The organism is Pseudoduganella dura (assembly GCF_009727155.1).
Taxonomy (GTDB): Bacteria; Pseudomonadota; Gammaproteobacteria; order Burkholderiales; family Burkholderiaceae_D; genus Rugamonas; species Rugamonas dura.
Window position 1 is genome coordinate 5,336,500 of record NZ_WNWM01000002.1, and the last position, 57,671, is coordinate 5,394,170.

General features: G+C 66.4%; 42 protein-coding genes (2 of these 42 only partly in view). 28 read left to right on the forward strand and 14 right to left on the reverse strand.

Annotated elements, in window-relative coordinates; translation table 11 throughout:
• Nucleotides 1-32, reverse strand: the start of a protein-coding gene (locus tag GJV26_RS23490; protein ID WP_173346254.1) for an acyltransferase family protein. The gene continues 1,147 nt to the left of window position 1, outside the view; 32 of the gene's 1,179 nt are visible here — the first part of the coding sequence; the start codon lies at nt 30-32; its stop codon lies beyond the left edge, outside the window.
• A 309-nt stretch (nt 33-341) separates the two neighbouring features.
• Between GJV26_RS23490 and GJV26_RS23495 the strand changes: the two genes are divergently transcribed.
• From GJV26_RS23495 to GJV26_RS23515, 5 genes are all read left to right on the forward strand, one after another.
• On the forward strand, nt 342-1,307 hold the full coding sequence (locus GJV26_RS23495; RefSeq protein ID WP_155711093.1) for a cupin-like domain-containing protein: 966 nt from the start codon (nt 342-344) through the stop codon (nt 1,305-1,307).
• A 167-nt stretch (nt 1,308-1,474) separates the two neighbouring features.
• Complete coding sequence (locus GJV26_RS23500) at nt 1,475-2,086, forward strand: DUF6630 family protein (protein ID WP_155711094.1); 612 nt, start codon at nt 1,475-1,477, stop codon at nt 2,084-2,086.
• Nucleotides 2,087-2,139: 53 nt separating this feature from the next.
• Nucleotides 2,140-2,925, forward strand: coding sequence for a hypothetical protein (locus GJV26_RS23505; RefSeq protein WP_155711095.1), 786 nt, complete (start codon nt 2,140-2,142; stop codon nt 2,923-2,925).
• A 70-nt stretch (nt 2,926-2,995) separates the two neighbouring features.
• Nucleotides 2,996-4,123 carry a WD40 repeat domain-containing protein gene (locus GJV26_RS23510; protein WP_155711096.1) on the forward strand — a complete coding sequence of 376 codons (1,128 nt, stop codon included), beginning with the start codon at nt 2,996-2,998 and terminating at the stop codon, nt 4,121-4,123.
• Nucleotides 4,124-4,289: 166 nt separating this feature from the next.
• A complete protein-coding gene (locus tag GJV26_RS23515; RefSeq protein ID WP_155711097.1) occupies nt 4,290-4,622 on the forward strand; it encodes a DUF805 domain-containing protein in 333 nt (110 codons plus the stop codon).
• Between the two features lie 15 nt (nt 4,623-4,637).
• Here the strand turns inward: GJV26_RS23515 and GJV26_RS23520 are convergent, their stop codons facing one another.
• The 7 genes from GJV26_RS23520 to GJV26_RS23550 all read right to left on the reverse strand — a co-directional run bounded on the left by GJV26_RS23520 (nt 4,638) and on the right by GJV26_RS23550 (nt 14,974).
• The gene (locus tag GJV26_RS23520) at nt 4,638-5,297 is read right to left on the reverse strand and encodes a glutathione S-transferase family protein (protein ID WP_229419408.1); all 660 of its coding nucleotides are present in this window, start codon (nt 5,295-5,297) and stop codon (nt 4,638-4,640) included.
• 19 nt (nt 5,298-5,316) lie between these two features.
• Nucleotides 5,317-6,177 carry an aromatic ring-hydroxylating oxygenase subunit alpha gene (locus GJV26_RS23525; protein WP_155711098.1) on the reverse strand — a complete coding sequence of 287 codons (861 nt, stop codon included), beginning with the start codon at nt 6,175-6,177 and terminating at the stop codon, nt 5,317-5,319.
• Nucleotides 6,174-6,932, reverse strand: coding sequence for a Rieske 2Fe-2S domain-containing protein (locus GJV26_RS23530; protein ID WP_173346255.1), 759 nt, complete (start codon nt 6,930-6,932; stop codon nt 6,174-6,176). Before GJV26_RS23530 ends, GJV26_RS23525 begins: the two co-directional genes overlap by 4 nt.
• Before the next feature lie 129 nt (nt 6,933-7,061).
• Nucleotides 7,062-9,113, reverse strand: a complete 2,052-nt coding sequence (locus GJV26_RS23535) for a GDSL-type esterase/lipase family protein (protein ID WP_155711100.1) — start codon at nt 9,111-9,113, stop codon at nt 7,062-7,064.
• A gap of 17 nt (nt 9,114-9,130) precedes the next feature.
• Nucleotides 9,131-10,510: a glycoside hydrolase family 88/105 protein gene (locus tag GJV26_RS23540; RefSeq protein WP_155711101.1), complete on the reverse strand. Its 1,380-nt coding sequence runs from the start codon at nt 10,508-10,510 to the stop codon at nt 9,131-9,133.
• Complete coding sequence (locus GJV26_RS23545; RefSeq protein WP_155711102.1) at nt 10,507-12,141, reverse strand: glycoside hydrolase family 43 protein; 1,635 nt, start codon at nt 12,139-12,141, stop codon at nt 10,507-10,509. Before GJV26_RS23545 ends, GJV26_RS23540 begins: the two co-directional genes overlap by 4 nt.
• Before the next feature lie 7 nt (nt 12,142-12,148).
• Nucleotides 12,149-14,974: a TonB-dependent receptor domain-containing protein gene (locus GJV26_RS23550; RefSeq protein ID WP_173346256.1), complete on the reverse strand. Its 2,826-nt coding sequence runs from the start codon at nt 14,972-14,974 to the stop codon at nt 12,149-12,151.
• A 264-nt stretch (nt 14,975-15,238) separates the two neighbouring features.
• Here GJV26_RS23550 and GJV26_RS23555 point away from each other — a divergent pair, with 264 nt between their 5' ends.
• Nucleotides 15,239-17,596, forward strand: coding sequence for a pectinesterase family protein (locus GJV26_RS23555; RefSeq protein ID WP_155711104.1), 2,358 nt, complete (start codon nt 15,239-15,241; stop codon nt 17,594-17,596).
• Nucleotides 17,597-17,605: 9 nt separating this feature from the next.
• On the opposite strand, the gene GJV26_RS23560 is transcribed toward GJV26_RS23555, so the two are convergent.
• Nucleotides 17,606-18,451: an MBL fold metallo-hydrolase gene (locus tag GJV26_RS23560; protein WP_155711105.1), complete on the reverse strand. Its 846-nt coding sequence runs from the start codon at nt 18,449-18,451 to the stop codon at nt 17,606-17,608.
• A gap of 133 nt (nt 18,452-18,584) precedes the next feature.
• Between GJV26_RS23560 and GJV26_RS23565 the strand changes: the two genes are divergently transcribed.
• The 6 genes from GJV26_RS23565 to GJV26_RS23590 all read left to right on the forward strand — a co-directional run bounded on the left by GJV26_RS23565 (nt 18,585) and on the right by GJV26_RS23590 (nt 27,593).
• Nucleotides 18,585-19,532: a GlxA family transcriptional regulator gene (locus GJV26_RS23565; RefSeq protein WP_443094238.1), complete on the forward strand. Its 948-nt coding sequence runs from the start codon at nt 18,585-18,587 to the stop codon at nt 19,530-19,532.
• A 141-nt stretch (nt 19,533-19,673) separates the two neighbouring features.
• Entirely contained in the window at nt 19,674-21,233 is a 1,560-nt protein-coding gene (locus GJV26_RS23570) for an ATPase domain-containing protein (RefSeq protein ID WP_155711107.1), read from the forward strand.
• Nucleotides 21,230-22,495: a sensor histidine kinase gene (locus GJV26_RS30755; RefSeq protein ID WP_155711108.1), complete on the forward strand. Its 1,266-nt coding sequence runs from the start codon at nt 21,230-21,232 to the stop codon at nt 22,493-22,495. Before GJV26_RS23570 ends, GJV26_RS30755 begins: the two co-directional genes overlap by 4 nt.
• A gap of 79 nt (nt 22,496-22,574) precedes the next feature.
• Entirely contained in the window at nt 22,575-26,417 is a 3,843-nt protein-coding gene (locus tag GJV26_RS23580; RefSeq protein WP_155711109.1) for a beta-galactosidase, read from the forward strand.
• 121 nt (nt 26,418-26,538) lie between these two features.
• Nucleotides 26,539-27,309 carry a nuclear transport factor 2 family protein gene (locus GJV26_RS23585; protein ID WP_155711110.1) on the forward strand — a complete coding sequence of 257 codons (771 nt, stop codon included), beginning with the start codon at nt 26,539-26,541 and terminating at the stop codon, nt 27,307-27,309.
• A gap of 89 nt (nt 27,310-27,398) precedes the next feature.
• On the forward strand, nt 27,399-27,593 hold the full coding sequence (locus GJV26_RS23590) for a hypothetical protein (protein ID WP_155711111.1): 195 nt from the start codon (nt 27,399-27,401) through the stop codon (nt 27,591-27,593).
• 242 nt (nt 27,594-27,835) lie between these two features.
• Here the strand turns inward: GJV26_RS23590 and GJV26_RS23595 are convergent, their stop codons facing one another.
• Nucleotides 27,836-29,149 carry an SGNH/GDSL hydrolase family protein gene (locus GJV26_RS23595; protein ID WP_229419409.1) on the reverse strand — a complete coding sequence of 438 codons (1,314 nt, stop codon included), beginning with the start codon at nt 29,147-29,149 and terminating at the stop codon, nt 27,836-27,838.
• A gap of 298 nt (nt 29,150-29,447) precedes the next feature.
• Here GJV26_RS23595 and GJV26_RS23600 point away from each other — a divergent pair, with 298 nt between their 5' ends.
• From GJV26_RS23600 to GJV26_RS23615, 4 genes are all read left to right on the forward strand, one after another.
• Nucleotides 29,448-32,447 carry a TonB-dependent receptor gene (locus tag GJV26_RS23600; protein WP_173346257.1) on the forward strand — a complete coding sequence of 1,000 codons (3,000 nt, stop codon included), beginning with the start codon at nt 29,448-29,450 and terminating at the stop codon, nt 32,445-32,447.
• 93 nt (nt 32,448-32,540) lie between these two features.
• Nucleotides 32,541-35,702, forward strand: a complete 3,162-nt coding sequence (locus GJV26_RS23605; RefSeq protein WP_155711114.1) for a TonB-dependent receptor — start codon at nt 32,541-32,543, stop codon at nt 35,700-35,702.
• A gap of 533 nt (nt 35,703-36,235) precedes the next feature.
• On the forward strand, nt 36,236-37,531 hold the full coding sequence (gene dctA / locus GJV26_RS23610; RefSeq protein WP_155711115.1) for a C4-dicarboxylate transporter DctA: 1,296 nt from the start codon (nt 36,236-36,238) through the stop codon (nt 37,529-37,531).
• A 64-nt stretch (nt 37,532-37,595) separates the two neighbouring features.
• Entirely contained in the window at nt 37,596-38,636 is a 1,041-nt protein-coding gene (locus tag GJV26_RS23615; RefSeq protein WP_155711116.1) for a porin, read from the forward strand.
• Nucleotides 38,637-38,640: 4 nt separating this feature from the next.
• On the opposite strand, the gene GJV26_RS23620 is transcribed toward GJV26_RS23615, so the two are convergent.
• Nucleotides 38,641-39,564 carry a LysR substrate-binding domain-containing protein gene (locus GJV26_RS23620; RefSeq protein WP_155711117.1) on the reverse strand — a complete coding sequence of 308 codons (924 nt, stop codon included), beginning with the start codon at nt 39,562-39,564 and terminating at the stop codon, nt 38,641-38,643.
• A 126-nt stretch (nt 39,565-39,690) separates the two neighbouring features.
• Between GJV26_RS23620 and GJV26_RS23625 the strand changes: the two genes are divergently transcribed.
• Together GJV26_RS23625 and GJV26_RS23630 are read left to right on the forward strand one after the other, a co-directional pair.
• A complete protein-coding gene (locus tag GJV26_RS23625; protein ID WP_155711118.1) occupies nt 39,691-40,566 on the forward strand; it encodes an amidohydrolase family protein in 876 nt (291 codons plus the stop codon).
• A 7-nt stretch (nt 40,567-40,573) separates the two neighbouring features.
• On the forward strand, nt 40,574-41,149 hold the full coding sequence (locus GJV26_RS23630) for a helix-turn-helix domain-containing protein (protein WP_155711119.1): 576 nt from the start codon (nt 40,574-40,576) through the stop codon (nt 41,147-41,149).
• Nucleotides 41,150-41,389: 240 nt separating this feature from the next.
• On the opposite strand, the gene GJV26_RS23635 is transcribed toward GJV26_RS23630, so the two are convergent.
• Both GJV26_RS23635 and GJV26_RS23640 read right to left on the reverse strand, forming a co-directional pair.
• Complete coding sequence (locus GJV26_RS23635; protein WP_155711120.1) at nt 41,390-43,279, reverse strand: TolB family protein; 1,890 nt, start codon at nt 43,277-43,279, stop codon at nt 41,390-41,392.
• Between the two features lie 193 nt (nt 43,280-43,472).
• A complete protein-coding gene (locus GJV26_RS23640; RefSeq protein ID WP_229419410.1) occupies nt 43,473-44,348 on the reverse strand; it encodes a helix-turn-helix domain-containing protein in 876 nt (291 codons plus the stop codon).
• A 217-nt stretch (nt 44,349-44,565) separates the two neighbouring features.
• Here GJV26_RS23640 and GJV26_RS23645 point away from each other — a divergent pair, with 217 nt between their 5' ends.
• From GJV26_RS23645 to GJV26_RS23690, 10 genes are all read left to right on the forward strand, one after another.
• Nucleotides 44,566-45,690, forward strand: a complete 1,125-nt coding sequence (locus GJV26_RS23645; protein ID WP_155711122.1) for a lactonase family protein — start codon at nt 44,566-44,568, stop codon at nt 45,688-45,690.
• A 235-nt stretch (nt 45,691-45,925) separates the two neighbouring features.
• Nucleotides 45,926-46,915 carry a PhnD/SsuA/transferrin family substrate-binding protein gene (locus GJV26_RS23650; protein WP_155711123.1) on the forward strand — a complete coding sequence of 330 codons (990 nt, stop codon included), beginning with the start codon at nt 45,926-45,928 and terminating at the stop codon, nt 46,913-46,915.
• Nucleotides 46,916-46,955: 40 nt separating this feature from the next.
• Nucleotides 46,956-47,981 carry an amidohydrolase family protein gene (locus tag GJV26_RS23655; protein ID WP_155711124.1) on the forward strand — a complete coding sequence of 342 codons (1,026 nt, stop codon included), beginning with the start codon at nt 46,956-46,958 and terminating at the stop codon, nt 47,979-47,981.
• A gap of 46 nt (nt 47,982-48,027) precedes the next feature.
• Nucleotides 48,028-48,879, forward strand: coding sequence for an amidohydrolase family protein (locus GJV26_RS23660; protein ID WP_155711125.1), 852 nt, complete (start codon nt 48,028-48,030; stop codon nt 48,877-48,879).
• Between the two features lie 65 nt (nt 48,880-48,944).
• Nucleotides 48,945-50,246: an MFS transporter gene (locus tag GJV26_RS23665; protein ID WP_229419411.1), complete on the forward strand. Its 1,302-nt coding sequence runs from the start codon at nt 48,945-48,947 to the stop codon at nt 50,244-50,246.
• A gap of 56 nt (nt 50,247-50,302) precedes the next feature.
• Complete coding sequence (locus GJV26_RS23670; RefSeq protein WP_155711127.1) at nt 50,303-51,286, forward strand: DODA-type extradiol aromatic ring-opening family dioxygenase; 984 nt, start codon at nt 50,303-50,305, stop codon at nt 51,284-51,286.
• A 54-nt stretch (nt 51,287-51,340) separates the two neighbouring features.
• Nucleotides 51,341-52,192 (forward strand): HpcH/HpaI aldolase family protein, encoded by an 852-nt coding sequence (locus GJV26_RS23675; protein WP_155711128.1) that lies wholly within the window; start codon nt 51,341-51,343, stop codon nt 52,190-52,192.
• Between the two features lies 1 nt (nt 52,193).
• Nucleotides 52,194-53,741, forward strand: coding sequence for an acetolactate synthase large subunit (locus GJV26_RS23680; RefSeq protein WP_155711129.1), 1,548 nt, complete (start codon nt 52,194-52,196; stop codon nt 53,739-53,741).
• 25 nt (nt 53,742-53,766) lie between these two features.
• Nucleotides 53,767-54,660 carry a substrate-binding domain-containing protein gene (locus GJV26_RS23685; protein WP_155711130.1) on the forward strand — a complete coding sequence of 298 codons (894 nt, stop codon included), beginning with the start codon at nt 53,767-53,769 and terminating at the stop codon, nt 54,658-54,660.
• Nucleotides 54,661-54,830: 170 nt separating this feature from the next.
• Nucleotides 54,831-57,080 carry a hypothetical protein gene (locus tag GJV26_RS23690; protein ID WP_155711131.1) on the forward strand — a complete coding sequence of 750 codons (2,250 nt, stop codon included), beginning with the start codon at nt 54,831-54,833 and terminating at the stop codon, nt 57,078-57,080.
• A 257-nt stretch (nt 57,081-57,337) separates the two neighbouring features.
• On the opposite strand, the gene GJV26_RS23695 is transcribed toward GJV26_RS23690, so the two are convergent.
• Nucleotides 57,338-57,671: the end of a hypothetical protein gene (locus GJV26_RS23695; RefSeq protein WP_155711132.1), read on the reverse strand. 977 nt of this gene lie beyond the right edge of the window; 334 of the gene's 1,311 nt are visible here — the last part of the coding sequence; the start codon falls outside the window, past its right edge; it ends in the stop codon at nt 57,338-57,340.

Below are 57,671 nucleotides of genomic sequence, written 5' to 3' on the forward strand. Positions count from 1 at the left end.
GGCTGGCGTGAAAAGGGTTCGGGGCGTGTCATGGTCGTCGTTTCACGGGCTGGATCGTGCGGGGGCCTGAAGATACCCCCGAACGCGCCCCGCATGGGAGGAAAGTGACGTGTTGCCGGCCACGCGGGATGAATCGGCCGGCACCCGGGCGGAGGTGAACGATGATGTAGCGGGGCTGCCGCGCAGCATGGACGCTACAATGATGGACGCTACAATCATGGTCGCGAGCGCGCGATCGGTCATTCGGAGCCTCCCCGGTGGCCAGGAAAAATCGTGTCAACGGGGGGGGGCGGCATGGCGGCGGGGCGTGTCGCGACAACCGCAGGTAAACAGCAGGGTATATGGCAGCAGAGAAGAACGATTGGTTGGCGGGCAGCCAGGGGCGCGGGCAGGGCCGGGAGGGCGCGCGCGGCGCGCCCCGGTTGCCGCCCACCAGGCAGGAATCGGAGGCGGCGGCCGCGGACCGCGCTGCCCACAGGGAGGCGCGCGAGCGCAGGGATGCGCTGGTGCGCGGCGTGGTGTCGATCGGCGCGATGCGCGAGGCGATCAAGGCGGCCGCCCGCACGCTGCCGGCGATCTCGCAGGTGCCGCGCGTGAAGGCGCCCGGCACGGCGGCGTTTCGCGCGCGGGCAGCGCAGGGCCTGCCGTTCCTGGTGACGGGCGTCGTCGACCGCTGGCCGCTCGCCGGGCTCACGGTGCAGGCGCTGCGCGACCACTACAGCCACCTGCCGGTGCGCGCGCGGGTGGGCGACTATATCAACACGGCGTTCGCGCCGGACCGGGCGATGCGCGACATGAGCCTGCTCGAATACCTCGACCTGGCCGCCGCCGGTACCGATGGCTTGCCGCCTTACCTGGGCAACCTGGAGTTGCGCGAGCTGAACCGGCTGTGCCACTGGCCTTCGTACTTCGACAAGATGGGGCCGCCGCGTTTCTGGCTGGGCCCCGCGGGTACGGTGACACCGCTGCACTGCGACTACGACGACAATGTCTTCGCGCAGGTCTGGGGCACCAAGCGCATCATGCTCGCGCCGCCGCATCACGACGAATTCCTGTATCCGAACGAGGCCAATGCCATCCTGTTCGGTTCGCCGTTCGATCCCGAGGCGCCGGACTTCGACCGTTTCCCGCTGGCCCGCCAGGCCGCCACGATCGAATGCATCGTCAATCCCGGCGACATGCTGTATGTGCCGGCCGGCTGGTACCACCAGGTACGCTCGCTGACGTTCTCGCTGTCGTCGAACCGCTGGGCCCGGGCCATGCCGCTGGCCCTGCGGGGCGGCGCGGGACTGCGGGCGGCAAGGTAGGGCAGACCGCCGGCGCGGTTGCCTGCGGCCCGGTTAGCTACTGCCGGTCCGGGTTGCAGTGTGACAGTGTGCGTATTTCCGGGCCGGCAAGGGATGCTATGCTTTTGCTTCGACAATCATCAGCCCCGGCCTGGCGCCGGTCCTCCGCGGCTGCACACGGAAAACGAATGAACATTATGTCCATGATTGCCGTCCTGTTCGGCCGGCGTGCGGAAAAAGCCGTTCCGGTGCCTCCGGCGTACTTCGGCGTGCACGGCCCGCAAGGGGAACCGGCCATCGCGATCGATCCGCCGCCCCTGGCGTCCCGCGCGGAACCTGCCGGTACCGAACGGCGGGGGTTCGCCCGCTGGGTGGAGCTGATCAGCGATGGCGACCAGCAGGCGACCGACGCCGCGCTGGAAACGGCCAGGGCGCCGCGTCTCGACGGCGACATGTACGATCTGCTCGATGGACTGAACGGGCGCGGCCTCGTCATCGAAGCGGACATCAAGGACGACGACTCGGTCGAGGCGCAGATCGAGTACCTGAGCGATGCCCGCGGTCTCGGCGAGTTCGCGGCACCTTCCTCGCCGCCCGCCGGCGCCGACCGTTGCGCCGCCTTGCTGCGCGCCTGGAACGACTGGCTCGCGACGCGCGATTACCGGCTCGTTCCGATCGACCTGGGCGATGACGCGTGGCATGCGGTCGTGGTGCGCAGGGAGCATTTTACGGAACTGCAGGAATTGAGCAGGAAACTCGATATTCCATTGGCCGAGCCGTCGGCGGTGTTCGGCGCCTGACAGGCGCGGGCCGCTTTTTCACCGCCCGGCCAGGGTATATCCGGAAGAGAAACATGACCGCTTTCGATGTGAAACTTGCCAACGAACTGCACGAACAGGGCCGGTTCGATGAATTGCTTGCCCTGCTGCGGCATTCGTTCGCCGCCGTGGAGCGCATGCCCGAACCAGCCTGGCCGGACCTTTTCATGGCGATGCTGGAGTGGAAGCAGCTGGCCGAAGAACATGGCCCGGCAAGGACGGCGATGGCCGAGGCGCGCGACGACCAGGTGCGGCGCCTGCTGGCCGGCGACCCGCACGTCGGCCAGCGCGATCCGGCACTGACGGCGGAACGGATGTTCGCCCGGATCGACCGTTTCGCGCTCATCGTCGAGTTCAACGAAGCGCTCGGCGACCCGCGGTCGACCCGGGACCTGTTCGTCACGCTCGATGCCTACGACCCGGCGCTGGCGCGCCGGCATGCCTGGCGGGCCCTTCCCGATATCGTGGCCGCGGGCGACTTCGCGCTGGCGGATCGCTACCGCGGCGATCCGTTGAAAGCGCTCGGCATGGTCAATGATGCGGCGCGTTCGTTGCCGATGTTCCCGCCACTGCCTGGCGCGCCGCGCCTGGCCGCCGAGCTGGCGAACCTGGTTCGCGACGTGGCCATCGGCATCGCGGTCCTGCGCGGGCAGGGCAGCGAAGCCGGCGCCGCGGCGCTCCGGGACGCCCTGCTGGCCGGGCTCGAATCCTCAGAATCGAAGGCATGGGCCGCCAGGGAGCTTGACGAGCCGGGCGCGATCACCCGTGAACTCACCGACCGGCAGATGGCGGCGGAGGGCACCCCGACCGCGTTGCCGTAGCACCTCGGGAGGGGCAGGCCGTGCAGGACGCGCGGGCGCCGCCGTATCGGCCTGCTGGTACCATGCGTCCATGCACAAACACGTTCGATCCCTGCCGGGCATTGCCGCTGCCGCTGTCGGCATCGCTTTCGTCGGCACCTCGCTGCTCCGGGCGGCGCCCGCGGCCACGGCGGTCACCGAGGTCGCCCGCTTCGGCATGCCGTATCCGGTGGACGCGCTGGCCTTCCACCCGGACGGTCGCCAGCTCGCGGCCGCATCGTACGCGCCCGCTGGTAAGGCCCAGGTATGGGACTGGCGCGACGAGAAAAAAACCGCCATCGCGTTCGACAACAACGGCAATGGCAGCGTGCCGGCCGCCGGTGCGATCGGGTACAGCCCTGACGGGCGCTTGTTCGCCTGGTGCGGCAACGGCGAGCGCGTTTGGGATGCGGCAAGTGGAATGGTCGTGTTCGAGCGAAACATGAGCGGCGGCGCGCTGTGCGCCGGAACGCGCTTCGCGCCGGACGGCAGGACGCTGGTCCACGCAGCCGTCTCGCCCGGCGAGCGGGTGACGGACGTGACGGCGCGCGATGCGCTCACGGGCGCGATCGCCTGGCGGGTCACGAACCACGACTTCGTCGCCGGCGACATGGCGTTGAGCGCCGATGGCGGCCGGCTGGCGGTTGCCGGCCTCTGGCATGGCGAAGGCGAAACGCGCCAGCAGGTACGCCTCTTCGACATGGCGGACCGGGCGCTGCTGCGCACCATCGAACCGCTGCCGGCGCAACCGCGCGGGGTGGCGCGGCCGGGGCCTTCGATCGCGCGCGTGGCATGGAGCCCGGACGGTACCCGCGTCGCCGTGGGCCTGCGCGACATATCCGACGACGGCGCGCCGGCGTTGAAGATCTTCGATGCGCGCACCGGCGACCTGCTGGACGAGGAAGCGGGGCGGCGCGGTACGCATGTGCGCGGTATCTGCTTTTCGCCCGACGGCCGATACCTTGTCATTCTCGGCATCGGCCGCCGCACGCGCGTTTGGGATGGACAGCACACGCGGCTGATCCAGGAAATCCGCGCCGATCCCGCCGCCTGCGCCATGTCCGCCGACAGCCGCCACCTCGCGCTGGGCGGCGCCGCGCGCGGCCTGGGCAGCCTGAATCCGCTACTTGGTCTGATCATCCCGAACAACGGCAAGGTGCGGGTCTACGAACTGCCCTGAAGGCTGCCCGGCGGCCGCGGCCGGCCGTGTTCCCTGAACCTGGCGGATCAGGGCGCCGTGGTGGATATGTGCGCGCCGGTGGAAATGTGTGATTTTTCGTCCCGGTTCCGCATGGTATGTTGCATGTTCTTTAATCATCCGCCACGCGCACACGGACGGGACCGACATGACATTCACCGAATCGATTTCCACCTGCTTCAAGAAATACGCCACGTTCGACGGCGTTGCCCAACGCTCCGAATACTGGTGGTTCGCCCTGTTCTGCGTGCTCGGCTCGCTGGGAGTCAGCCTCGTCAGCGAAACGCTCGGCGCGATCTTCAGCCTGGCGACCCTGCTGCCTTCGCTGGCCGCCGGTGCCCGCCGCCTGCACGATACCGACCGCAGCGCCTGGTGGCTGCTCGTGATGCTCGTGCCGTTCGTCGGCTGGATCGTGCTGTTCGTGCTGCTGGCGCAGGAAAGCAAGGCCAGCCGCTACGGTGCCCAGGTCGTTCCGCTGTAGCGGATGCCGGCGCCGTCAGTGGGCCGATAATGCCGGCGCCATGATGCCGGCCATGCCCACGAACCGGGGCTGGGTACGAAAATCGGCGATCCACCGGCGCAGCGCCGGGAATTCGTCCAGCGCGATGCCGCCTTCCTGCGCCAGCGCGGCATAGGGGAAGCATGCGATGTCGGCGATGGTCGGCGCATCGCCCGATGCGAGCCAGCTCCGGCCCAGGCTGTGGGCTTGCGCCAGGTGGTCGTCGAGCATGCGGAACACGGCACGGGCGCCGGCCCGGCAGGCGTCGATGTCGAACGGATAGCCGAACCCGTCGTGCAGGCGCGCGGCGGAGGCGGTGCGCGTGATCTCGCCGGCAATGCCGAGCCAGGCCTGGATGCGCGCGCGGGTCAACGGATCGTCCGGGTACCAGCTGCCGGCGGCATCGTACCTGCTGGCCAGGTACACCAGGATGGCCTGCGCATCGGGGATCGACACGCCGTCGTCGACCAGCACGGGGATCTGCCCGAGCGGGTTGTGCTGCGCGACGAACCAGGCGGCCTTGTGCTCCCGGCCGGGATGGAAATCGACCGGATAGCGGTCGTACGCCAGGCCCAGCATGTGCAGCAGGAAGCGCACCTTGTAGCAGTTGCCGGAGAGTTCGTAGTCGAAAAGCTGCATGGCGGGGTCTCGCTTCATTTCGTATTCATTCCAGTTTTCAATCCGCCACCGCGCCGTAGCGCATGTCGCGTGCCTGCAGCCAGCGGCGGTAGGCGATCGACGCCGCATCGCAACGGGCCGGCACTTCGCTGCCGGGGCGCAGCGGCAGCCGCTTCGGCACCTGGTTTTCCAGGATCGGCTTGTCCTGCCCGAAGATCGTGTGCTGGAAAGCGACCAGGTCCCTGGCGGAGGAGCCGTCGTCCACGTAGGCCAGCAGCGTGTACGCGATGATCCGTTCTTCGTCCACCGGTTGCACCAGCAGGGCGATCGCGTCCATTTCGCCCGGCCTGGCGAACGAAGACTTGTACAGCATCGCCGTGAACGGCTGCATCACGCGGTAGCGGTACTGCACCTCCAGCGCCGCGGTGGCGCTGGACGACGACTTCGGCTGCACGAAATAACACTCCGTGGCCCGGATCTCGTCCGTCCCGGGATCGATGCCCACCTTGTACGGCGCCACCTCGGTATGCGGCACCTCGCCCAGGTAGGACGCATGCACGAACGGGAAGTGCCCCATGTCCAGGAAATTCTCGATCATGCGCAGGCCGGAGACGTGCACGCCGATGCCGTCGCAGTCGGCGACGATGCGGCCCGGTTCATCGAACTCGGCAAAATCGAACAATGGCTTCGGCGTGCCGGCGGCGCAGATCCACAGGTAGCCGTAGCGGACCTGCACCCGGACCGGCGCACCGTCCAGCGTTGCGGCCGCGGTGCCGTCGGCGGCGTTCCACACGCAGGCCTGCGCGCCGATCAGGCGCGTGACATAAGGCCGCTGCCGCGACGTGCCGGCGAGCCGGGCGGCCGGGCCGACAGTCAGCCAGTCGTTCAGCACATTCGGATCGTTCGTCGTCGATATCATTGCGCCGCTCCCGGTTCAGCCGGCGCTGCTTCCGGCAATGGGCTTTCGATCAATGCGGTTTCGAGCTGTGGGGTTTCAAGCATGCTGCGCAGCATGCGCAGCGCAGCGTGCAGACCGGGAAGGTTTGCCGGATCGGGTGTCTCCACCAGGCCGGCATGCAGCAGCGTCAGGCTGTCGCCGGCACCGGCCGGCAGCAGCACTGCGCCATGACCGGCAAGCTCGCCGGTGAAAACGTCCGGCGCGGCTTGCGTCCAGCCGCGGCCGGACAGCGCCTGCGCGACGGCTGCATGGGAAGCGCGCACGCCGAGCGTGCGCAGGATCGTGCGGATGCCGGTGGCGGGTGGCGGGCCGCCCGATACCGCTCGGCTCACCCAGACGATGCTGTCCACCTCCGCCGTCCGGAACGTTGTCGCGCAGATGGCGCGCGGCACCGTCAGCGCGGGGTGGGCCGGAATGGCGACGCAGCGCCCGTCGCCGGCCTGGTACTCCCAGCCGTGGTAGCCGCAGGAGAGCCGGCCGTTCGCCACGCGGCCGAGCGTGAAGCGCAGGCCGCGGTGCGGGCAGCGGTTCGCCCATGCCTGGGCGGTGCCGTCGTCCGCGCGCCACAGCGCCAGTTCCTCGCCCTCGAAGAATCCCAGCATGGGGCAGGACGCCTGCTGCGCCGCGGCAGCGGGCAGGTGGGAGGACGGCAGCACCGGATGCCAGCGTCCGGCTTCGGCATGGGGTATTTCGACAGTGGCGGGGCGATCGGTCATTGGTCGGCGCAGGTGATGAACTGATGCCAGCGTAACGTACCTGTCCCGCCCGGGGAAGGAAGCTGGCGAAACCCGGCGTTTCAAATATGGAACGGTGCGCGCCGGAAGCCTCTCGCCGGGCATCTATCCTCACCGCCGGTCGTTCTCCGCCTTCGGCGGCTGCGCCAGCACCCACATGAAGTACAGCGCCTTGGCCGCTTTCGCCCGCGTGACCGGTGCCCGCGGCTCCAGCAGCCGCCCGTTGACCATGCGGCCGCGCGCGATGCCGGCCTCGGAACGGATCAGGCCGAGTTCGTAGGCGTCGCGCAGCCTGTCCACGTAAGCCGGGGAGATGGCGGCCGTGTCCTGCAGTTGCGCCCAGCGCACGAGCGGGTAGTACATCGCGCCCTGCGCGCCGGTATCCAGGTTCGGATCGTAGCCCGGCGAGCCGGGCAGGATGGTCTTGCCGTTGTAGTCGGTCATGTAGGCCGGCTTCGCCCTGAAATTGGCATGATAGGCATCGTGCAGCATCGCGCCCATCGTCTCGCGGGTCAGCGGGCCTTCCGCGTAGTTCGCCAGGGCCGACGGCGGCAAACCCATCAGCCCGGACAGAGCGCCGGCGAATTCCCCTGTCCGCATCACTTCTCCCGGACGGAAATTACCCTGCGCATCCTTGCGCAGCGCGCCCAGTTGCAGCAGTTTCTCGATCTGGTTGCGGTAGTAGGCGCCTTCGCCACGCACGACATCGCCGGCGATTTCCGGATGGATGCCGGACCAGTCGTTCGCGGCGAGCGCCTTGCGCACGTCGCCACGCAGCTGCGCCACGATGCCGGCCGCCACCTTGTCGCCCTGCGCGGCCAGGCGCGCCAGTTCTGTCACCACCAGCCGGGCATACTGCTTCGCCAGCGCTTCCTTGAAGTGCGTGCCGTCGATCTTGTTGGCGGGGTGGCCGTTGGCATAGCTGCCGTCGTTGGTCTTGCCCGGCGTTTCGCCGGCCTCGATCGACATCACCATCGCCGTGATCGCATCCTGCCCGGCCGCGTTGTAGTACTCGACGCTGCGCGCATTCAGGTCGACCACCGTCACGCCCAGCTCGGCGCCCAGCTTCTCCATCAGGTCCGGAAAGCGGCGCCTGCCGAACGAGTTCACGTACGGCTCGCCCGGCTTCGGCGAGCCGTTCACGCGCGACATCGGCGTGACGAACACCGGCACCATGCCGCGGGCGCGGATGGCGGGCAGGTACACCTCGCGGATCATTTCCTCGTACATGGCTTCGGTGGCGCCGCGGCCGTAGCGACGCGTTTCATCGGCGCTTTCGTCGTTGTGGCCGAACTGGATCATCACCACGTCGCCCGCGTGGCCCGACAGCAGCAGGTCGTTCAGCCTGCCCTCGGCATACGCGTTGCGGAACGAGCGGCCGCCCATCGAATAATTCAGCACGGTCGCTTTCGCCGGGTCGAACAGGCTGTCGAACACCTGGCCCCAGCCGCTCATCGGCGCCTCGTCGAACGTGTACGACTTCACGGTGGAGTCGCCCAGCGTGTACAGCACGGGCGGCGTGCCGGCCGGGCGTGCCTGCGGCGCAATGGGCGTCAGCACGATCCCGCCGACGCCAACCGGCACGCCGGCCTTTTTCGGCTCGATCTCGATGTCGATGAATTCGCGGCCGTTCACGTAGCGGTACGACCATTCATGTCCCTGCGCCGTCACGCGGGTCCGGTTCGGCATCAGGCCGGCCGCGTCCCAGAACACGGGCGCGAGCAGGCGGCTGGTCTGCATGCCGGCGATGGAGACGGTCGTGTCGGCCGCGTCCGACGTGGTCACCACCTTCACCGCGTATGCGCCCGGAGGCGCCTTGATCCGGAACGCCATGCCGAAGTTGTTGTAATGATCGGTTGCTGCAGCCGGGTCGACGGCGGGCTCGGTGATCGTGAAGCCGTTGCCATCGCCGCGGATGCCTTCGATGTGAACGGGCCGGGCCGGCAGCGCGGCGGTCCGGTCGACGAAGCCGTGGCCCGTGGCGGCGTCGTACAGGGGCACGCGCCCGTTCCATTTCACCGCCACCGCTCCCGGCGCGGGCCGGCTGGTGAAATCGAAGCGCAGTTCGCCGGCCTGTGATATTTCCCGTGCATGCACGGCAAGGCAGAGCAGGCCGGCCGCCAGTGCGACGGCACGTCCGCAGACGATGTATGAATTTCTCATTCCGAACGTTCCCGGTATCAAGGCTTCTTCGGCCCGTAATGATAGGTCTTAACCTTGTCGGTGATGACCACGTCGGGATTGCCCAGCAGCCTGATCATCTCGAAGCCGGCCAGCAGTACCGGGCCGTAGCCGGCCATCGCGTTGATGCTGGTCGGCCGGTTGTAGTAATACACGTGGTCGGCGCCGAACGTGGTGGCCGTCACGCCGTCGACGATGCTGCCGTCCGCCTTGATGCGTGCCGAGATGCCTGCCCATCCTGCCTGCGCGATCGAGCCATACGTGGTGGGACTGATCCAGCCCTGGTTGATCGCGTGCGCCAGCGCATACACGAACATCGCCGTGCCGGAGGTTTCCAGGAACGAGTCGTGCCGGTCCAGCATCTGGTGCCACATGCCTTCGCCGGACTGCTGCTTCGCGATGCCGCGCAGCGCGCGCCGGTGCTGGGCCAGTACCTTCTGGTAGCCGGGGTGGCTTTTCGGCAGCACGTCCAGCAGGTCGGACATCGCCAGCACGGCCCAGCCGTTGGCGCGGCCCCAGTAGAACTCGGGCGCATCCGGGTTGTTCTGGTTCCAGCCGTGCGTGTACAGGCCGGCCTGCGCGTCGAAGATGTATTTCGAGATGCCCAGCACGGTCTTCACGGCGTCGTCGTAGTAGCGCCGCTCGCCCGTCATGCGGCCCATTTCGGCCAGCGCGGGAATGCTCATGTACATGTCGTCCGCCCACACGGACCAGGCCTGCGGGCGGTTGCGCGCCAGCGTGCCGTCCTTCAGCCGCACCTGCCGGTTGGCGACCCAGTCCGACAGGGTGGCGATGACGGGCGCCATGTCCGGCCCGATCTTTTCCAGGCGCGCGCGCACCAGCGCCGCGCACATCGAGCCGGCGTCGTCGAGCGCGTGGGGCTTGACCCAGCGCGCGAAGCTGTTGGCCCGGCCCAGCTTGAACTCCTGTTCCTGCGCCTGGAAGTAGGGCAGGCGATCGTGGAAGAACGCCAGGTGGCGCTCGGTCATCGCCGTCCATTTCGGGTCGCCGGTCACGCGGCGGCCCAGCATCAGCCCCGCGTGCATCACGCCCATCTCGTAGTTCATGATGCCGAAATCGTTCGGCGACGGTTCGACGATCGCCGTCGCGCTGGGAGCGGCGAAGTCGGTGACCGGCTGGCCCGTCGCCCGGTCGACGATGCGGCTCGGCGTGGCGCGGTCGATGAAGCCGCGCACGCTGTCGAGCTGCGCGGTGATCTCGGCCACCACCGGCAGCTTGTAGGGCACCGGGTAGGTGCCTTCCAGCGGATCGTTCGGGTTCCTGTTGTCCGGGTTGCGGTAAGGCCCGGCGCCATGCGCCAGGTTGACGGACAGCGCCGCCAGCGACAGGACCAGCAGGCAAAGGCCCGTTTTCTTCATGGCGTCACCCGGAAATAATCGACATCGAGCGTCGCCCCGGAAGGCCTGGCCGCGTCGCTCACGCTATATAAACCCATCTGCGCGCCCACCCAGTGGCCCTTCGTGGCGGCGAACGGCGCGCCGGCGTCGGCGAAGCGCTTGCCGTCGGTGCTGTACTGGAACCGGGCATTGGCGCCTTCGGCCATCGCCATGCGCAGCGTCAGCACCGCGGGCGCCTTCTGCAGCAGCACCGTCTCGCTCTCGGCGCAGCGCGGCCTGAACGGCGCGCAGGTGGTGTACACCAGTTGCAGATCGGCGCCGCGCTGGCGCAGGCCCAGTGCCGCATAGCTCTGGCCATTCAGGATCAGGCCGGCGCGGTCGCCGTCCCGCGGGTCCCGCAGTTCGATTTTCGTCTCGGCCGTGAAGGTGGTGGCCGGCAGCTTCTGTGTGACGATGTTCGGCGCCGCGCGCACGAAATCCTTCGACTCCGGTATTGCCTGCACCGGCAGGCGCAGGTGGCCGGGCCGGGCGGACAGCGAATGCCAGCCTTCCTGTGGATTGGCGTTCCACTGCCACTGCAGGCCCAGCGACTTGCCGTCGAATTCGTCGCTCGTGGCGGGCACCGCGATTGCCTGGCCTGCCACCGGTTTCCGGTGGGTGTCGACCGGATTGCCGACGCCGGGCTTCGGTCCCTGCCTGCCGATGACGGGCCAGCCATCCTGCCACGCCATCGGCTGCAGGTGCACCACGCGGCCGTAGGCCTTGCGGTCCTGGAAGTGCAGGAACCAGTCCTTGCCGTCCTGCGCGCGCACCCACGCGCCCTGGTGCGGCCCGTTGACGGGCGTATCGCCCTGTTCCATCACGATGCGGTCTTCGTACGGCCCGTCGATGGTGCGCGAACGGAATACCGATTGCCAGCCATGTTCCACGCCGCCGGCCGGCGCGAACACGTAGTAATAGCCGTCGTGCTTGTAGAACTTCGGCCCTTCCAGCGTGCGGTAGCCCGGCAGCCTGTCGCCGTCGATGATGACTTTGCCCTTTGCATCGAGCAGCCGGCTGCCGTCCGGCGCCATCGCATGCAGCGTGAGGATGTTGTTGACGCCGGCGCGGCTCCTGGCCGACGCATGCAGCAGCCATGCCTTGCCGTCGTCGTCCCACAGCGGCGTGGGGTCGATGATGCCCTTGCCCGGCAATAGCAGCCGCGGCTCGCTCCACGGTCCGCTGAAGTTCGCCGCGGTCGTCACGTACACGCCGTGGTCCGGGTCCGGGTAGAAGATCCAGAACTTGCCGTCGTGGTGGCGCAGGCAGGGCGCCCACACGCCGCCGCCATGGCGCGGCGCGGCGAAGTGCGCCGCCGGCACCTGCTTCGGCAATGCGTGCCCCACCAGCCGCCAGTTGACCAGGTCCTTCGACTGCAGCAGCGGCAGGCCCGGCGCGCTGTTGAAGCTCGACGACGTCATGTAGTACGTGTCGCCGACGCGCACCGCGTCGGGGTCCGAGTAATCCGCGTTCAGCACCGGATTGCGGTAGCTGCCGTTGCCCAGGTCGGGCACCCAGGCGTCGGCCGCATGGGCGGACAGCGCCAGCAATGGTGCCAGCAACGGTGCCAGCAACAGCCGGGGCAGGGCGCGCAGCGTGGTGGTCGTCTTCATGGCATCCTCAGAAGGTGTAGTTGACGCGCACGTTGTACGCGCGGCCGATCGGCTTTGACACGTTCTGTGCGAATACCACGCGCGAGCCGATGCGCTGGTTCGACAGGGGCGGGTCTTCGTCGAGCACGTTGTTGATGCCGAACGTGAGCTTGAGATTGTCCGCGTAGTTCCAGTTCGTGGTCAGGTTGTACAGCGTGTAGTGGTCGATCTCGTTGAAGTACGGCTGCCCCGGTTTCTGGTTCGGCTGCGCGTTGGTATCCTCGTAGTGCGACGTATAGGCCTGCGTCAGCTGCACGCCGAACTTCCGGTAATTCCACGACACGCGCAGGTTGTGCTTCCAGCGGTAGACGTAGGTGTTGGCCGACGTGGAGCCGGTGGCCAGCGCGCCGGGCTTGCCCACGCTGTCGATCCACTCGCCGCCCGCGTCGTTCTGGCCTTCGTAGCGGTCGACATAGGTGCCGTCCAGGCCCACGCCGAACTTGCCCCACGCCGTCGTCGGCCACGTGTAGTTGACGTTCGTGTCGATGCCGCGCGTGCGCAGGCCGCCCATGTTCAGCCGCGTCTTGACGATGTAGTCCAGCGTGCCGTCGGCGTTGCGCACGAACAGGTCCTGGTACTGGCCCAGGTTGTCGAAGATCGAATCCTCGGTGATCTGCGCGATCGTGCCCTTCATCTTGATCGACCACCAGTCGAACGACACGCTCAGGTTCCTGATGGGCGACAGCACGATGCCGGCGGTGACGGTGCGCGCCTTTTCCGGCTCCAGGTCCGGATTGGCGCCCTGCAGCGTGATCAGGTTGGTGTTGCAGACGCGGGCCGGGTCGAGGTTCAGGCCGGCGTAGCGCGGATCGGTCGTCAGGCTGCCGGTGCCGGGCACGGATGGCGTGGCGCTCGGGCACAGCAGCGGGTCGTCCCACTTGCCGGTCGACGGCGTACGGGTCTGCGGCGTGCCGTACAGTTCCGGCAGCGTGGGCGCGCGGAAGCCCGTGCTGGCGGTGCCGCGTACCAGCACGGATTGCAGCGGTTGCCAGCGCACGCTCAGTTTCGGGTTCACGGTGCCGCCGAAATCGCTGAAATGGTCGGCGCGCACAGCGCCGGTCAGCGTCAGTTCCTTCGTGATGGGCGCATCGGCTTCCAGGTACAGGGCGGCCACCTTGCGCTCGCCGCGCGGGTACGAGTTCGGCGTGCCGGACACCTTGTAGGTGACCTCGTTGGCGACCGGGTCGGTGCCGTCGCGGTACGTCTCGCGGTGCCAGTCGCCGCCGATGGCCAGCGTCAGCGGGCCGCCGGCCAGGTCCAGCAGCGGACGGGCGACGTTGAAGTCCGTGCCGAAGTAGCCCACGCGCGCCACGCGGTAGGTGATGCCGTCGCGGCTGATGCTGTCCAGGTAGGCGGCACCGGCCTCATCCTGCGCGCCGAACGGGTTCAGCGTGCCGTCGGCCACGCCCCGGTAGATGCCGTCGGTGGCGAAGAAGCCGCTGCGCCAGCCGACCGCGCGCTTGCTTTCCGCCGCCACCACGCCCACGCGGTAATCCCAGCCCATCAGTTCGCCCTGGTCGGCGATCACCAGGCGGCGGGTGTTCTGGCGGTCGTCCGTCTTCGCCGGGCCGGCTTCATCCATGCTCCAGGTCAGCGCCAGGTCCTGGTTCGTCACGCCGGCCACCGCCGGCACGCCGCCACTGCCGCCCGGGTACCACTTGCTCGACGGCGTGATGAACAGCGGCTTGCGCACGCCGGGGTTGTACTTGTCGTAATCGGTCTGCGCGCCGAACACCTGCGGCGGATTCTGCGCCTTGATGGTCGACTCGGTGGCCAGCAGTTCCACCGTCAGCAGCCGGTCGCCGTGGTGGCGCAGCGAGGCGCGCGTGAACAGCGTGGCCTGCATGTTGTCCGGCAGCAGTTGCGGGTAGATGTCCGGATCGAGGATGCAGGTGCCCGCGCCGGCGCCGGTGGCCTTGGTGGACGGGATCGTGTACTGAGCGCCGCCGTAGGGCGCGGCGCAGCCGGCGGCGAAGGACGGGTTGCCGGTCCGCGTGGTGGCCTTGCCGTTCTGGTAGACGGTGAAGTTGGCCGGCGCGGACGACGATCCGGCCACCGCCGTGCCGAACGGATTGCCGCCCAGCTGGGCGATCAGGTTCGGATCGCTGATGTTCGGGCGGTCGCTCTGCGCCAGGCGGGCGCGCTGCTGGAAATCGACGCTCGCATACACGTTCCAGCCCTGTTCGTTCAAGTCGCCGACGCCGCTGACGATGCTCACGCGCTGCTGGTCGCCGCCGCCATGGCGTTCCGGCTGCACCCAGCCGCCGGTGACGGTGGTGCCGGTATGCGTGCGCTTCGTGATGAAGTTGACGACGCCGGCGATCGCATCGGTGCCGTAGATCGACGAGGCGCCGTCGCGCAGCACTTCCACGCGCTCGACGGCGCTCATCGGCACCACGTCGACGTTGACGGAGCTGGCGCCGATCGCCTCGTTCGGCAGGCGCCGGCCGTTCAGCAGCACCAGCGTGCGGTTGGTGTTCAGGCCGCGCATGTTGATCATCGTGCCGCCACCGCCGCCGCCGACCGGTTCGTTGGTCGAGCCGACCGTCAGCGACGTGGCCACCTCGGACATCGTGGTCAGGCCGCGCGCCACCAGTTCCTCGGACTTGATCGTGGTGAGCGGCAGCGCGTTCTCGGTCGCCAGCTGGCGGATCGACGAACCGGTGACTTCGACCCGCGCCATCGGCGGCTCGGCGGCCTGCTGGGCGGCCGCGGTCTGCGTCAACGCGAGGGTGAGCAAGGAAGTGGCGAGGGCGATCGGGGAAAGCGCGATCCGCTGGGGGATACGGTGCATCTGGTCTCCTGGTTTTTTTGTTCGACGGGCTGGCATGTTTTCTGCAGCACATTGGTCAGGCCGATGATTATTTGGCCTGACCAACCTTTATTCAGGATGGCTTAAAATGCATGATTACGCAAACATTTTTTGTCCCGAATCGTGTTACGAATTTGCGTTTTCGCTCTGCGAAGGTGTGTTGGCGCAATCACCAAAACGCTGGCGTCAACTGGTCAACCTGCGTTAAAGTGGTCAGGCCAAATAAAAAACAGATGGGAGACAACGATGCAGGCTTCTTGCGGACTGGCGGGTGCGGCGATGGCGCTGGCCTGGAGCACGGCGGCGCCGGCGGCGATCGCCGTGCCGGCGACGGATCAGGTGATGCGGATCATGGCTGGTGCGCCGGTGCGCATTGCCGGCGCGAGCGGCGCCGATGCGTTCGTCGAGGCGCGCTTCCGGCCGCTGGCCGCGGATGGCGGCGACGGGCGGCTGTACGTCGTCGGCCGCTACCAGGACGACGGCAACTGGTACGGTGCGGGGCTGAGCTTCCAGTCCGCCACGCGGCGGATGCAGGTCGAGATCGTGAAGATGCAGGACGGACAGATGACGCGGCTGAAGGGCTTCGGCCGCGCCGCCGTCACCGATGGACGCTTCAATACCGTGCGGCTCGACATGCAGGGAGCCACGCTGGCCGTCTACCTGAACGGCGAGCGCATCACCAGCGTTACCGACACGGCACTGGCGCAGGGCGGCCGGTTCGGTGTGGTGGCCGGCGGCACGGCGTTCGAGGCCAGCGTGCCGGTCGCGGGCGATGTCGAACTGAAGCCTGCGCGGCTGGCGCTGGCCCGCGCGCCGCAGCTGGCGCAGCTGACGCTCGGCGACGGCCCGGTGCGGCTCGATGTGAGCGCGCTGGGCGCTTACCGGCAGTCCGGCGACCCGGCCGCCGCGCTGCCGGCCAACAAACCCGGCACCTTCCTGACCGCCGCCAGCTTGCCGAACGCCACCGCGTATGGCGCGCTGCCGTTCCGGTTTTCGGCCGCGGCTGCCGATCCCGCGCTGGTCCGTGCCGACGCCGGCGCCGGCTACCTGGCGTTGACGCCGCTGGCGCCGGGCGCGACGACGGTCACGTTGACGAGCCTCGACGACCCCAATGTCCAATCCGTTGTCGATATCCGGATCGCCGAGCGCAGGACGCCATCCGGCGCCGCATACGGCCTGGGCGGCGCCGTGGCACCTGCCGGCGGCGCGCGCGACGTGCCGTACGACACGCCGCTGCACCTGCGCTTCGATGCGATGCCGGCGCTGGGCACTTCCGGCGCGATCCGCGTCTACCGCAAGCGCGACGGCGCGCTGGCCGACACGATCCACGCGAGCGGCGAGTACGACCGGCTGGGCTACGCCGGCCAGGCGCACCGCCGCGCGGTGCGGTTGCAGCCGATCGCGATCGAAGGGCGCAACGTGGTCGTCCACCTGCACAGCGCGAAGCTGCGGCCGGGCGAGGAATACGTGGTGGCCGTGGACGACGGCGTCTTCCATGGCCGCTTCAACGGCCAGCCGTTCGCCGGCATCGGCCGGGAGCAGGGCTGGACGTTCCGCACCCGCGCCGCCGTCCCCCGCGCCACGAAGCTGGTGGTGGACGACGACGGTGCGGCGGATTTCCGCACCGTGCAGGGTGCGCTGAACCACGCAATGGAGCATGCCGGCCGCCGCACGCCGGTCACGGTGGAGATCAGGAACGGGCGCTACCAGGAGCAGCTGTACCTGCGGGGCAAGGACAACATCACGCTGCGCGGCCAGAGCCGCGACGGCGTGGTGATCGACGCGTTGAACGGCGACGGCATCAACCCCGGTTCCGGCACCGCCCAGGATGCGCGGTCGCCCGGCATCGGCGGTGGCCGCGCGATCTTCCTGGTCGAGGATGCGGACATGGTCACGCTGGAGTCGCTCACGCTGCGCAACAGCACGCTGCGCGCATCGCCTGCCGGCGGCCAGGCCGAAACGATCTTCTTCAACAGCGAAGGCCGGCTGGTGGCGAAGAATGCCGCCTTCTTCAGCGAGCAGGATACGATCCAGGTGCGCGGCTATGCGTGGTTCCACCGCACGCTGGTCGCCGGGAACGTGGACTTCATCTGGGGTAACAACCGCGCCGCGCTGTTCGAGGACAGCGAATTGCGCACGGTGGGCGACAGCGCCAACGCGAAAAACGGCGGCTACCTGCTGCAGGCACGCACCGTGTCGGCCGGCGACAGGGGCTTCATGTTCGTGAACAGCCGGCTCACGCACGGCCCCGGTCCGACGGGTAACGACGTGCCGGCCGGCGCCACCTGGCTGGCGCGCAGCCCGGGGTATGAGAACACCTGGGATCACATCGCGTTCATCGACTGCCGGATGGGGCAGCACGTGGCGCCGGCCGGGTGGGCCGGGCCGGGCGTGAAGCAGCCGTTGCCGAACCCGAAGGCGGCCAGCGCCACCGGCGGGTGGCGCGAGTTCGGCACGATGGACCTGGACGGCAAGCCGCTGGACCTGTCGCGCCGCGAACATGGACGCGTATTGAGCGCCGACGAGGCGAAGGCGGCGTATGGCACGCGGGCGGCGTATTTCTCCGGTTTCGATGGCGGAAAGGGCTGGGATCCGGTGCCGTGACGCGTGGTTCTAGTACCCGAACTTTTCCCCATCTTCCGGCACCAGCACGCGCGCGCCGATGCCGTTGCCGGCAGCGAAGTCGCGCAGTTCGCGCCGCGTTTGCGTGGCGTGGTTGACGGCTTCCATGTGGATGCCGACAACGCGCGCCGCCGGCGCCAGCCGCGCGGCGCGGACCAGGTCTTCCTTGCCCATGATGATCGAGCCCTCCACGCCCTGGATGCGCGCGTAGCCGGTGTTGAGCACGATGATGTCCGGCCGGTATGCCGTGATCGCCTGTTCCACATCGGCGGTCCATGTGGTATCGCCGGCGATGTACGTGGTCTTGAAGCCGGCGCGGCGGAACACGATGCCGGAAACGGTGCCGAGCCGCTTGCCCAGCGCTGTCGCCATCATCGCGTCGGTGCCGTGCCGGCCGCCGGTTTTCGCCAGGCGGATGCCGTTGAACATGGTGTCCTCGCCCAGCACGCGCACATCGGTGAAACCGTCCTTGCGGATGCCGGCGGCGTCCTCGTCGTTCTGGGCGAAGACGGGCATGGTTTTCGGCAGCGCCTGCCGGGCGGCGTCGTCCCAGTGGTCGAGGTGCGTGTGGGTGACGATGACGGCGTCGGCCTTCAGCACGTCGGCGAGCGGTACCGGCAGGTCCACCAGCGGATTGCGCAGGTGGCTGTTGACCGTACCCTCGAAGCCGGGCCACGCGCCTCGCGGCGCCAGCATCGGATCGACGAGGAACGTGGTGCCCGCGTACTCGACCTTGATCGTGGCGTTGCGGATCTGCTGGAAATTGACGGTCTGCGCGGCGGCGGTACCGACGGTGGCGGCGAGTGCCGTGGCGATGGCGGCATTCCTGACATGCATGGCTGGTTCTCCTTGTAAGCGGGCAAGCGTTGCCCGATGCCAGGCATTGTCGATGCCACGACGTTTTCGGCATAGTGGCCCGAAGGCACCGTTTCGATATAATCGGGCCATGTCCGCGCCATCCTCCCCGCCGCTGAAAATCGCCGTCATCGCATTCGACGGCATCACGCCCTTCCACCTTTCCGTGCCATGCCTGGTGTTCGGCGCGAGCCTGGGCGCCGGCCCGCCCCGCTTCGAGGTCGAGGTCTGCTCGGCAGGCGAAGGACCGCTGCAGACGGCCGCCGGCTTCGAGATCGCCACCCGCCGCGGCCTTGCCGCGCTGGCCGATGCCGACATCGTCGTCATGCCCGCCTGGCATGACGACTGCCGCGCCGCGCCGGAGGCGCTGCTCGATGCGCTGCGGCGTGCGCATGCCCGCGGTGCCCGGGTGGTGGGCCTGTGCCTCGGCGCCTTCCCGCTGGCGGAGGCGGGCCTGCTCGACGGCCGCACCGTCGCCACGCACTGGGCGGCCGCGGAGGAACTGGCACGGCGCCACCCGCGCATCATCGTCGACGAGGAAGTGCTGTATGTCGACGAGGGCGACGTGCTCACTTCCGCCGGCGTCGCCGCGGGTCTCGACTGCTGCCTGCACCTGCTGCGGCGGCTATGCGGCGCCGAAGCCGCGAACGGCGTGGCGCGCCGGCTGCTGGTCGCGCCGCACCGCGATGGCGGGCAGGCCCAGTTCATCGAGCGGCCGCTGCCGGTTTCCAGCAGCGACGGCCGCTTCGCGCAGGTGCTCGACTGGGTCGCGCGGCACCCGCAGCGCGAGCACGGCATCGATGCGCTGGCGGCACGCGCGGCGATGAGCCGCCGCTCGTTCACCCGCCATTTTCGCCAGGCCACCGGCACGTCGTTCAAGCAGTGGCTGCTGAACCAGCGGATGGCGCATGCGCGGCGGCTGCTGGAATCGAGCAATGTATCGATCGAAGCGGTCGCGGAGGAGGCCGGGTTCGGCACCGCGCTGTCGCTACGGCAGCATTTCAGGGCCGTGCTGCGCACTTCGCCGTCGGCTTACCGCAAGCAGTTCCAGGCCGGCCGTTGACGCTTGCGCCTGCGTCGGCCGGCCACCGGGCCGATCGCGGGTTGTCCCGCGCCGCGATGCCGCATGGCCGCCCGATGTTGTCGCGTGTAGATTGCGCCAGTGCATGTTAAGCTGGAATAAACTTGAGAAAAGGGCAAGGCAATGAGCGATTGGGTGAAGACCGGCATAGCAGGTCTGGACGAAATACTGCACGGTGGTCTTCCACGCAACAACAACCTGATCGTCGAAGGACCGCCGGGTTCCGGCAAGACCACGCTGGGGCTGGGCTTCATCTACCATGGCGCGCGCGACTTCGACGAGCCCGGCGCCATCGTGTCGTTCGAACTCGACCCGGCCAAGCTGATGCGCGACGCGGCCGGCTTCGACTGGGACCTGCAAGGCATGATCGACGAGGGCAGGATCAAGATCATCCAGACCAGCCCGGCCGTGCTGCTGGGCGAATTTCGCAGCGCCGACGGCGCCTTCGCGGCATCGCTGGTGGCGATGGGCGCCAGGCGCCTGCTGATCGACGGCCTGACGCCCCTGCGCCTGTATGCGGAGGCGAACGACATGCCGTTCCGCGAGGATGTGCACCTGCTGATCGAAGGCCTGACGCGGCTGGGCGTGACGACAATGGTCACCGCGGAAAAGGACGAGTCGCTGACCGGTGTGCTGGCGCACGAGCGCTTTGTCTTCGACACCATCATTTCGCTGACGCGCGAAGAAATGCGCCGCCGCGTGCACCGGCGCCTGACCGTGATGAAGTCGCGCGGCCAGGACTTCATCGGCGGCAGCCACACGATGCGCATCGAGCCACGTGTCGGCGTGCACGTGTACCGCCGCGCCCAGTCGCGGCCGGTAGCCTCGGTGGACCAGCCCACGTCCGAGGAGCGCCTGTCGACCGGCTCGCCGGCCATCGACCGGATGATGGACGGCGGCATCTACAAGGGGTCCGTCACGCTGGTGAGCGGCATTTCCGGCACCGGCAAGACGGTGCTGAGCGTGCAGTTCCTGACGAACGCGATCCGGGCCGGCCACAAGGCGCTGCTGGTGAGCCTGGACGAGCACCCGGCCCAGCTGATGCGCAATGCCCGCTCGCTCGGTTTCGACCTGCAGGCGCTGGTCGATGCGGGCGACTTGTTCATCCACTACGAATCGCCGCTCGAGCTCGAACTGGACGTGCACTTCGAGCGCATTGTCAGGCTGGTCGAGGAACAGGGGATCGACTGCGTGGTGTTCGATTCCATCGCCGTGTACGAAATGACGAGCCGCAGCGAGGTGGCCGACTACCTGTACGCGCTGGCGACGTTCTTCAAGAACCGTCTCGCCACCACGCTGTTCAACTATGAAAGCCCGGAACTGCTGGGCGTGTCGCAGATCAGCGAAGAGCTCAAGGGCTCGCACCTGGTCGACAACATCATTCTCCTGAACTACGTGGAAGTGTCCACCGTCCTGCGCCGCGCGATCGCCGTGCCGAAAGTGCGGGGCAGCCGCAACCTGCAGGTCACGCGCGAGTACACGATCGGCGAAGGCGGCCTGCTGCTGATCGACGAGAGCGACGACGAAGTGCAGTCCGGCGCCGTGCCGCAACTGCCGTTCTCGTCGTATTACGGCCTGCTGTCGCGGTCGCCATCACGCCAGAGTCCCCTGATCGAGGGCGCCGTCGTCAAGGGGGCGCCGATGCCGGAGTCGGCCGACCTTCCCACCGAAGATCCCCGGTGATCACGGCCACCTTGCCGGGCAATACGCCGGTCGATTGGGACGACTGGGAAACGCCGCTGGCGCAGTTCACCGAGGCGACCGGCCTCGTCACGTCGGCCTTCGATATCGCCGGCGTGCGCCGCATCGGCCCGAAGACGGCCTCGCGCCTGGCCGGCCTGCTGGCCCGGTCCACGTTGTGGGCCGACGACGGCCCGGGCTCGGCGCTCGAACGCACGCTGGTGCAGTCGGTGCGGCACGACGGCAAGCCGGCCTCGGCGCAGTTCGGCGGGCTGCAGGTCCGTGCGCAGCCGCTGCTGCTGCGCGGCGACGTCTACGGCGTGCTGGTATTCGGCTGGCGCTTCGCCGACTTCACCTCGGCGCTCGAGTGCGAGCGCATCGCCCGGCAGATCGGCCTGCCGGGCCACGCGCTGTGGAACGAGGCACGCCTCGATGCGCCCGTGTCCGCGCAGCGCATGGAAACCTACGCCGCGCTGCTGGGCACGCTGTCGGGCACGCTCGACCGGCAGCGCGAAACCATCGACGACCTGACGCGCGTGAACCGCACGCGCGAACTGTTCCTGGCCACGGTGTCGCACGAGATGCGCACGCCGCTGTCGGCCCTGTCGCTGCGCATCGAACTGATGCTGCGGACCATCGCCGATCTGCCGCCGGCCGTCGTCGCTGGACTGGAGGCGATGCGCGTGCACGTGCGCCAGGAAGCGGGCATGGTCGACGACCTGATCGATGCGGCGCGCACGCTGACCGGCCAGATGTCGATCGCAAGCGCGCCGGTCATGCTGGGGCAGGTGTTGCGCGATGCGATTTCGACCGTGGAAACGTTCGCGCACACGAAACGCATCGTCATGCAGGTCACGCCGGCCGATTTCGGCGACCGGATCCGCCTGGAGGCCGACGGCCGTCGCCTGCAGCAGGTGATCTGGAACCTGCTCTTCAATGCCACGAAGTTCACGCCCGACGGCGGCATCATCCGCATCTCGGTCGGCCAGGCCGGCGGCATCGTCTCGATCGACATCGCCGATTCGGGGCAGGGCATCGAACCGGAAGACCTGCCGCACGTGTTCGGTGCGTTCACGCTGCAGCAGGATAACAATGCCACGGGATTGGGCCTGGGCCTGTACATCGCGCGCCGGATCGTCGAGCTGCACGGCGGCACCCTCGGCGTCAGCAGCGCCGGCCGCGGGCAGGGCGCCACCTTCGCGATCCGGCTGCCGGTGGCCGGGCGGGCGGCGGCCGATCGTTCGAGGCAGCAAACGCTCAATTAGTTGACGAAAGAGCGCTCATGTCACACAGGCAAAAGGCCTTATGATCTGTCACCATCCGACAGACCATTCATAGAAGCCGATGCCCAAGATTCCCGCCTCGTTCCGCCGCCGCTGCCTTCCCCATCTTCTTCAGTTCGGTCTTGCCGCCTTCGCACTGCAGGCCGGTGCGCAGGAACTGGGTATTCCACAGGCTTCCGATACGCAGCAGCGCCAGTCGCAGGCCGGCACCAGCGCGAACGCGCCGGTGTTCCTGATGGCGGCCGTGCCGCTGTCGGCGGAAGGAAAGTTCAGCGTGTATTCGTCCGGCGATGGCGTGACGTTCACCACGTTCGCATCGGAGGCGCACGCGCCGGGCGGCACGGCGCTGGCCGATCCATCCATCGTGCGGCACGACGGGCAGTACTACGCCGTCTACGCGCAGGGCGCCGGCCTGGGCATCGCGCGCTCGCGCGACCTGAAGGCGTGGGAAACGGTGCGCACCGCGCCGCTGGCGCTGGCCGGCGGCGCGCAGCTTTCGGCGCCGCGCTGGGTGAAGGAAAAGAACGGCGCGGTGAAGGTGGTCGTCGCGGCGGGCGCGCAGACGTACATCGTGGCGCCGGACGCCGGCTTCACGCGGTGGTCGGCACCGCAGGCCGTGCAGGGCCTGTCCGGCGCGGCCGCCATCGCGGCCACCGACAGCGGCTACGCCGCGCTGGTACGCAATCCCTCCACCGGCATGCTGGAACTGGCCACGGCGCCGGCGCCGGCCGGTCCGTGGACGGTGACGCAACAGGGCGACTGGTCCGGGTGGGGCGCATCGTCCGGCGGCCAGTCTCTCGTCAGGCTGGCCGATGGGGCCTGGCGCGCGTATTTCCGCGATGCCGGCGGCCGCGCCTACTGGTACGCCGACAGCCGCGACAACCTGCGCACCTGGTCGCCGAAGGCGAAGGTGGGCGGCGTGTCCGGCATGATCGGCACCGCGTCGGTCATTCCCGAGGAGCGCAAGGCATTCGCCGCGGCGACGAAGCCGAAAGGCCAGCCGAGGAAAGTCTCGTGGGACGAGCACTCGATGATGGTGGACGGCAGGCGCATCGTCGTCTGGTCCGGCGAGGTGCATCCGTTCCGCCTGCCCAGCCCTTCGCTGTGGCGCGACGTGATCCAGAAGATGAAGGCGGTGGGCTTCAACGGCATCGCGTTCTACTTCGATTGGGGCTACCACTCGCCTGAACCCGGCGTGTACGACTTCGCCGGCATCCGCAACGTGGAACGCGCGATCGAGATCGCCGAGGAGGAGGGCATGTACATCATCGCCCGCACCGGCCCATACGTGAACGCGGAATTGACGGGCGGCGGCTACCCGGGCTGGATGTTCCGCAGCCGCGCGGAAGCCCGCACCGACGACCCGGCCTATCTCGCCGCGGCGGACGAGTGGATGACGCAGATTAACGCGATCATCGCGCGGCACCAGATCAGCGACGGCGGCGGCAACATCATCGCCTACCAGCTCGAGAACGAGCTGGGCAAGGTGGAGCCGAAGCACGTGCGCCAGATGGACCACCTGGCGAAGAAGGCGCGCGCCGACGGCATCACGGTACCGTTCTTCCACAACGCGGCGGGGCGCCTGCCCGACTGGGCGCCGAAGAATTCCACGGCGCCGTGGGCGAACAGCGGCCCGACCGACATCTACGCGTTCGACGGCTACCCGGGCGGCAGCTGCAACGTGTTCGCCGATCCGTCCGGCCCGAACAAGGCGCCGGACTGGGGCATGTATGCGCAGCCGGGGCCGAAGGCCGGCGCGCTGTCGTCGCCCGGCACGCCGGGCTTCGCGGCCGAACTGGGCGGCGGCTGGTTCGACTACTGGGGCTCGAACGGCACCTACGCCTGCACGGCCGAGCGCCAGGGCAAGGGCTACCAGCGGGTGTTCTACGGCACCAACCTGATCAACCGGATCACGATCCACAACGTCTACATGACGTTCGGCGGCACGTCGTGGGGCTGGCTTGCCGGGCCCGTGGTCTATACCTCGTACGACTACGGGGCGCCGATCTCGGAAGACCGCGGGCTGCGGCCGAAGGCGCTGGCGCTGAAGCAGCAGGGCATGTTCGTGCAGGCGGCCGAGCAGGCCGTGGCGCAGATGGACAAGGGCCCGGCGATCGCCACGTCGTCGGACAAGGTGAAGGTCTACCACAACGTCAACCCGAAGCTGGGCGCGCATGTGCTGCTGGCCGTGCACAGCCCGTCGGACCTGCTGAGCGACGACAGTTTCACGTTCGACCTGGCCACGAAGGACGGCAGCTACAAGGTACCGCTGCGCCTGAACGGGCAGGATGCCAAGATGCTGCTGGCGGCCTATCCGCTGGAGCGCCAGCACCTGGTGTATTCCACGTCCGAGCTGCAGACGCATTTCAACAACGGCGAGCGCGATATCGCGCTGCTGCACGGCCGCGACGGCGAAGCCGGCGAGACGGTTCTTCGCTTCACCGGCGCCCCGAAAGTGGAAGTCCTGGCCGGCAAGGTCTCGTCGGACTACGACGCGGCGAAGGGCGACCTGACACTGCGCTATACCCACGACGGCCTGGCGCGGGTGCGCATCACCGGCGGCGGCCGCGCGCCGCTGCTGCTGCTGCTGGCCGACGAAAAAACCAGCCTGCGGTTCTGGACGCAGAAAACCCCCGCCGGCCAGGTGCTGCAGCTGACGCCGGCGCTGGTGCGCAGCGCCACGCTGGCCGGCGGCAAGCTGGCCCTGACGGGCGACACCGCCGCGGCCAGCGCCATCGAGATCTGGGGGCCGAAGTTCAGTACCGCCACCTTCAACGGCGCGGCGCTGTCGCTGGCCGCGCAGCCGGACGGCAGCCACCGGTCGAACGCCGTCGACGGACCGGCGGCCGTCAGGCTGCCGGACCTCGCCGCGCTGCCGTGGACGCGCCGCGCCGACAGCCCGGAGGCGCAGCCGGGTTTCGACGACGCAGCCTGGGCGAAGGCGGACAATCGCGCCTCCGCCGCGCAGACGTGGACGATGCCCGAGCGCGGCCAGCCCACGCTGGCGATGAGCGACTACGGCTTCCACCATGGCGACGTGTGGTACCGCGGCCATGTGGACATCGCCGACGTGAAGAACAATCAACTGGAACTGTTCTATGGCGCCGGCGGCGCCGGCATGGTGCAGGTGTGGATCGACGGCCGCTTCGTCGGCCAGCATGAAATGGACACGGGCCGCTCGTTCCCGGAAACCACCGACAGCGTGAAGCTGGCCTTGGGCGACTTGAAGCCGGGCAGGCACGTGATCGCCGTCATGGTGCGCAACAACTCGCACAACTGGAACCTGATGGCGGACGATTACCACCGCGAGGCGCGCGGCCTGATTTCCGCATCGCTGACGTCGAAGGGCGGCAAGCGCTTCGCCGTGCCGATCGAGTGGCGCATCCAGGGCCGCCGGGGCGGCGAAACGCTGGACGACGTGGCGCGCGGTCCGCTGAACAACGGCGGCCTGTATGGCGAGCGCGAAGGCTGGCACCTGCCGGCGACCGCGAAGGCCGGAGCGGGTGCCGGCTGGGTGGCGGCGAAGCCGACCGATGCGCCCCCGGCCGCGGGCACCTACTGGCTGAAGACGAGCTTCGATCTCGACCTGCCGAAGGCGCACGATGTGCAGCTCGGCCTGGCGTTCGGCGATACGTCGAAGCCGCGTTCGGAGCGCGAGAACCGCGCGCTGATCTTCGTGAACGGCTGGAACATGGGCCAGTTCATCGCCCACATCGGCCCGCAGCGCACGTTCGTGATCCCGCCCGGCATCCTGAACCCGAACGGGCGGAACACGATCGCGCTCGCGGTCACCACCGACGGCAGGAAGGAAAACGCGCTGGAGCCGGTGGCGCTGGTGAACCTGCGCACCGTGCGCGGCGGCGTGCCGCTGGAGATCGTGGCAACGCCGCAGGATCGCCGCTGAGCAGGGTGGTCGAGTCCGCCGCCGGGCGGCATGACGCTGCCCGGCGATCACATTGTTGATGACTTCGCCGCCGGGATATGGTTAATATGACAAGTCCACCAAAACCATATCCAGGAGACTTATGTCCATCATCCGCGCCGCCCTTGCGGCCATCGGTTTCGCCACGCCGCTGCTGGCCTTCGCCAACCCGGGCCTGCTGGCCGAAGTGAAGGCGGCCGATGCCGCCTACTGGAAAGCCTACAACAGCTGCGATTATGCCGCGCTGGATGCGCTGACGGCGGAAAACGTCGAGTTCTACCACGACGTGGCCGGCAGCCTGACCGGCCGCGCCGCGTTGACGGATTCCGTGCGCAAGAACATCTGCGGCGATGCCACGCTGGCGATCCGCCGCACGGCGCAGGAAAAGGACGGCCAGGCCTACCTGCTGCACCGCGGTCCCGATGTGTATGGCGCCGTGCTGACCGGCCGCCATGAATTCACGAACAGCCGGAACGGCGGCGCCGCGGTGCCGGTGGGCGAGGCGCTGTACACCATGCTGTGGCTGCGTGAGAACAAAGGCTGGAAGCTGTCCCGCGCGCTGAGCTACGAGCACAAGCCCTTGCAAAACCCCGACACGCCGGCGGCCGTCACGCTGAGCGCGGCGGAGCTGGACCGGTTCGCCGGCAGCTATTCGGCCAAGGCCCAGCCGGTGTTCGTCCTCAAGCGCGAGGGCGGCAACCTGACGGTCGACGTCGGTGGCCGCCCATGGACGCTGTACCCGAAGAGCGCCAATACCTTCTTCATCAAGGGCCGCAACATCGAGGTCGAGTTCAAGCCGCCGGTCGACGGCAAGATACCCGGCTTCATCGTGCGCGAAGACGGCCAGCAGGTGGACGAGGGCAAGCGCTTGTAACGCCGGGAGCGATACCGGCGCACTGTGCGCCAGCTAACGGACGGCAAGCCGGCGTGGGTCCACCCTGTCGCTGAACGACAGGAGGTTCCATGGACGCAGCGTATGTAAAGCTGAGCAACGACACGGACGTCGCCCAACTGGTGACACGCACCGACCCCATGCTGGCCTGCTGGGCCGCGCTGGTGCAGGTATGGGACGGCATCGAAGGCACGCTCGACGAAACCGACCCGCCCGGCAGCGCGGAAAACGCCACGCCGTTGACGGCAGTCCGGCCGTTCGGCTGACGCTTTCACGGCTCAGGCCGTGTCATGGTGCCAGGCACCCTGACACGACCTCGACAATAGCCTCAACCATGGCAATCCGATTCTTGATACCGTCTGAGAAAGATGCCAGGCAGCCTGTGCCACCAAACTCGTCCCGATGGCGCGGCCTGTGCAGCTGTTCGACTGACGCTACTACTGCCGAGCTCGTGTCAGGGGGGCAGACCCCATGACACGAGCTCGGCGGGCGGGATTGGCGTTGAACTTCAGCGCTGCCGCACCTTCGCGCCGCTAAATATCTCCAGTGGAATCGCCTCCGCCATTGCGGCCATGCCGGCATCGTTCGGATGCAGGCGGTCGCCGCTGTCGTATTTCGCCTGCAGCCTTGCCGGGCGCGCGGGGTCGCGCAGCGCGCGGTCGAAGTCGATCACCGAGTCGAATTCGCCGCCTTCGCGGATCCATTGGTTGACGGCCTGCCGCACCGCTTCCTTCGGCGCCGTGAAGTAGCCGGGGAAGGTCGTGCCTTCGAACGGCGTCAGCGTGGCGCCGTGGATCGCGATGCCGTGCGTGCGGGCGCGGGCGATCACCTGGCGGTAGCCGGCGATCAGGTCTTCCGCGGTGGGGCCTTCGGCGGCCGGCATCGAGCCGGTGCCGGGGTGGCCGATGTCGTTGATCCCGATGAGCAGCACCACGTGGCGCACGCCGGCGGTGGCCAGCACGTCGCGGTCGAAGCGCGCCAGCACGGCGCGGCCGAACGGCGGCCACTCGCCGGGGTCGCGCAGCAGCCGGTTGCCGCCGATGCCGCGGTTGACGATGCCCAACTGAGCAACCGATTGCACGCCGGCCGGCCCGTCCGGCGCCTTCGCCCGGGCCGCCTGCAGGCGCCGCGCGAGCACGTCGGGCCAGCGCCGGTTGGCATCCCTGGTCGTGTTCGAGCCATCCGTGATCGAATCGCCGAGCGCGACGATCGTGCCGGCCCCTGGCGCCATCACGTCCACCCCGGTCAGGAACGGCCACGACGTGATCGTGCGCTGCGTCGGGAACGTCGCGGCGCCGGCGAAGTTGCCGGGCTGGGACACGTAGCTGGTCTGGAACGCGTTGCCGTGGATCGTGGCCGCCTTCGCTTCGCCCGGCAAATACAGGCTGACGGCGAGGTCTGCCTGGGCCGGCACCGCCAGGTCCACCGGGTCGGACAGCACCGGCGCGCCCAGCGGAATGACCACGAACGGCCGGCCGCCGAACGTGAGCACGCGGCCCGACGCCGTGTCCACCCCGGCACCGCTGGTCCGCAACGCCACGTGCGCGGCGTCGATCCGCAGCGGCGTATCGCCCAGTTCATTCGACAACCGGATGCGCACCTTGCCGCCGCCGATGCTGGAGCGGACGACCAGCCGCACGGTCTGGCCGGTGAACGTCTCCGGATTCTTCGGCGCGGCGTCGGCCGGCGCCGTGCCCCACGTGCCGGCCCAGCCCTGGCCGGCTTCGGAAAAGGCGTGGGCCGATGGCATGCCTGCCAGCGCGGCGAGCGACAGCGTGGCGGCGAGCAGGCGGCGCCGCGCGGGCGCAAACGATGATTTCAAATCGGTCTCCTTGTTCATGACTCCCCGCGGTACGGGGGACAGGCGACACTGTAAGCAGCGATGCCGCGGTGCGCAAGGGCCGTTCCGCAAGCTTGCGGGAAGCATGGAAGCGGCATGCCGAAAACGGCGCGGCGTTGTTCAAAGCACACAGCATCGTCAACTTTTGCGCCGAAACAGGCCATTACGGCTCAACTCCGTGAGTGATTGGTGCTCGCATCGCCTCAACAAAATGAACTCGCCCTACTATCAAATCGACTCCGGCAAACGGAGCGTGACATCAAAAAAGCGAGGAGACAGCATGAAGTCCAGCAAGCACATGGGGAAGGGCCTGCAGCCAACGTTGATCGCACTGGCGATATCGACGCTTGCCACGCAGGCCTGGGCACAGGAAGCGGCGCCACCGGCGCCACCGGCAACGGCCGCGGAAAGCGCGACACCGCAGGACCCGAACGTCGTCGTCGTGACGGGGTTCAGGGCCAGCCTTAACAGCGCATTGAACACCAAGAAGGCATCCGACGGCATCGTCGACGTGATCAAGGCGGAAGACATCGCCAAGTTTCCCGATGCGAACCTGGCCGAGTCGCTGCAGCGCGTGCCCGGCGTGGCGCTGGCGCGCGGCGACGGCGGCGAGGGCAAGCAGATCACGGTGCGCGGCCTGAGCGCCGGCTTCACCAGGGTGCGCATCAACGGCATCGAAGGCGTGGCGGCCACCGGCTCGTCGGACATCAACGGCAGCACCAACCGCGGGCGCGGCTTCGATTTTTCGGTGTTCGCGTCGGAGCTGTTCAACAGCCTCGAAGTGCGCAAGACCTCCGAGGCAGCCGTCGAGGAAGGTTCGCTGGGCGCCACCGTCGATTTGCGCACCGGCCGTCCGTTCGATTTCAAGGGGCGCACCGTCAGCTTCGGCCTGCAGGAAAACTACAACGACCTGTCGAAGAAGACCCAGCCGCGCGTGACGGCACTGCTGTCGGACCGCTGGGAAACGCCGTACGGCAAGGTGGGTGCGCTGGTTTCCGGCGCCTGGTCGAAGCGCCGTGCGCTGGAAGAAGGCTACGAGGCGGTGGACCTGCTGTCCGCCAATGCCGACGGCGGTTTCTGCTCGCCGGTGGGCGTGGCGCAAAATCCCGCCAGCAGCGCGGTGAAGGGCATCAACGCGGCCAACTGCGGCTTCGGCGAACCGCGCACGTCGAACCTGGCTGCATGGAACGACGTGATGGGCCGCACGGACAACAACGGCGGCACGATCGCCAGCCCGGCGGCGGGCTCCGGCGCCTTCCACCCGCGCATTCCGCGCTACCGCCGTTCGATGACCGACTACGAGCGCACCGGTATCACCGGCGCGCTGCAATGGAAGCCTTCGTCCGATACGGACGTCAACCTCGACCTCATGTACGGCAAGTTCGACAACCGGCGCTACGACAACTACATCTCGGCAATCTCGTTCGGCCGCACGCTGCAGACGGCGAACGGCAAGCCGCAGACCTCGATCGTCGACGCCCACTTCAACGAGAACGGCAGCTGGGACTACGGCAAGTTCAACGGCGTGGATATCCGCAGCGAAGGCCTGCTCGACGTCTACACCACCACGTTCAAGCAGTACGTGTTCTCCGGCGGCCACCGTTTCAGCGACCGCTTCAAGGTCAACTTCCTGCATGGCACGTCGAATTCGGAGCTGGACGAACCGATGCGCGCCACCGTGCAGTTCGACTCGCCGAATGTGGACGGCTTCTCGTTCGATTTCCGCAACAACCGCAACGTTCCGGCACTCAATTTCGGCATCGACGTGTCGAACCCGAACAGTTTCACCTTCGCGGCGCAGGAAGCCGACGGCACGCTGCACGGCCAGTTCGTGGGCCGCTACCTGAACACGCAGAACCGCCTGAAGACCACGGAGCTGAACGGCGCCTTCGAAGTCAACGACAACCTCACGCTGCGCGGCGGCTACTCGAACCGCAAGAACACGTGGAGCAACGTGGAAATCGCCTCCGGCGGCAACGGGCTGGCATTGCCGGCCGGCGTGACGCTGGCCGATATCACCCAGCAGGTATCGGGCTTCGGCAAGGGGCTCGGCGCGAACGTGCCGTCGTCGTGGGCCGCCGTCGATCTCGACAAGCTGCGCGCCATCTACGACATCGAGTGCCATTGCGCCGCGGTGCCGGGCTCGCAGTACGCCTACCTCACGCAGGCCAACCGCGCGGTCGAGGAAAAGATCGATGCGCTGTACGGCATGGTCGACTTCAACTACAACTGGGGTGGCATCGGCTGGCGCGGCAACGTGGGCGTGCGCGGCGCCGAGACCAAGGCCACGTCGATGGCGCTGCTCAACGTGAACGGCCAGCTGCAGCCGAACATCGTCACCAAGAAGTACCGCGACTGGCTGCCGGCGCTGAACCTGACCGCGCAGCTGCCGCGGGACGTGTACCTGCGCTTCTCCGCCGGCAAGACGCTGTCGCGGCCGGAATACGTGGACCTGGCGCCGTCGGCCACCGTGTCCGGCCAGTCCGGCACCGTGGCCATCGGCAACGGCAACCTCGACCCGATCCGCGCCCGCACGTACGACCTGCAGGCCGAGTGGTACTACGCCAAGAACGCCATGGTGTCGCTGGGCCTGTTCCGCAAGGAGATCGACAGCTTCATCCAGACCGTGTCGGAACGCGCCGTCTACAACACGCTGGGCCTGCCGAACGACCTGCTGGTGTTCAGCGGCTGCTCGATCACCGGCGGCACGCCGGGCTGCCCGACCTCGCCGACCGATTCGGTGGTGGTCAGCCGCAAGGTCAACACGCCGGGCGGCCCGCTCAACGGCCTGGAATTCAATGTGCAGACGCCGTTCACCTTCCTGCCGGGCGTGTGGAAGAATTTCGGGATGCTGGCCAACTACACGTATGTGAAGTCGAAGATCACCTACATCACGCGGGTGGACAACCCGAACACCGCCGCCAACGAGCAGCTCCAGGTGCAGGCCAACTTCACCGGCCTGTCGCCTCGCGCGCACAACCTCACGCTGTTCTACGAGGATGCGAAGTTCTCGGCGCGCGTGTCGAAGGCGCACCGCTCGTCGTACCTGCTGGCCGTGCTGGGCGACGTGCAGGGCCACGACTTCACGGTCGTCGACGGATCGTCCAACTATGACGCCAGCATCTCGTACCAGCTCACGCCGAACCTGCGCGTGTCGCTGGAAGGCCAGAACCTGACCGACGAGCCGCTGCGCTACGGCCGCGACACGCAGCGCAACGACACGCTGCTGTATGTGCATTCCGGCCGCTCGGCCGTGCTGGGCCTGAGCTACAAGTTCTGACGGTCCGCAACCAGGCCGCGCCCCTTGCCGGGCGCGGCCCGTTCCGCCATGCGGAGCACTTATAACGTTCACCACCACGCAAGAGGATGAGACATGCAACAGAACAAGCACCACGCGGTTCGCCTTCAACCCAAGCTGATAGCGCTAGCTACTTCGATGGCCGTGGCCATGCTGGCTAGCCAGGCCCAGGCACAGCAGGCTGTCGATGCACCGGCGCCGGCAGCGCAGCAGGCCGTGGCAACGCCGGCAGTGGAATCGCCGGCGGCGGCGGAACAGGCAACGGCACCGGCAGCGGCGCCCGCAGCTGCTGGTGCATCGGGTGCATCGGGTGCACAGGCGGCAAGCGGTTCCTCGGCAGCGCCCGCGGGCCAGGCCAGCGGTGCCGATGCCAATGCCAATACCGTGGTCGTCACCGGCTTCCGGGCCAGCCTGAACAGCGCACTGAACACGAAGAAGAACGCCGACGGCATCGTCGACGTCATCAAGGCCGAGGACATCTCCAAGTTCCCCGATGCGAACCTGGCCGAGTCGCTGCAGCGCGTGCCCGGCGTGGCGCTGGAGCGGGGCGACGGCGGCGAGGGCAAGCAGATCACCGTGCGCGGCCTGAACGCGGGCTTTACACGCGTGCGCATCAACGGCATCGAGGGCGTGGCGGCCACCGGCGCATCGGACATCAACGGCAGCACGAACCGCGGCCGCGGCTTCGACTTTTCCGTGTTCGCGTCCGAGCTGTTCAACAGCCTGTCGGTGCGCAAGACTTCCGAAGCCGCCGTGGAAGAAGGTTCGCTGGGCGCCACGGTCGATCTGCGTACCGGCCGGCCGTTCGACTTCAAGGGCCGCACGATCAGCTTCGGGCTGCAGGAATCGTACCGCGAGATGGGCAAGAAAACCCAGCCGCGCGTGACCGGCCTGATCTCCGACCGCTGGGAAACGCCATACGGCCGCTTCGGCGCGCTGATCTCCGGCGCCTGGTCCAAGCGGCGCGCGCAGGAGGAGGGCTACGAGGCCGTCAGCATCGTGGCCGCCAACACCGACGGCGGCTTCTGCTCGCCGCTCGGCGTCACGCCGCAGACACCGGCGAACAACCCGGTGAAAGGCGTGACCGCCACCTCGTGCGGCACCGGTGCCGACCGCCTGTCGAACGCCGCCGCCTACAACGACGTGTTCAGCCGCCGCGACGACTACGGTGGCCTGCTGGCCAATCCGGCCGCCGGCAACGGTGCGTTCCACCCGCGCATTCCGCGCTTCCGCCGTTCGATGACGGACTATGAGCGCCTGGGCATGACCGGCGCGCTGCAATGGAAGCCGAACGCGGATACGGACGTCAACCTCGACCTCATGTACGGCAAGTTCGACAACATCCGCTACGACAACTACATCTCGGCGATCTCGTTCGGCCGCACGATGGACCAGGCCAACGGCAAGCCGCAGACCTCGATCGTCGATGCGCACTTCAACGAGAACGGCAGCTGGGATTACGGCAAGTTCAACGATGTCGACATCCGCAGCGAAGGCCTGGTCGATGTGTACAAGACCATCTTCAAGCAGCACGTGTTCACGGTCGGCCACCGCTTCAGCGACACGCTGCGCGGCAACTTCATGCACGGCGTATCGGATTCGAAGCTGGACGAGCCCATGCGCGCCACCGTGCAGTTCGATGCGCCGAACGTGGATGGCTTTTCGTTCGACTTCCGCCAGAACCGCAACGTGCCGATCCTGAACTTCGGCATCGACGTGTCGGACCCGAAGAACTTCACGTTCGGTCCGCAGGAAGCCAACGGCACGCTGCATGGCCAGTTCGTGGGCCGCTACCTGAAGACCACCAACCGGCTGCAGACCACGCAGGCCGACGTCGAATGGGAAGTCAACGACCATATCACGCTCAAGACCGGCTTCTCGGCGCGCAAGAACCGCTGGACCAACCTGGAGCTCGGTTCCGGCGGCAACGGCCTGACGCTGCCGGCCGGCACCACGGTGGCCGACTATACCCAGCAGATCACCGGTTTCGGCAAGAACCTGGGCGGCACCGGCGTGCCGACATCGTGGGCCACGGTGGACCTGGACAAGTTCCGCGCCGCGTGGGATATCGAATGCCATTGCGCCGCGGTGCCGGGTTCCGAGTACAACTACCTCACCCAGTCGAACCGCAACGTGGAGGAAAAGATCAACGCGGTGTTCGGGATGGTGGACTTCAACTACGACGTGGGCCCGGTGACGTTCCGCGGCAACCTGGGCGTGCGCGGCGCCGAGACGAAGCTGTCGTCGATGGCGCTCATCAACGTCAACGGCCAGCTGACGCCGAACTACGGCTACAAGAAATACCGCGACTGGCTGCCGGCGCTGAACCTGACGGCGATCCTGCCGAACGACGTGTTCCTGCGCTTCTCGGCCGGCAAGGTATTGTCGCGCCCCGACTACGTGGGCCTGACGCCGTCGGTTTCCGTCAACACGACGGGCCAGTCGGTCTCGATCGGCAATCCGAACCTGGACCCGATCCGCGCCAACACCTTCGACGTGCAGGGCGAGTGGTACTACGCGAAGAACGCGATGGTGGGCCTGGGCATCTTCCGCAAGGACATGAAGTCGTTCATCCAGGGCGTGTCCGAGCTGCAGACCTACTCGTCGCTGGGCATTCCGAACGACCTGCTGCAGACCTCCACCGGCTGCTCGATCACCGGCGGCACGCCAGCGTGCCCCACGCAGCCCGATACGCTCGTGACGGTCAGCCGCCAGGTCAACACCAGCGGCGGCCCGCTGAACGGCGCGGAATTCTCGTGGCAGACGCCGTTCTCGTTCCTGCCCGGCGCCTGGTCGAACTTCGGCATGATGGCCAACGTGACGCGCGTGAAGTCGAAGATCAAGTACCTGACGCGCCTGGACAACCCGCGCACGACCACCAACGAGGAGCTGTCGATCATCACGAACTTCACGGGCCTGTCGCCGCGCGCGAACAACTTCACGCTGTACTACGACGACGAGAAGTTCAGCGCCCGCGTCTCGCGCGCCTACCGCTCCAGCTACTATCGGGCCATCCGCGGCAACGTGGACGGCCACGACTACCTGGTCGCGGATGCCTCCACCACGTACGACATGAGCACGTCGTACCAGGTCACGCCGCAGCTGCGCATCTCGTTCGAGGCGCAGAACCTGTCGAACGAACCGACCCGCTACTACAACGATACGCAGCGCCAGGACACGCTGCTGTACGTGCGTTCGGGCCGTACGCTCGTGCTGGGGGCGAGCTACAAGTTCTGACGCACTATCCTCCCGGCAGATACAGCGGCATCGAATCCTCCCACCGGCTGTCCGTGAGGATGCGCTTGCCGCTGCCGGGTTTGCATCCTGCCGCGGGATCGCGGCGGAAGACCCCGCGCTTGCATGTGGTGCCGGGCAGCGGCCGGCATTCGCGAGGTACGCTGCCGCGATCCCGGCGCGATGCGGGGATAGGTCGAGTTACGCTCGTCAAGCCAGTCGAAGGCGTATGGTCCGGCCCGCTCCAGGGCAGTTCCCGTCACCCGGGCGTCGGTGGCGATGACCGACAGTCCAACGCGATTGTCGCCGCCTGCGCCGTGTCACTGTTAACCTGTGCCGAAATCTGCGCACAGGTGCGGATCAGCTGCCACGCTGTCCCACTCCACCCACGCTGACCGCTTGTCCAGCTATGTATTTTTCACATAGCAGCTAGTGGGTTATGAATGTTGTATGTTTCTTCCAGTCTGACAGAATCGTTGCAGGGAATAAGCGGGTAAAAGCCCGCGTCCACCCTCATCAGATAAAGGAGACAAGCAATGTTGACAAACGCCGCAGGGGTCACCGTAACAAAGAATCCAGCCCGGCGCCGCTGGTACGGACAACTATGGGTGCAGGTGCTGGTTGCGATGGCCCTGGGCATCTTGCTCGGGCACTACGCCCCCGACCTGGGAACCAGGATGCAGCCCCTGGGGGATGGCTTCATCAAGCTGATCCGCATGCTGATCGCGCCAATCATCTTTTGCACCGTCGTGCTGGGTATTGCCAAGATGGATGACATGTCGCGCGTCGGACGCGTTGCCATCAAGGGACTCATCTACTTTGAAGTCATGACGACCATTGCCCTGATCGTGGGCCTGGTCATGGTCAACCTGTGGCAACCGGGCGCGGGCATGAACGTCGATGCATCGAACCTGGACACGAATTCGATCAAGAGTTATGTGGCGCAGGGCCATGATGCCGGGATCATTCCGTTCGTGATGAACATTATTCCGTCCACAATGGTGGGATCGTTTTCCGAAGGCCACATTTTGCAGGTACTGCTGGTGTCGGTACTGCTTGGCTGCGCGCTCGTGAAGGCGGGCGATATCGGCAAGCCCGTCATCAGCCTGCTGGAAGGCCTCTCCAAGGTATTTTTCGGCATGGTGGCCATCGTCATGTGGGCCGCTCCGATCGGCGCTTTTGGCGCGATCGCATTCACGGTTGGCAAATATGGAGCATCCGCGCTGCTGTCGCTGGGCAATTTGCTGCTGTGCTTCTACATCACGTGCCTGGTCTTCATTTTTGCGATCCTCGGTCCGATCTCACGGCTGTGTGGCTTCAGTCTGTTCAAGCTCATGCGCTACCTGCGTGAAGAGATTCTCGTTTGCCTGGCAACGACCTCGTCGGAAAGCGTTCTGCCACAGATGCTGACGAAGATGGAGCGTCTGGGCTGCAAGCCCAGCGTCGTCGGCCTGATCATCCCGACCGGCTATTCGTTCAACCTCGACGGCACCTGCCTGTACCTTGCCAGTGTCACTGTTTTCCTGGCACAGGCCACCAATACCCCACTTGACCTGACGCAGCAGATTACGCTGTTGGGAGTCCTGCTGCTGACATCCAAGGGGGCCGCCGGCGTGGCGGGGGCTGCGTTCGTCGTCCTTGCCGCGACACTGTCCACAGTGGGCTCCATTCCGGTAGCCAGCGTTGCCATGATTCTCGGCGTACATCGCTTGCTCTCCGAAGGCCTTACGCCGACGAACCTGATCGGCAACGCGGTGGCAACGATCGTCATCTCGAAATGGGAAAAGGCGCTTGACACCGAGACGCTGCAGCGCGTTCTCAACCGCGAATAATCGCTCTTCCTCTACTTGCCATGCAGGCCGTCGGAGCTTGCTGGCCCCAATCCGGGAGACATCCATGTGCAGGCCACACCGCACGGCCGCTGGCCGTCTTATTGCCTTTTCTTTTTTTGCATCAGCACTGCTTCCGCTCGTCGCTGTCCACGCGGCCGACGGCGTCCAGCTGTACGGCCTGCTCGGTACCTATGCCGGCAGCATCAGACGCAGCGACAGTACTGCACACACCGCTGTGATCGGTTCCGGCGGCCTCACGACGTCCTGGTGGGGCGTGCGCGGCAGCGAAGACCTCGATGATGGCATGAAGGCCGTGTTCCAGCTGGAGCAGTTCTTTCAACCTGATACCGGCGGCGCAGGCCGCACCGCTGCCGATCCCGCTGGTTTTTCCCGGAGCGCCTGGGTAGGGCTTGCGGGCCGGTTCGGCCAGTTGACACTCGGCCGGCACACTTCGCCCTACTATCTGTCGATGCAGCAAGTCAATCCATTCGGCGCATCGGTCGTGTTCTCTCCGCTTGTCGTCCAGAGTTATGTAGCGGCATTCGGCAGTACGGTGATTGGCGATACCGTATGGAACAACACGATCCAGTACATCGCGCCCACGTTCGGTGGTCTGGGTACGACGATCGTCTATGCACCGGGCGAGACCGCAGGTAAGTCAGGCATCGCCAATGCGGGCCTGCATTGGCGTTACGTGCGAGGCAAGCTCACTGCCGTGCTATCTGCGCAGCGTATGCGCACCGCTGCCGTGGCGCCGTCGACGGGACAGAAAGCGTACCTCACCGGCCTGTCGTACGACGCGGGATGGGCAAGACTCTATGCGTCGGTGCAAACGACCGATAATGCGGTGACCGACATCGCTTCCCGTACCTGGCAGCTTGGTACCGCGGTGCCGGTTACGCAAGGCGGTTCGATCCTCGCTTCCTGGGCCACGACAACAGGGCGCAATCCAGCCGCCGCCGTGGCGCGCCGCGATACCCTAGGTATCGGCTACGACCATTATCTGTCGCGTCGTACCGACGTCTACGTCACATACTTATACGACAAGATCCATGGCAAGGCGAGTGGCAGCAGCTATGCGCTGGGCATTCGCCACCTGTTCTGACGCGTCAGCCCAGATACGCGTCGATGTTTTTCTGGCGCGCCTCGTAAAGCGGCATGATCTCGCTTTCGAGCATCGCCACCGCGCGGGTCGCCAGCCGGGACATTGGATGCTGGTTGTTCGTGGCCAGTGCCATCCGCCCGCGGATGACCGGGTCGACGATCCGTGTGCAGCGGAAACGCCGCTGGCGCGCATCCGCCAGGATCGCGTTGAGGGGCAGAGCGGCATGGCCATGGCCTTCATCTACCAAGTCGAGCAGCGGCGGCACAGCATCGATTTCCAGGGCGATGTCAAGCTGCACACGACGCTCCGATGCACACATCTCGACGAGCGTACGGATCGCATGCTGGCGGCCGGGGATGATGAGCGGGTAGCGCGCCAGCTCGGCCATGGAGATTGTGTCGGGCATGTCGGCATTGGCCCGGCTGATCAGATAGATCTCTTCGGTGAACAGTGTCCGTTTGTCGATCAGCGGCGTCTCGCCCGTGTCATACAGGATGGCTGCGTCGATCCGTCCCATCGCCAGCCATTCGACGAGATAGCTCGACAATCCTTCCGAGACGGCAATCGTTGCCTGCGGAAACTGCGCCTGAAAGCTGCGTACCAGGGCCAGCGTGGCAAAGCGCGCAACGCTGGGCGCCAGGCCAATCTTGAACTGGCCGTCGAGCGATCCCTGCAGGTTCTTCAATGCGTCTCGCGCGCCTTCCACCTGGTGCAGGATCCCCTTGCTGTGCTCGAGCAGCACCTTGCCGGCCTCCGTCAATACAACACCGCGGCCATTGCGAAGGAGCAGGTTCTGCCGCAACTCCACTTCCAGCTGCCGAACGAGCCGGCTGAGTGCCGGCTGGGTGCGGCCAAGAATGGCAGATGCTCGCGTGAAGCTGCTCAGCTCCGCGACGTGTACGAAGGCTTCAAGCTGGTCAAGGTTCATTTTGCGGTATGTGAATACGGCATAGGAGCTAGTGGGATATCGGCATTGTATCGGTAAGAAGGGATTGTCACAATGAATCCACGTTCAGCGCATAGGCGCTGGCCAGTTATCTCTAAAGGAACCACCATGAAAACTTGCTTGCCTCCCGACGCCAATCCTGTGCGACCGGCTTATCGCCTGCCTCGCGGCGCCTGCGATGCGCACTGCCACGTGTTCGGACCTGCTGCAAAATTTCCCTATGCACCGGATCGTACCTATACACCGCCCGACGCGCCTGTCGAAGCACTGCGCGCACTGCACGACCGGCTCGGCATCTCCCGTGCTGTGATCGTCCACGCCAGCTGCCACGGCGTCGACAATACCGTTACGCTCGACGCGATCCGGTCGAGCAATGGCGCCTATCGCGGTGTCGCCAATGTCCGTCCCGAGATCTCCGACAGCGAACTGGCCGATCTGCATGCTGGAGGAATTCGGGGAATTCGCTTTAACTTCGTAAAGCATCTGGGCGGTGTACCCGACGTGGCCGTCATCGAGACGATGGCGCAGCGGATCGCACCGCTCGGTTGGCACATGGTGCTGCACTTTGACGCCGAGGACATCCCTGAACAGCAGGCATTGCTGCGCAAAATCACCGTGCCGTTCGTCATCGACCATATGGGGCGTGTCCGCGCTGCGCAGGGGATCGGGCAGCGTCCGTTCCAGTTGCTGCTGTCATTACTGCGTGAGAATCCGCTGGCCTGGGTGAAGATCTGCGGTGCCGAGCGCGTCTCGACCGGCAAGCGCCCCTTCAATGACGCTGTCCCGTTCGCCCAGGAACTGATCGCCACGGCACCGGAGCGCCTGCTTTGGGGTACGGACTGGCCGCATCCGAATATTTCCCACGACATGCCGAACGACGGCGAGCTGGTGAATCTGTTCCACGAATTTACCGGAAGCGACAAGGTACGCAAGCAAATTCTCGTCGATAACCCGGCACAGCTCTACGGCTTCGATCCGCTCTGAACGCGTATTGCTGCTGCCCATGCGAACGGACCTGCTGCGCTATCTTCATGTCTTCGCCGTCGTTGCCGAATACGGCTGCATCCGCGCTTCCTGCGACGCATTGGTCAAGGCACCGTCCACACTGACGCGCGCGATTGCCAGCCTTGAAGGCATGCTGGCCACGACCCTGTTCGATCGCACGGCCTCCGGATTGCGGCTAACGGCGCATGGCGACCTGGTCCGCCAGCATGTGCGCAAGATCCGGGCCGAGCTGGTCGGCGTACATGCCGAAGCGCTTTCATCGCCGGGTCGGATCGGCCCCGTGGCCGAGGTTGCCGCGCTGTTTAACGAAAGCCGCCTTCGGTTGGCGGTTTTGCTCGCCGCACAGGGCCACATGCCCAGCGTTGCCACGGCAGGCTGTGTCACGCAGCCCGCCGTGAGCCAGGCTATCAAGCACCTGGAATCCAGCCTTGGCCAGGCGATGTTTGCCCGTGCCCCGGTGAAGATGATGCCTACGGAGCAGGCCACGGAATGGATCAGCTGCTTCGAGCGTGTCCTGCGAGAGCTGGATATTCTGCGGTACCGGCTCCGCAGCGCGTGTTGACGACGGCTGGGATGGCGACGCGCCGGGCAAGGCGGGCAGGGTCGCTGGCCGAATCTTGATCGTCCAGGCTGAAGTGCCGCGGACGACACTGTCCACGCCGCATGACAAGTCAGACGCGACACCGGCATGCGTTGTCAACGCTGCAGCGCAGCGGCGTAAACTGATACACCAGAACACCAACCATTATTGGAAGCCGGCGCCCATGTTCTGCCTTGCCGGCCGCCGCCAGCCTTGTCCGGCTCAACCTCCCGGCAGATACAGCGGCATCGAATCCTCCCACCGGCTGTCCGTGAGGATGCGCTTGCCGCTGCCGTCGGCGTTCATGATGTAGATCTGCCCGTACTGCTGGAAGGTCTGCTCGTACAACGCCGCCTCGTCGCGGAAGCCGTGCTGCGACCCGCTCCACAGGATGCGGCCGTCCGCGCTCCACACCGCGTGCCCGTCGCTCGACGGGTGGTCGGTGCAGCGGAACAGGCCGCTGCCGTCAGGCCGGATCGTGTAGATATCGTAGTTGCCGTCGTCGCCGCGGCGCGTGAACACGATGCGTTTGCCGTCCGGCGACCAGCCGGGCAGGTTGTCCAGCCCTTCGGTCAGCACGCGTGCCTTGCGCGTTTCCAGGTCGAGAACGCGCAAGCCCTTTTCCTTGGCACCCCACACACGGTAGACCAGCTCCTTGCCGTCCGCCGAATAGCTGGGGAAGCCCGAGTGCAGCGTGCCGTCGGTGAGCTGCTCGGCGCCGCTGCCGTCGCGGCGCACGCGCCACAGCGCGGCGGTCATCGTGTTGCGTTCGGCGAACCAGTAGCCCAGGCCGAACGCGATCCATTCGCCGTCCGGCGACCAGGCCGGCTGGAAGGCGCCGGCCAGGCCCATGCGCACCTTCGCCAGGTCGAGGCCATGGCCTTCCGATTCGAAGACCTTGCGCTTTTCCGACCCGTCCGGCCGCATGATGAACAGCGAGCTGTTGCCCAGCTGTTTTTCCGTAAACACGATCCAGCCGTCGCGCGACATCTGCGGATACACATCCACGTGGCGATAGTCCCAATTCCTGTCCCAGCTGAACAGCGGCTTGAACAGGGGGCGCACCGGCTTGAACGACACCTTCTCGTAGATCACCGACGTGCCGTCCGGCGTCCAGCTGGGCGAGCGCAGGAAGGCCTGCTTCACCGGCGCCCGGCCGGACGTGTAGGCCAGGCCCTCGTTCGGGCCGTACTTGACCAGGTAGCCGATCTCCGTGGCGTTCACGTATTGCGGCTGCAGCTTCAGGTCGGTGCCGGTCGTGTGCTCGATTCTTTCTCCGCTGGCCACGTCCACGGACACGATCTGCGAGTACGCCTTGCCGATGTAGTTCGGCCGGCGCGCGCCCCAGGTGGCCTCGACGGTCATTTCGTAGAACACGATGCGCTTGCCGTCCGGCGACCATTGCGGCGACCCGAGGCAGTAGCCTGGCCGCGTGGCCACCTTGCGCAAGCCCGTGCCATCCGGGCGGACGATGTAGATGGAGAGTTCCTGCGTGTGTTCCCAGCCGTGGCCTTCGTCGTGGCCGGTCCAGCCGGTGTCGCGGTCGCTGGAGAAGGCCAGCCACTTGCCGTCCGGCGACCAGGAGGGGCGGAAATAGCCGTCCGGCTTGTTGTCATCCTTGCCGCGGATCTTGCCGATCCCGGTCAGTTGCCTCAGGCGCCCCGTAGTCATGTCACGCAGCCAGACGTTTGTGCGGTAGCCATTGGCGGTGGACACGAACGCCAGCATTTTCCCGTCCGGCGAGAGCACGCCGGTATCGTCCATCGCGTCGTTCGTCACCAGCGGCTCGATGCCGCTGCCGTCCGCGCGGGCGCGGTAGATATCGGACTGGCCGTCGCCGCGGCGTTCGGACGTAAACAGCAGCCATTTGCCATCGGGCGAACGGCTGGCGTTGTATTCATACGCGGTATCGGGCAGCAGCTTGCGCTCGTTGGAACCGTCGAGGTTCGCGATATACAGTTCCGAGATCGACGGCGCGATCCGGTTCATCAGCATCACACCCTTCTTCTTTGCGGCGTCGGAGGCGCCTTGCGCCCATGCCATGCCTGCCAGCGGCATCTGCGCCGCGGCCGCGGCCGAGCCAAGCAGGCGAAGGATTTTTCTGCGATCCATTTGTTCTCCTGATAATAATTATGGGGTCGACGTTGCGTCTCCGGCGGGTCACCGGACGTCAGGTCGGGCCGGTGATCGCACCGGCCCTGGCGGAGAGTATGGCGTGCGCGCGTGGGCGAAGTCTTTGAACAAAAGTGAAGTTCGCTGGCACTTTTGTGCAGCACGGGCGGGGCGTGCACCGCCCGTGCTGCTCCTACTGCTGCTGCCGCGAAGTGATCCTGAACTGGCTCGGCGCCTGCCCCACCTCCTTGCGGAAGAAGCGGGTGAAATACGCGGCATTCGAGAAGCCCAGCCCGAAGGCGATCTGCTCCATCGACATGTCGCCGAAGATCAGGTTGCGCTTGGCCTCCGTGATGATGCGGGCATGGATCATCTTGGCCGGGCTTTGACCCATGGCGGACGCGCAGGCGGCGCGCAGCTGGACCAGCGATACGGCCAGCATCGACGCATAGTCCTGCAGCGCCAGGTTCTCGCGGTAGTGCTGCTCGATCAGGTCGCGGAAGCGTTCCGCCAGCCGGATGTCGTTGCGCGAGCCCGCTTCGCCTTCGGGATGTTCCAGCTCGGTGCCGCGCGCCAGCATCAGCAGCAGGGAAGTGAGCAGGGCTTCGGTACCCGCCACGTGGCCGAGCGGTTTCTCGGCCACTTCCCGTTCCAGCTTGCCGACCACGTCGAGAAAACCGCTGGCGGCGTCGCGGGCGTAGGAAAGGGGGATCACGCGGGGCTGGGCCCACAGCCGGGTGAATTCGCGCAGCTTGGCGTTCACCTGGCTCAGGTACGAGCGCTCGATGGTGACCACCCAGCGGTCCACATCCATTTCATAGTCCAGGCCATGCACGCTTTCGGTCGGCAGCAGCAGTGCGCACGGGCCTTCGAAGCGCACGCTGGAGCCTTCCAGGTTCATCACGCCGCAACCGCTGCGCACGAAGATCACCTGGCCGTAATCGGGATGGGCATGCGGCGCGGTGCGCCACCGGCCCCGGTCCGTCACGTGACCCACGTTCACGAACCAGCTTTCCGTCTCGGGGCGCTCGACGTACAGCCGCACTTTCGGCACGGTCGTCAGCGTCATTTCATTACCCGAGTGATGTTGACGTTTTGTTATCGCACTATGTGTCATCTTGTCTCCTTGGCGGGTCCGTGCCATTCTAGGCCCGCATCGGCGCGGGCTCAATGGCCGGGGCGGCCCGATTACTGAAAAGTGACAGTGAATCTGCTATTTGTGCAGAGACGCCGGACAACACAGCGAATACGCTGGATTGTTCACAACGACAATGGAGACGGCCGGCATGACGCGATTCTTGCGCAGGACTTCCGCATGGATTTCGCTGGCGGCCGTGCTGGCCAGCGCAGATGGTTTCGCGGCCGAACTGGTCTATGTCGGCACCCAGGCCAGCCAGGTATACGCGCTGCGCTTCGACGCCGGCAGCGGAAAACTGGCGTCGATCGGGACCGTCGCCGAAGGCGGCGCGCCGACCTGGGTGCTGGCGCATCCCCGCCTGCCGGTGCTCTATGCTGCCGACAACGCAAAAGAAAAGGACGGCAAGGTGAGCGCATACGCTGTCGATCGCGCCACGGGCGCTCTCGTGCGCATGGGGGACGCGCCGGCCGGAGGGAGCGGCACCACGTACCTGTCGCTGGATGCGGCGGCAACGACGATGTTCGCGGCGAATTTCGGCAGCGGCTCGGCATCGAGCATTGCCGTCAACGCCGACGGCGGACTTCGCGGCCTGGTAACGACGCTGCGGTCGGCCGGCTCCGGCCCGCACCGCCGCCAGGGGAGCGCCCACGCGCATTCCGTCGCCATCGATCCTTCCGGCCGCTACGTGCTGGTGCCCGACCTGGGCGCGGATCGCGTATTCATCTATGGGTTCGATCCCGGCAGTGGTGCGCTGGTCCCTGACGATGCGGCACGGCCCCGTTCGTTCGCGGCGCCACCTGGCAGCGGCCCGCGCCACCTGGCGTTCGGCGCCGGCGGCGTCTTTGTCTACGTGCTCAACGAACTGGCGGCGGAAATCATGACCCTGCGCTGGGATGCGCAACATGGCGGGCTGGCGCCGGTGCAAACAGTGCCTATTTCCAGCGCCGGCTTCCAGGGCAATAAAAGCGGTTCCGAAATCGCCGCCAGCCCGGACGGGCGGTTCGTCTACGCGGCCAACCGGGGCGAGCATGCGCTGCAGGCATATCGCGCCGATGCCGCGACGGGCCAGCTGTCCCTGGTACAGCGCATCCCGTCCGGCGGCGAAGTGCCGTGGGGCTTCGCGCTGCATCCTTCCGGGAAATGGCTGTTGGTGGCCAACCAGCGCAGCGGCAAGGTCGCGCTGTTCGGCATCGATGCCGTCACCGGCATGCTGGCGGCAACCGGCCAGGCGGTCGACGTGCCGAGTCCCGTCAGCATCGCCTTCGTGCGGTGACCCGCCAGCGCAGGCAGGGCAGGAAAGGACAGGAAAAGACAGGAAAGGCGGCCCATGACGGCCGCTTTTTTCTTGGCGGGTTCCATGGCAGGGCGGCCCGCGAAAAATGCCAGCGAATCTGAATTTTGTGCAGAGACGCGCCACCGCCCATCCCATATTCTGGCTACTCGATACAACACTTCAGCGAAGCGCCGTGCAAGCCGCGCCGCTGGCCAGAACAACCAAGGAGAACACGTTGGCCAACAAGGTAAAACTCAAGATCGCTATCGCAGAACATCCACATACCTCGGCCATCCGCAACGGCTCGATCCCGATCGAGGGCGTGGATGCCGAATTCGTCACTGTCCAGCCACAGATCGGCGCCTTCCGCCGCATGGTACGCGACGTGGAATTCGATGTCTGCGAACTGGCGCCGACGACCTACATCATCGCCCGGGCCTATGGCGCGCCGTTCGTGGCACTACCGATTTTCGTGGTGCGCCGCTTCCACCACGGCGGCCTGCTGGTGCGCCCCGACGCCGGCATCGAGCACCCGAAAGACCTGGAAGGCAAGCAGGTCGGCGTGCGCGCCTATTCGGTCACCACCGGCGTGTGGACGCGCCAGGTACTGATCGACGAGTTCGGCCTGGATTCCTCGAAGGTCACCTGGGTGGTGGACGATGAAGAACACGTCACCCAGCTGAAGCTGCCGGAAAACGTGATCCATGCACCGGAAGGCAGTTCGCTGGCCGACATGATGGCCAAGGGCGAACTGGTGGCCGGCTTCGGCGGCGCCGCGGGCATCGGTCGCACCGGCGCGCCGACCGGCGGCTGGAAGGAAGTCGAGGCCGATTACCCGGACCTGCTGCCGAACGCGGCGGAAATCGAGAAGGAATACTACGCCCGCACCGGCGTGTATCCGATGCACGGCACCATCGTCGTCAAGGATTCGGTGCTGGCCGAGCACCCATGGGTGGCACGCTCGATCTACGACGCCTTCGCGCAGGCCAAAAACGAATGGCTGGCACGTTTGGATGCCGGCGAAGCGAACAGCGCCGGAGACAAGAAATACCGCGAGCTGCAGAAGATCGTTGGCCACGACCCGCTGCCGTACGGCCTGCAGGAAAACCTGAAGACCATCGAGACGCTGGAAGCCACCGCGTTCAAGCAGGGCCTGACGCCGCGCCGCATGTCGATCGGCGAACTGTTCGTGGATCCACTGGCAACGCCGTCGGCCAACAACTAGACAAGAATCGACAGACAAGAACCACCAGGAGACCAACAACATGATCATCGATTGCCACGGCCACTTCACCACCGTCCCGAAATCGTTCCGCGACTTCCGCGCCAAACAGGTGGAATTCGCCAACGACCCCGTCAACGGGCCGAAGCGCGAGGAATCCTTTGTATCCGACGACGAGATCCGCGAAGCGATCGGCCACGGCCAGCTGAAGCTGCAGCGCGAGCGCGGCAGCGACCTGACGCTGTTCTCGCCGATCGCCGGCCTGATGAGCCACCACCTTGGCAACGAGCGCACCAGCCTGGAATGGGCGGAAATCTCGAACGACCTGGTGCTGCGTGTCACCCAGCTGTACCCGGACAACTTCGCGCCGGTCTGTCAGCTGCCGCAATCGCCCGGTGCCGCGCCGGCCAACAGCATTCCCGAGTTGCGCCGCTGCGTGGAGGAGCTGGGCTTCGTCGGCTGCAACCTGAACCCGGATCCGACCGGCGGCTACTGGACCGGCAAGCCGATGACCGACCGCGAGTGGTATCCCTTGTACGAGGCGCTGTGCGAACTGGACGTGCCGGCGATGATCCACGTGGCCGCTTCGTGCAACCCGTGCTTCCACGGCACCGGTGCCCATTACCTGAACGCCGACACATCGGTCTTCATGCAGGTATTGCAGTCGGACCTGTTCAAGGATTTCCCCACGCTGCGCTTCGTGATCCCGCATGGCGGCGGCGCGGTGCCGTATCACTGGGGCCGCTATCGTGGCATGTCGCTGGAGATGGCCAACCGGCCCCTGGAAGGGCTGCTGGACAATATCTTCTTCGATACCTGCGTGTATCACCATCCCGGCGTGGAGCTGCTGACCAAGGTGATCCCGACCGACAACGTGCTGTTCGGCTCGGAGATGATCGGCGCCGTGCGTGGCCGCGACCCGAACACGGGCGAATACTTCGACGACACCAAGCGCTACCTCGATGCCTGCGCCGCGCTGACCGGCGAAGACCGCTACAAGATCTTCGAAGGCAATGCGCGCCGTGTCTACCCGCGCCTCGATGCGCGCCTGAAGGCGCGCGGCCAGTAATCCGGACAGGCGCAACCTACCGCAACCAGAATACAGAGAGACAGGCATGACCTACCAGATCGTTGACATCCATCCCCACATCATCTCCGACGACGAGCAGGCCTATCCGCCCGCGCCGCTGTTCGGCAAGCGTTCGGAATGGTCGCAGGAACGCCCGACGACGGTCGAGACGCTGATCGCCGCGATGGACGAAGCCGGCGTGGCCAAGGCCGCCGTGGTGCACTCGTCGACCACCTACGGCTTCGACAACAGCTACGTGGTGGACGGCTGCGCGAAATATCCGGGCCGGCTCGCGGCCGTCGGCTCCGTCGACGTGCTGCAGGAAGATGCGCAGCAACGCATCCGCGAATGGCGGGCACGCGGCCTGGCGGGCCTGCGCCTGTTCACCGGTGGCAGCACGAAGGAATTCGACCCCAGCGAGCTCGATGATCCGCGTGCGTTCCCTGCCTGGGAACTGTGCGCCGAACTGGGCTTGCCGATGTGCATCCAGACGGGACCCGTCGGCCTGCCGCAGGTGACCGCGCTGGCGAAACGCTTCCCGAACGTGGCGATCGTCCTCGATCACCTGGGCCGCCCGGAAGTGGCGGACGGCGCGCCGTACGCGAAAGCGCAAAGCCTGTTCGACCTGGCATCGCTGCCGAACATCCACCTGAAGCTGACGCCGCGCATCTTCGGCGACGTGCGCAAGGGCGACGCCCGGCCGGACACGTTCTTCCCGCGCGTGGTCGAGGCGTTCGGCGCGCAGCGCATGGCCTGGGGATCGAACTTCCCCACCTCGCCGGGCACGCTGGCCGACATCCTGGCGACCGCGCAGGAAGGACTGGCGAGCCTGAGCGAGGAAGATCGCGAATGGATCTTCAGCAGGACTGCGTTGACCCTGTATCCGGCGCTGGCCTGACGCGTGCATCGAGAAGCAACCGATAACAATGTCCGCTAAAAAGCGGACGGATGGAGACCGATCACATGACGTCCGATCACCCAAAAGCCCCCGCGGCATTCAATCCCTGGCCGATCCTGGCGCTGCTTGCCGTCGGCCTGCTGATTTCATTCATCGACCGCACCAGCCTGTCTTCGGCGCTGGCCGACAAGAACTTCGTCAAGGAGTTCGGGCTCACCAGCGTGGAGCGCGGCTGGCTGAACTCCACGTTCTTCTGGTCGTACGGGCTGTTCCAGCTGGCGATGGGATGGATGGTGGACCGCTACGGCGTGAAGTGGCCGTATGCCGTGTGCTTCACCCTGTGGTGCGTGGCCACGGCGCTGACCGGCCTGGTGTCGACACTGGGCGCGTTGATCCTGATGCGCCTGATCGTCGGCGCGGCCGAAGCCATCGTGATCCCGGCCAGCTACCGCTGGATGGGCAACAACTTCGCCGAGAGCCAGAAGGGCTTCGCCGTCGGCATCTTCGCGATGGGCGGCAAGATCGGCCCGGCCATCGGCGCGCCCATCGCCGCGTGGTTCATCGTGCAGCACTCGTGGCAGCTGATGTTCGTGGCGACCGGCCTGGCCGGCCTGCTGTGGCTGGCGCCATGGCTGCTGATGTTGAAAAACGATTATCCGTCGAAGGCCGAACTGGTGGTGCGCAAGAAGGCGGCGGCCTCGATCACGGTCGGCAGCCTGCTGGCCAGCCCGGTGGTTTGGGGCGGCATGATCAACAACTTCTGCTACGGCTACTTCACCTTCTACTGCATGGCGTGGATGCCGGCCTACCTGGTCGAGCAGCGTGGCCTGTCGTTGACGAAGTCGGGGCTGTACACGTTCTTCAGCTTCGTCGGCATCGCCATCGTCGCCACCATCGCCGGGTGGGCTGCGGACCGGCTGATCGCCCGGGGTCGGGATGCGGTACTGGTGCGCAAGAGTTTCGTCGTGACCGGCTTCATCGGCGGCACCACCGTGCTGCTCGGCGCCTATGCGCCCACGCTGGAAATGGCGCTGTTCTGGAACGTGCTGTCGCTGTCGCTGCTGGGCCTGGCCACCGCCAACAACACCACGCTGTGCAAGCTCACGCTGATCCCGAAGCAGGCAATCGGCCTGAACACCGGCCTGCAGCAGGTGGCCACCAGCCTGGCCGGCGGCGTCTCGGCGAGCTTGTCCGGGTGGCTGCTGCACGTGGGCGGCAGTTACCGCCTGCCGATGATGGCGATCTTTATCTTCCTGATGATCGGCGCCGGCAGCACGGTGATCCTGCTGCAGCGCAAGTGGGCACCGAAGGTAGCGGACCCTGCGCCGGCAGCCCCGGCGCCGCAGGAAGCGCTGGGCAGAAGCTGAGCGGTGTCGTCAGCCGTCACACGGCAATCATAAAAACCTATAACACGAGGATCAACATGGCAAAGATCGTATTCGGCATGGCGGTGCCCCACAGCGGCATGCTCGGCCAGGCACCGGAAGACTGGCTGAAGAACGGCGAGCGGGACCGGAACAACCCCGAACTGTGGTTCCGCAACCGCACCTGGACCTACCCGGAACTGGAAGCGCACCGCGAGGCGGCTTTCGAACCGTATCTCACCATCGAGGAACGCACCGCGCGCGCGGAACGCTGCCGCGCCGCGCTGGACAGGATGGCCGACGCCTACCGCGATGCCGACATCGACGTAGCCATCATCCTGGGCAAGGACCAGAAGGAAATCTTCACCCAGTTCTCGCCGTCTATCGCAATCTACAGCGGTGCCGAGGTGCACAACGGCCCGCCGCAGCGCTCGGTCTACGCGCCAGACCATCACGTGACGCACCAGTGCCACCCGGAGCTGGCGCAGTACCTGATCAAGGCCTTCCAGGCCGAGGGCTTCGACCTGACCGACCTGTTCGCGTGGCCGGACAACGTGTGGATGAAGCCCCTGCCGGACTACCCGGTGGCGCCGCATGCCTACAGCTTCGTCTACCACCAGATCATGGACGACAATCCGCCGCCGCACGTGCCGGTCATCATGAACTGCTTCTATCCGCCCACGCAGCCGTCGATGGCGCGCTGCATCGAGTTCGGCAGGGTACTGCGCGACGCCATCAAGGCCTGGCCTGCCGACGTGCGGGTGGGCATCTTCGCCTCTGGCGGGCTGTCGCATTTCGTCAACGACGAGGAATTCGACCACCGCGTGATGAAGATGCTGGCCGACTACGACTACGACGGACTGGCCGCCGTGGAAGACGGCTACTACCAGTCGGGCACTTCCGAGATCAAGCTGTACGTCAGCGTGATGAAGGCCATGCAGGATACCGGCGCGCCGATGACGCTGGTGGACTACGTGCCGTGCTGGCGCACCGCCGCCGGCACCGGCGAAGGCATGGGCTTCATGTACTGGCGCGCCGGGTAGTCGGTATCACCATCATCAAACATAACGAAGGACTATCATGAGCAAGGAAACAAAATGAGCCGCCTGAACGGCATCATCCGCGCCTGGGAACAGGGCAAGCCGGCTTTCACCGCCTTCTCCAAGATCGACAGGCAGAGCGCGATCGACATGAGCGAGGCACCCTACGACGGCATCGTGTTCGAAATGGAGCACAACCCCTACGACGTGTCGGCATTGGGCGATGCGCTGCAGTACCTGCTGAACCGCAGGCAGATCGCCGACGCCGGCTCCGTGGCCCCGGGTGTCACGCCGCTGGCGCGCATCCCGGCCAACGGCGTGGAAATGAACCAGTCCTTCGCCAAGCAGGTGCTGGACCGCGGCGTCTACGGCGTGATCACGCCGCACGTCGCCACCGTCGAGCAGGCCTATAACGCGGTGGCATCGTGCCGCTACGCCCGGCCAAAGAACGCGCCGCTGTACGAGCCGAAAGGCGTGCGCGGCGACGGCCCGGCCAACGCGGCCCGCTACTGGGGCCTGACGCAGCAGGAATACTATGCGAAGGCCGACGTGTGGCCGCTGGCGCCGCAGGGCGAGATCCTGGTGGGCCTGATGATCGAGAGCACGCAGGCCATCGGCAACCTGGACGACATGCTGGCCAACGTGCCCGGCATCGGCTTCGTGCTGATCGGCGAGGGCGACCTGAGCCAGGAACTGGGCCTGCCGCGCCAATACGAACACCCCGAGGTGCTCGATGCGATGCGCCAGATCGTCGAGACCTGCCACAAGCACAAGGTGGTGGTGGGCAATCCGCACGTCACCGCGAAAAACTACGAGCGCCTGCTGGGCGAAGGCTACAAGTTCCTGATGTCGGCCCCGCAGCGCAGCTACGGCGTGATCGGCAAGGCGCGCGACATGGCGGGCTACTGACATGAACGGCGCCGAAAGTCTCGTCGATACCCTGGCAGGGCAGGGCGTGGACATCTGTTTCGCCAACCCGGGCACGTCGGAGATGCACTTCCTCAAGGCGCTGGAAAATCCGCGCATGCGGAGCGTGCTGTGCCTGTTCGAAGGCGTGTGCACCGGTGCAGCGGACGGTTACTACCGCATGAAGGGCACGCCGGCCTCCACGCTGCTTCACCTGGGGCCGGGCCTGGCGAACGGGCTGGCCAACATCCACAACGCCAAACGCGCCGGATCGGGCATGGTCAATATCGTCGGCGAACATTCGGCGGCGCATCTGAAGTACGATCCGCCATTGATGTCCGACATCGAGGGCCTGGCACGCCCGCTGAGCCACTGGGTGCGCCGCGTCGACGGGCCGCATACCGTGGGCTGGGATGTCGCCACTGCCGTGGCCAAGGCCAGCGAACATCCGGGCCAGATCGCCACGCTGATCCTGCCGGGGGACGCTTCATGGCTGGAGGCGGGCAATGTTCCCGCGCTGCCGCCGGTACAACCCGCCAGGGCGAAGGCGCCTGAAGCGGCACGGGTCGAGCACATCGCGCGCGTGCTGCGCTCCGGCGAGCCCACGCTGATCGTGCTGGCCGGCCGCGCCACGCGTGGCACGGCCTTGGAGCTGGCCGGCCGCATCAAGGCCGCCACCGGCTGCCGCCTCGCCACCCAGTTCTTCACCGCGCGCATCGAGCGCGGGGCAGGACGCGTGTCGCTGGAACGCATCCCCTACGCGGTGGGCCAGGCACTGGAGTACCTGAAGGGATTCAGGCACATCATCACGGTGGAGACCACCGAGCCGATCGCGTTCTTCAGCTACCCCGACAAGCCCAGCCTGCTGAAGGCGCCCGGTACCGGCGTGCATGCGCTGGCCGAAGTGGACGAGGACAGCACAGCGGCGCTGGCCATGCTGGCCGAGGCGCTCGATGCCACGCGCACTGCACCCGTGCTGCAGGCACGGGCCGAAGCCATCGTGCCGAGCGGCACGCTGGGCCCCGCCACGATTGCCCAGGCGCTGGCCGCGGCGCTGCCGGAAAACTGCATCCTGGTCGACGAATCGCTGACCACCGGCCGTGAAACCATGGGCCTGACGGTCGGCGCGGCGCCGCACGACCTGATCAACAACATGGGCGGCTCGATCGGCTACGGCACCCCGGTCGCCACCGGCGCGGCACTGGCCTGCCCTGACCGGCGCGTGTTCTGCATGGTGGGCGACGGCAGCGCGATGTACACGATCCAGTCGCTGTGGACCCAGGCGCGCGAGGGCCTCGATATCACCACCATCATCTTCGCCAACAACAGCTACGCGATCCTGAAGCAGGAATACGCCAACATGGGCGCCGGCGCGCCGGGCCCGCAGGCGCTGGCCATGATCGATATCGACCGCCCGCGCATCGACTGGCTGGCGATGGCGAAGAGCATGGGCGTGCGTGCCGCCGCCGTCGACACGGCCGAAGCATTCCACAAGGCGATGGTGGATTCGGCGCGCGAGCCTGGACCGGCCCTGATCGAGGTTCGCCTGTAATTCCCATCAAACTAAGAGGAGCGATATGACTACCGACCTGACCGGCGTGCCGACCTTGCGCGTCAACCTGTCCGAATACGCCGTGACGAAGGCCCTGCTCGACGGCCGCGTGACCTCGGACATCGTGAAACTGGATTTCTGCGGCCCCACGCCGGCCCACAACGGCTTCAAGGCCATGGTGCGCGAAAATGCCTTCGACGCCGGCGAGCTGGCGATTGTCACGTTCCTGCAGGCGAAAGCCTACGGCAAGCCATATGTGCTGCTGCCGGCGCCGATCTCCGGCCGTTTCCAGCACCACTGCGCCGGCTACAACAGCGATTTCGGCCACCTGGACCCGAAGGACATCGAGGGCAAGCGGGTCGGCGTGCGCACCTACACGCAGACCACCGCGCTGTGGATCCGCGGCATCCTGCGCCACGAGTACGGCGTGGATCTCGACAAGGTCACATGGATGACGCTGGGCGACGGCCACCTGGCCGAGTACACCGACCCGGCCAACACCGAGCGGCTGCCGAAGGGTGCGTCGATCCCGCAGATGATGCTGGACGGTGAGCTTGCCGCCGCGCTGCTGGGCGAAGACATGCCGAAAGACCCGCGCGTGAAAACGCTGGTGCCGGATGCGCATGCCGCCGCGAAGGACTGGTTCGCGCGCGAGGGCGTGGTGCCGGTAAACCACTTCTTCGTCGTGCACGAAGAGGTGTCGAGGCAGCGGCCGGACATCGTGCGCGAGCTGTACCGGATGATCGGCGAGGGCCGCGAACAGGCCGAATCGATTCCCGCCATCTTCCCGCCGCTCGGACTGGAGGCGAACCGGAAGGGCCTGCAACTGGCGATCGACTGGGCACTGGACCAGAAGATCATTCCGCGCCGGCTGTCGGTGGAAGAGCTGTTCGACGATGTGACGGGGAGCCTGGCATAAGCGCTGCGGGAAAACGTTGACGATGCCGCGTTCGGTCCGCGTTCTCGCGGACTGCGCTGCCGCAACCGTCCTCACCCGGGGAACTGATGGGCAGCCCATACCCGGGGCACTGCGCAATGCAGTGCTTTTCACGTCTGCCAATTTCTCGAATAAAACTATATGGAGACTCGATGGCATTCGTATCCGCGTTGAAGAAAGCATTCATGAAACTCGCATCGCCCCTGCCGGCCTGGATGCTGGCAGGCGTGGTACTTGCCGGCTGCAGCGGCGGGGGCATCGCCACGATCTCGGCCGACGATGCCATCGTCGGTATTCAGGCGATCGGCACCATGGCGGCCGACGGCGCGAAGCTGACCGCTATCGTGGTCGAATACAACGTGGAGCTCGAAGGTGCCGCAGTCACGGCAGGCGACTACACACTCGATGCGTGGACGACGGCCTGGGACGCCAGGTCCGTCAATTATGGAACCGGGCAAATCGGCGATGTGACGAGGATCTATATCAACGACGCGCCCGGCGTTTCCGCAACGGGCGGCTCCGGCAAGGGCAAGTACGCGATCATCGAGGTCTACACGGACTACCAGTATTCCTCGGAACAGAACTTCTTGCGAGCATTGTCCGCCGGCGTTACCCAGACGGCGACGATGCACAGTGCCAGCCACACCATCACTCCCAGTACAAGGGCAGTGCTGAACTATACCGCAGGCCAGACCGGGAACGCCCGCACTGCGCTGGCAGGCAAATACACCATCAAGGGCGTCGAGGGCTTCAAGTATTACACCAACACCCCGGGTGCCTTTGGCGCGACCGGCCCGGCATTCACGTCCGAGAACAATTTTTCCGAAGAAACCGGGCTGTATGGCACGGTCGACATCGATTACGCCCTCTATGTCCCGAGCGACTACGATCCGGCCAGGAAATACGCGCTGGTGACCGTCGACCATCCCGCTTTCGCCACCGGCACGCATCCGTTCCAGGCCGTGCTGGCCTCACGCGGTCCAGCCGTATTCGCTTCCGACTGGGCGCAGCAGATCGTCAAGACCAAACATGGCCTTGCCGGTTTGATCGTCGTCGTGCCGGTCTACAGCCAGCGCGTCGGCGATAATACCGGCACCACCGCGCAGTTTTCCGCGCTGGTGAAACTCTGGGACCAGCTGCAAAAAACGTATTCCATCAGTGCCGATCATCTCTACGGAGCCGGGCAATCCGTGGGCGGAATGATGATCCTGGAGACGAACGTCAAGCGCGACAACTATTTCGCCGGGATCCTGATGTACGATAATCAATGGGGCCAGAACTACTACAAGGACACGGTGTTTGCGCGCGGCATGACCGATCCCGCCTATGCCGAGACGCCTGCCAACACCCCCCGCTACTACCCGGCGACAGACGATTTGACCTGGACTTACCACTGGAGCAATAACGGGGAAAAAGTCTACGATGGTCATGACAGCAATAACTATTATTATCTGACCTCGGATGACAATATCCTGATCATGAATTCCAGCGAGAATTTCCTGTCCAATAATATCTGGATAGAACAGAATCATCTCTACAGGGACCTGGTCGACTTCGAGATTCCCCGGCTGTGGATCATGGACTGGAGCGCGCCACTCGCCGACCAGGAGCTGTCGCTGAAGAACTTCCTGTCACAGCCCAGCAACTACAATGGTCAAGCCATGGGGATCCGCTGGGTCACCTTCAATGGTGGTTCCAATACGACCACCCCCATCTGGTCGCGCCGCCTGAATGCCGGTTATGAGTGGCTGTTGAGCCAGAGTCGCAGTACCGAGATGGCCCGTGCCAAGCTCGACCTCAACAAGCCGTTCGAACTGGCGCCGCAGCAGTACAGCAGGGTAATGCCGAACTTTGTCGATCCCAAAACCGGCGGTGTCGTTTCGTACCTGACCGGCAAGGCCGGAGCCGGAACCCGGTTCTACAACACGAGCTGGTTGCGACTCGGTACCAACGTTACCGCCGACGCGGTGCCGGGCTGGCTGCCGGAGGGCATGCATCACACGGTCACCACTGCCGGCATCACCAGCGTCACGCCGATCAGCGCGAGCGGCAAACTCGCTGCCGTGGCAATCGAATACAACGTCGACATGACCAATGCGGTCATCCACATGAAAGGCGACGCCGTACTGGACGGCAAGGGCAAGCCCCGCACCGATAAGGTCGTGATGGACACTTACGATTTCCTTGATGAAGGCGGTACGAAGATCCCGGGCACCATCACGAACATGTATATCAACGGTGCGCCGTCGGCCACGCCCGGTGCCGCGCGGGCTTCCGGTTCGGGGCGCTACGTGATTGTCGAGATCGACACCGGCTCGACGGCGTCGAACGTCGGTGTCATCCAGCGGGCAACCGTCAGGACGGCGTCGGCGATCGCCTCGGCAAGTTCGGTTCGCCACTAGACCGGGATCGAGCAACCGAAATGCGACAGGCCTTCAGGCCTGTCGAACTGCACAAGACTGGAAGGGGTGTGCATCCCCCTCCCCAGTCGCCTGAAGGCCGGGGTTTCAAACAAAGTCGGGTCTGGATGAATGTTGGGCCGGGCTTCTGCTCCTCGCAGGCCCGGTCCCGGCTACGCGGCCTGGAACCAGGCGCCTTCATCGCGGATAGTCATTGCACCGCGCAACAGAATTTCACGTTGCGCAGGGCAGGTACGCTGTCAACGCAGCTGTTCTATCAATTGCAAAGTGCCGTCGATCAGGCCTTGCTCGCCGCAACCCTGCTTTGCGCGCGTCGCGGTCGCTTCATAGGTGTTGAGCGGATAGCTGGCATCGTCGACGAGGAAGCGGAACGGCCCGAAATTATCCAGGACCACCATGGCGTTGGCCAGCGGCAGCGCACGTTTGAGCCTGTCGCCGATCGCCGGCACGACATTGGCGTCCGCATGCACGATGGCCGTATCGCCAAGCTGCAGTACGCCATAGTTCAATGCGACCGGCGGTCCTTCCGCGTCCCTGAAGCTGCATGCCGGCACCGTTGCACCCGGCATGTTG

Coding starts and splice junctions, on each gene's coding strand:
- GJV26_RS23615 (WP_155711116.1), top strand. CDS start 37,596: ATGTGCAGGCCACACCGCACGGCCGCTGGCCGTCTTATTGCCTTTTCT.
- GJV26_RS23690 (WP_155711131.1), top strand. CDS start 54,831: ATGGCATTCGTATCCGCGTTGAAGAAAGCATTCATGAAACTCGCATCG.
- GJV26_RS23635 (WP_155711120.1), bottom strand. CDS start 43,279: ATGGATCGCAGAAAAATCCTTCGCCTGCTTGGCTCGGCCGCGGCCGCG.
- GJV26_RS23560 (WP_155711105.1), bottom strand. CDS start 18,451: ATGCATGTCAGGAATGCCGCCATCGCCACGGCACTCGCCGCCACCGTC.
- GJV26_RS23675 (WP_155711128.1), top strand. CDS start 51,341: ATGAGCCGCCTGAACGGCATCATCCGCGCCTGGGAACAGGGCAAGCCG.
- GJV26_RS23665 (WP_229419411.1), top strand. CDS start 48,945: ATGACGTCCGATCACCCAAAAGCCCCCGCGGCATTCAATCCCTGGCCG.
- GJV26_RS23545 (WP_155711102.1), bottom strand. CDS start 12,141: ATGAAGACGACCACCACGCTGCGCGCCCTGCCCCGGCTGTTGCTGGCA.
- GJV26_RS23515 (WP_155711097.1), top strand. CDS start 4,290: ATGACATTCACCGAATCGATTTCCACCTGCTTCAAGAAATACGCCACG.
- GJV26_RS23680 (WP_155711129.1), top strand. CDS start 52,194: ATGAACGGCGCCGAAAGTCTCGTCGATACCCTGGCAGGGCAGGGCGTG.
- GJV26_RS23570 (WP_155711107.1), top strand. CDS start 19,674: ATGAGCGATTGGGTGAAGACCGGCATAGCAGGTCTGGACGAAATACTG.
- GJV26_RS23580 (WP_155711109.1), top strand. CDS start 22,575: ATGCCCAAGATTCCCGCCTCGTTCCGCCGCCGCTGCCTTCCCCATCTT.
- GJV26_RS23495 (WP_155711093.1), top strand. CDS start 342: ATGGCAGCAGAGAAGAACGATTGGTTGGCGGGCAGCCAGGGGCGCGGG.
- GJV26_RS23685 (WP_155711130.1), top strand. CDS start 53,767: ATGACTACCGACCTGACCGGCGTGCCGACCTTGCGCGTCAACCTGTCC.
- GJV26_RS23670 (WP_155711127.1), top strand. CDS start 50,303: ATGGCAAAGATCGTATTCGGCATGGCGGTGCCCCACAGCGGCATGCTC.
- GJV26_RS23550 (WP_173346256.1), bottom strand. CDS start 14,974: ATGCACCGTATCCCCCAGCGGATCGCGCTTTCCCCGATCGCCCTCGCC.
- GJV26_RS23620 (WP_155711117.1), bottom strand. CDS start 39,564: ATGAACCTTGACCAGCTTGAAGCCTTCGTACACGTCGCGGAGCTGAGC.
- GJV26_RS23555 (WP_155711104.1), top strand. CDS start 15,239: ATGCAGGCTTCTTGCGGACTGGCGGGTGCGGCGATGGCGCTGGCCTGG.
- GJV26_RS23505 (WP_155711095.1), top strand. CDS start 2,140: ATGACCGCTTTCGATGTGAAACTTGCCAACGAACTGCACGAACAGGGC.
- GJV26_RS23605 (WP_155711114.1), top strand. CDS start 32,541: ATGCAACAGAACAAGCACCACGCGGTTCGCCTTCAACCCAAGCTGATA.
- GJV26_RS23640 (WP_229419410.1), bottom strand. CDS start 44,348: ATGACGCTGACGACCGTGCCGAAAGTGCGGCTGTACGTCGAGCGCCCC.
- GJV26_RS23535 (WP_155711100.1), bottom strand. CDS start 9,113: ATGAGAAATTCATACATCGTCTGCGGACGTGCCGTCGCACTGGCGGCC.
- GJV26_RS23600 (WP_173346257.1), top strand. CDS start 29,448: ATGAAGTCCAGCAAGCACATGGGGAAGGGCCTGCAGCCAACGTTGATC.
- GJV26_RS23625 (WP_155711118.1), top strand. CDS start 39,691: ATGAAAACTTGCTTGCCTCCCGACGCCAATCCTGTGCGACCGGCTTAT.
- GJV26_RS23655 (WP_155711124.1), top strand. CDS start 46,956: ATGATCATCGATTGCCACGGCCACTTCACCACCGTCCCGAAATCGTTC.
- GJV26_RS23585 (WP_155711110.1), top strand. CDS start 26,539: ATGTCCATCATCCGCGCCGCCCTTGCGGCCATCGGTTTCGCCACGCCG.
- GJV26_RS23520 (WP_229419408.1), bottom strand. CDS start 5,297: ATGAAGCGAGACCCCGCCATGCAGCTTTTCGACTACGAACTCTCCGGC.
- GJV26_RS23645 (WP_155711122.1), top strand. CDS start 44,566: ATGACGCGATTCTTGCGCAGGACTTCCGCATGGATTTCGCTGGCGGCC.
- GJV26_RS23525 (WP_155711098.1), bottom strand. CDS start 6,177: ATGATATCGACGACGAACGATCCGAATGTGCTGAACGACTGGCTGACT.
- GJV26_RS23500 (WP_155711094.1), top strand. CDS start 1,475: ATGAACATTATGTCCATGATTGCCGTCCTGTTCGGCCGGCGTGCGGAA.
- GJV26_RS23590 (WP_155711111.1), top strand. CDS start 27,399: ATGGACGCAGCGTATGTAAAGCTGAGCAACGACACGGACGTCGCCCAA.
- GJV26_RS23660 (WP_155711125.1), top strand. CDS start 48,028: ATGACCTACCAGATCGTTGACATCCATCCCCACATCATCTCCGACGAC.
- GJV26_RS23510 (WP_155711096.1), top strand. CDS start 2,996: ATGCACAAACACGTTCGATCCCTGCCGGGCATTGCCGCTGCCGCTGTC.
- GJV26_RS23540 (WP_155711101.1), bottom strand. CDS start 10,510: ATGAAGAAAACGGGCCTTTGCCTGCTGGTCCTGTCGCTGGCGGCGCTG.
- dctA (WP_155711115.1), top strand. CDS start 36,236: ATGTTGACAAACGCCGCAGGGGTCACCGTAACAAAGAATCCAGCCCGG.
- GJV26_RS23530 (WP_173346255.1), bottom strand. CDS start 6,932: ATGACCGATCGCCCCGCCACTGTCGAAATACCCCATGCCGAAGCCGGA.